At 71.8% G+C, this 56,413-nt stretch carries 52 protein-coding genes (2 of these 52 running past the window's edge); 29 read left to right on the top strand and 23 right to left on the bottom strand.

The genetic code is table 11. The features are described 5' to 3' along the window. The 9 genes from F4562_RS02780 to F4562_RS02740 all read left to right on the top strand — a co-directional run. Nucleotides 1-402: the 3' portion of a universal stress protein gene (locus tag F4562_RS02780; RefSeq protein WP_184540658.1), read on the top strand. 129 nt of this gene lie to the left of the window's left edge; the window shows 402 of its 531 coding nt (coding positions 130-531); its start codon lies beyond the left edge, outside the window; its stop codon occupies nt 400-402. 62 nt (nt 403-464) lie between these two features. Continuing rightward, nucleotides 465-1,361, top strand: coding sequence for a universal stress protein (locus F4562_RS02775; RefSeq protein WP_184540657.1), 897 nt, complete (start codon nt 465-467; stop codon nt 1,359-1,361). A gap of 203 nt (nt 1,362-1,564) precedes the next feature. Continuing rightward, entirely contained in the window at nt 1,565-2,461 is an 897-nt protein-coding gene (locus F4562_RS02770; RefSeq protein WP_184540656.1) for a universal stress protein, read from the top strand. A 209-nt stretch (nt 2,462-2,670) separates the two neighbouring features. Next, a complete protein-coding gene (locus F4562_RS02765; protein WP_184540655.1) occupies nt 2,671-3,363 on the top strand; it encodes a CBS domain-containing protein in 693 nt (230 codons plus the stop codon). Further along, on the top strand, nt 3,360-4,352 hold the full coding sequence (locus tag F4562_RS02760; protein ID WP_184540654.1) for an Acg family FMN-binding oxidoreductase: 993 nt from the start codon (nt 3,360-3,362) through the stop codon (nt 4,350-4,352). Before F4562_RS02765 ends, F4562_RS02760 begins: the two co-directional genes overlap by 4 nt. Nucleotides 4,353-4,682: 330 nt before the next feature. After that, nucleotides 4,683-7,145, top strand: coding sequence for a cation-translocating P-type ATPase (locus tag F4562_RS02755; RefSeq protein ID WP_184540653.1), 2,463 nt, complete (start codon nt 4,683-4,685; stop codon nt 7,143-7,145). A 164-nt stretch (nt 7,146-7,309) separates the two neighbouring features. Next, complete coding sequence (locus F4562_RS02750; RefSeq protein ID WP_184540652.1) at nt 7,310-8,173, top strand: universal stress protein; 864 nt, start codon at nt 7,310-7,312, stop codon at nt 8,171-8,173. Nucleotides 8,174-8,406: 233 nt separating this feature from the next. Further along, nucleotides 8,407-9,645 carry a cytochrome P450 gene (locus F4562_RS02745; RefSeq protein ID WP_184540651.1) on the top strand — a complete coding sequence of 413 codons (1,239 nt, stop codon included), beginning with the start codon at nt 8,407-8,409 and terminating at the stop codon, nt 9,643-9,645. 126 nt (nt 9,646-9,771) lie between these two features. After that, nucleotides 9,772-10,536: an SAM-dependent methyltransferase gene (locus tag F4562_RS02740; protein ID WP_184540650.1), complete on the top strand. Its 765-nt coding sequence runs from the start codon at nt 9,772-9,774 to the stop codon at nt 10,534-10,536. A gap of 250 nt (nt 10,537-10,786) precedes the next feature. On the opposite strand, the gene F4562_RS02735 is transcribed toward F4562_RS02740, so the two are convergent. Further along, a complete protein-coding gene (locus F4562_RS02735) occupies nt 10,787-11,596 on the bottom strand; it encodes an SAM-dependent methyltransferase (RefSeq protein WP_311733921.1) in 810 nt (269 codons plus the stop codon). A 279-nt stretch (nt 11,597-11,875) separates the two neighbouring features. On the opposite strand from F4562_RS02735, the gene F4562_RS02730 reads away from it, so the two are divergent. Both F4562_RS02730 and F4562_RS02725 read left to right on the top strand, forming a co-directional pair. Continuing rightward, entirely contained in the window at nt 11,876-12,253 is a 378-nt protein-coding gene (locus F4562_RS02730; protein WP_184540649.1) for a bleomycin resistance protein, read from the top strand. Nucleotides 12,254-12,554: 301 nt separating this feature from the next. Further along, entirely contained in the window at nt 12,555-13,202 is a 648-nt protein-coding gene (locus tag F4562_RS02725; protein WP_184540648.1) for a hypothetical protein, read from the top strand. A 152-nt stretch (nt 13,203-13,354) separates the two neighbouring features. On the opposite strand, the gene F4562_RS02720 is transcribed toward F4562_RS02725, so the two are convergent. Continuing rightward, complete coding sequence (locus F4562_RS02720) at nt 13,355-13,765, bottom strand: nuclear transport factor 2 family protein (protein WP_184540647.1); 411 nt, start codon at nt 13,763-13,765, stop codon at nt 13,355-13,357. Nucleotides 13,766-13,993: 228 nt separating this feature from the next. Between F4562_RS02720 and F4562_RS02715 the strand changes: the two genes are divergently transcribed. After that, the gene (locus F4562_RS02715) at nt 13,994-14,584 is read left to right on the top strand and encodes a TetR/AcrR family transcriptional regulator (RefSeq protein WP_184540646.1); all 591 of its coding nucleotides are present in this window, start codon (nt 13,994-13,996) and stop codon (nt 14,582-14,584) included. Between the two features lie 138 nt (nt 14,585-14,722). On the opposite strand, the gene F4562_RS02710 is transcribed toward F4562_RS02715, so the two are convergent. Next, on the bottom strand, nt 14,723-16,192 hold the full coding sequence (locus F4562_RS02710) for a SulP family inorganic anion transporter (protein WP_184540800.1): 1,470 nt from the start codon (nt 16,190-16,192) through the stop codon (nt 14,723-14,725). A 638-nt stretch (nt 16,193-16,830) separates the two neighbouring features. On the opposite strand from F4562_RS02710, the gene F4562_RS02705 reads away from it, so the two are divergent. Further along, nucleotides 16,831-19,002, top strand: a complete 2,172-nt coding sequence (locus F4562_RS02705; RefSeq protein WP_184540645.1) for a SpoIIE family protein phosphatase — start codon at nt 16,831-16,833, stop codon at nt 19,000-19,002. Nucleotides 19,003-19,092: 90 nt separating this feature from the next. On the opposite strand, the gene F4562_RS02700 is transcribed toward F4562_RS02705, so the two are convergent. After that, on the bottom strand, nt 19,093-20,223 hold the full coding sequence (locus tag F4562_RS02700; RefSeq protein ID WP_184540644.1) for a Vgb family protein: 1,131 nt from the start codon (nt 20,221-20,223) through the stop codon (nt 19,093-19,095). A gap of 317 nt (nt 20,224-20,540) precedes the next feature. Then, nucleotides 20,541-21,128, bottom strand: coding sequence for a hypothetical protein (locus F4562_RS02695; RefSeq protein ID WP_184540643.1), 588 nt, complete (start codon nt 21,126-21,128; stop codon nt 20,541-20,543). Between the two features lie 456 nt (nt 21,129-21,584). Here F4562_RS02695 and F4562_RS02690 point away from each other — a divergent pair, with 456 nt between their 5' ends. Together F4562_RS02690 and F4562_RS02685 are read left to right on the top strand one after the other, a co-directional pair. After that, the gene (locus tag F4562_RS02690) at nt 21,585-22,166 is read left to right on the top strand and encodes a hypothetical protein (protein ID WP_184540642.1); all 582 of its coding nucleotides are present in this window, start codon (nt 21,585-21,587) and stop codon (nt 22,164-22,166) included. After that, a complete protein-coding gene (locus tag F4562_RS02685) occupies nt 22,159-23,292 on the top strand; it encodes a peptidase (protein ID WP_246473338.1) in 1,134 nt (377 codons plus the stop codon). Before F4562_RS02690 ends, F4562_RS02685 begins: the two co-directional genes overlap by 8 nt. Nucleotides 23,293-23,453: 161 nt before the next feature. Here the strand turns inward: F4562_RS02685 and F4562_RS36190 are convergent, their stop codons facing one another. The 5 genes from F4562_RS36190 to F4562_RS02660 all read right to left on the bottom strand — a co-directional run bounded on the left by F4562_RS36190 (nt 23,454) and on the right by F4562_RS02660 (nt 32,511). Then, nucleotides 23,454-27,479: an Ig-like domain-containing protein gene (locus F4562_RS36190; protein WP_184540641.1), complete on the bottom strand. Its 4,026-nt coding sequence runs from the start codon at nt 27,477-27,479 to the stop codon at nt 23,454-23,456. Nucleotides 27,480-27,695: 216 nt separating this feature from the next. Beyond that, nucleotides 27,696-29,501 (bottom strand): glycoside hydrolase family 127 protein, encoded by a 1,806-nt coding sequence (locus F4562_RS02675; protein ID WP_311733920.1) that lies wholly within the window; start codon nt 29,499-29,501, stop codon nt 27,696-27,698. After that, the gene (locus F4562_RS02670; protein WP_184540640.1) at nt 29,494-30,258 is read right to left on the bottom strand and encodes a carbohydrate ABC transporter permease; all 765 of its coding nucleotides are present in this window, start codon (nt 30,256-30,258) and stop codon (nt 29,494-29,496) included. The genes F4562_RS02675 and F4562_RS02670 overlap by 8 nt, the downstream gene beginning before the upstream one ends. Nucleotides 30,259-30,281: 23 nt before the next feature. Next, a complete protein-coding gene (locus F4562_RS02665) occupies nt 30,282-31,214 on the bottom strand; it encodes a carbohydrate ABC transporter permease (RefSeq protein ID WP_184540639.1) in 933 nt (310 codons plus the stop codon). A gap of 22 nt (nt 31,215-31,236) precedes the next feature. Then, nucleotides 31,237-32,511: an ABC transporter substrate-binding protein gene (locus F4562_RS02660; protein ID WP_184540638.1), complete on the bottom strand. Its 1,275-nt coding sequence runs from the start codon at nt 32,509-32,511 to the stop codon at nt 31,237-31,239. Between the two features lie 163 nt (nt 32,512-32,674). On the opposite strand from F4562_RS02660, the gene F4562_RS02655 reads away from it, so the two are divergent. Together F4562_RS02655 and F4562_RS02650 are read left to right on the top strand one after the other, a co-directional pair. Further along, the gene (locus tag F4562_RS02655; protein ID WP_184540637.1) at nt 32,675-33,685 is read left to right on the top strand and encodes a LacI family DNA-binding transcriptional regulator; all 1,011 of its coding nucleotides are present in this window, start codon (nt 32,675-32,677) and stop codon (nt 33,683-33,685) included. 314 nt (nt 33,686-33,999) lie between these two features. Continuing rightward, on the top strand, nt 34,000-34,281 hold the full coding sequence (locus tag F4562_RS02650; RefSeq protein ID WP_184540636.1) for a hypothetical protein: 282 nt from the start codon (nt 34,000-34,002) through the stop codon (nt 34,279-34,281). 65 nt (nt 34,282-34,346) lie between these two features. Here the strand turns inward: F4562_RS02650 and F4562_RS02645 are convergent, their stop codons facing one another. After that, nucleotides 34,347-35,294 carry a protein kinase domain-containing protein gene (locus tag F4562_RS02645; RefSeq protein WP_184540635.1) on the bottom strand — a complete coding sequence of 316 codons (948 nt, stop codon included), beginning with the start codon at nt 35,292-35,294 and terminating at the stop codon, nt 34,347-34,349. A gap of 122 nt (nt 35,295-35,416) precedes the next feature. After that, nucleotides 35,417-36,352 (bottom strand): CE1 family esterase, encoded by a 936-nt coding sequence (locus F4562_RS02640; RefSeq protein ID WP_184540634.1) that lies wholly within the window; start codon nt 36,350-36,352, stop codon nt 35,417-35,419. 625 nt (nt 36,353-36,977) lie between these two features. Between F4562_RS02640 and F4562_RS02635 the strand changes: the two genes are divergently transcribed. Both F4562_RS02635 and F4562_RS02630 read left to right on the top strand, forming a co-directional pair. Beyond that, nucleotides 36,978-37,817 carry a putative protein N(5)-glutamine methyltransferase gene (locus tag F4562_RS02635; protein WP_184540633.1) on the top strand — a complete coding sequence of 280 codons (840 nt, stop codon included), beginning with the start codon at nt 36,978-36,980 and terminating at the stop codon, nt 37,815-37,817. A gap of 339 nt (nt 37,818-38,156) precedes the next feature. After that, on the top strand, nt 38,157-39,035 hold the full coding sequence (locus F4562_RS02630; protein ID WP_184540632.1) for a calcium-binding protein: 879 nt from the start codon (nt 38,157-38,159) through the stop codon (nt 39,033-39,035). Between the two features lie 145 nt (nt 39,036-39,180). Here the strand turns inward: F4562_RS02630 and F4562_RS02625 are convergent, their stop codons facing one another. Next, the gene (locus F4562_RS02625) at nt 39,181-40,569 is read right to left on the bottom strand and encodes a cytochrome P450 family protein (RefSeq protein WP_184540631.1); all 1,389 of its coding nucleotides are present in this window, start codon (nt 40,567-40,569) and stop codon (nt 39,181-39,183) included. A gap of 492 nt (nt 40,570-41,061) precedes the next feature. On the opposite strand from F4562_RS02625, the gene F4562_RS36620 reads away from it, so the two are divergent. Beyond that, complete coding sequence (locus F4562_RS36620; RefSeq protein WP_221206613.1) at nt 41,062-41,241, top strand: helix-turn-helix domain-containing protein; 180 nt, start codon at nt 41,062-41,064, stop codon at nt 41,239-41,241. Next, entirely contained in the window at nt 41,238-41,786 is a 549-nt protein-coding gene (locus F4562_RS02615; protein ID WP_184540630.1) for a hypothetical protein, read from the top strand. The genes F4562_RS36620 and F4562_RS02615 overlap by 4 nt, the downstream gene beginning before the upstream one ends. Nucleotides 41,787-41,798: 12 nt before the next feature. On the opposite strand, the gene F4562_RS02610 is transcribed toward F4562_RS02615, so the two are convergent. Further along, on the bottom strand, nt 41,799-42,284 hold the full coding sequence (locus F4562_RS02610; RefSeq protein WP_184540629.1) for a hypothetical protein: 486 nt from the start codon (nt 42,282-42,284) through the stop codon (nt 41,799-41,801). A 206-nt stretch (nt 42,285-42,490) separates the two neighbouring features. Then, nucleotides 42,491-42,910 (bottom strand): DoxX family protein, encoded by a 420-nt coding sequence (locus F4562_RS02605; protein ID WP_184540628.1) that lies wholly within the window; start codon nt 42,908-42,910, stop codon nt 42,491-42,493. 219 nt (nt 42,911-43,129) lie between these two features. On the opposite strand from F4562_RS02605, the gene F4562_RS02600 reads away from it, so the two are divergent. Continuing rightward, nucleotides 43,130-43,507: a winged helix-turn-helix transcriptional regulator gene (locus F4562_RS02600; protein ID WP_184540627.1), complete on the top strand. Its 378-nt coding sequence runs from the start codon at nt 43,130-43,132 to the stop codon at nt 43,505-43,507. 187 nt (nt 43,508-43,694) lie between these two features. On the opposite strand, the gene F4562_RS02595 is transcribed toward F4562_RS02600, so the two are convergent. The 5 genes from F4562_RS02595 to F4562_RS02575 form a co-directional block, all read right to left on the bottom strand. Next, nucleotides 43,695-45,098, bottom strand: coding sequence for a cellulose binding domain-containing protein (locus tag F4562_RS02595; RefSeq protein WP_184540626.1), 1,404 nt, complete (start codon nt 45,096-45,098; stop codon nt 43,695-43,697). Nucleotides 45,099-45,161: 63 nt separating this feature from the next. Further along, nucleotides 45,162-46,460: a beta-N-acetylhexosaminidase gene (locus tag F4562_RS02590; protein ID WP_184540625.1), complete on the bottom strand. Its 1,299-nt coding sequence runs from the start codon at nt 46,458-46,460 to the stop codon at nt 45,162-45,164. A gap of 96 nt (nt 46,461-46,556) precedes the next feature. Further along, nucleotides 46,557-47,435 carry a carbohydrate ABC transporter permease gene (locus tag F4562_RS02585; protein WP_246473336.1) on the bottom strand — a complete coding sequence of 293 codons (879 nt, stop codon included), beginning with the start codon at nt 47,433-47,435 and terminating at the stop codon, nt 46,557-46,559. Beyond that, nucleotides 47,432-48,430, bottom strand: a complete 999-nt coding sequence (locus tag F4562_RS02580; protein WP_184540624.1) for a carbohydrate ABC transporter permease — start codon at nt 48,428-48,430, stop codon at nt 47,432-47,434. The genes F4562_RS02585 and F4562_RS02580 overlap by 4 nt, the downstream gene beginning before the upstream one ends. A gap of 148 nt (nt 48,431-48,578) precedes the next feature. Continuing rightward, nucleotides 48,579-49,865 (bottom strand): extracellular solute-binding protein, encoded by a 1,287-nt coding sequence (locus tag F4562_RS02575; protein WP_184540623.1) that lies wholly within the window; start codon nt 49,863-49,865, stop codon nt 48,579-48,581. A gap of 136 nt (nt 49,866-50,001) precedes the next feature. Here F4562_RS02575 and F4562_RS02570 point away from each other — a divergent pair, with 136 nt between their 5' ends. Beyond that, the gene (locus tag F4562_RS02570) at nt 50,002-50,736 is read left to right on the top strand and encodes a GntR family transcriptional regulator (RefSeq protein WP_311733919.1); all 735 of its coding nucleotides are present in this window, start codon (nt 50,002-50,004) and stop codon (nt 50,734-50,736) included. Between the two features lie 234 nt (nt 50,737-50,970). Beyond that, a complete protein-coding gene (locus F4562_RS02565; protein ID WP_184540622.1) occupies nt 50,971-52,293 on the top strand; it encodes a tetratricopeptide repeat protein in 1,323 nt (440 codons plus the stop codon). Nucleotides 52,294-52,493: 200 nt separating this feature from the next. Here the strand turns inward: F4562_RS02565 and F4562_RS02560 are convergent, their stop codons facing one another. The 3 genes from F4562_RS02560 to F4562_RS02550 form a co-directional block, all read right to left on the bottom strand. Continuing rightward, the gene (locus tag F4562_RS02560; RefSeq protein WP_184540621.1) at nt 52,494-53,678 is read right to left on the bottom strand and encodes an acyl-CoA dehydrogenase family protein; all 1,185 of its coding nucleotides are present in this window, start codon (nt 53,676-53,678) and stop codon (nt 52,494-52,496) included. A 226-nt stretch (nt 53,679-53,904) separates the two neighbouring features. Continuing rightward, a complete protein-coding gene (gene rpsR / locus F4562_RS02555; protein WP_184540620.1) occupies nt 53,905-54,147 on the bottom strand; it encodes a 30S ribosomal protein S18 in 243 nt (80 codons plus the stop codon). Next, nucleotides 54,144-55,286 (bottom strand): CobW family GTP-binding protein, encoded by a 1,143-nt coding sequence (locus tag F4562_RS02550; protein WP_184540619.1) that lies wholly within the window; start codon nt 55,284-55,286, stop codon nt 54,144-54,146. Before F4562_RS02550 ends, rpsR begins: the two co-directional genes overlap by 4 nt. 93 nt (nt 55,287-55,379) lie before the next feature. Between F4562_RS02550 and rpmG the strand changes: the two genes are divergently transcribed. The 5 genes in view from rpmG to rpmF are tightly spaced (at most 2 nt apart) and all read left to right on the top strand, a layout consistent with a single transcriptional unit that may run on beyond the window. Beyond that, nucleotides 55,380-55,544, top strand: coding sequence for a 50S ribosomal protein L33 (gene rpmG / locus F4562_RS02545; protein WP_184540618.1), 165 nt, complete (start codon nt 55,380-55,382; stop codon nt 55,542-55,544). After that, on the top strand, nt 55,541-55,786 hold the full coding sequence (locus F4562_RS02540; protein WP_184540617.1) for a type B 50S ribosomal protein L31: 246 nt from the start codon (nt 55,541-55,543) through the stop codon (nt 55,784-55,786). The genes rpmG and F4562_RS02540 overlap by 4 nt, the downstream gene beginning before the upstream one ends. Continuing rightward, nucleotides 55,786-56,022, top strand: a complete 237-nt coding sequence (gene rpmB, locus F4562_RS02535; protein WP_184540616.1) for a 50S ribosomal protein L28 — start codon at nt 55,786-55,788, stop codon at nt 56,020-56,022. Before F4562_RS02540 ends, rpmB begins: the two co-directional genes overlap by 1 nt. Further along, a complete protein-coding gene (rpsN, locus tag F4562_RS02530; protein WP_184540615.1) occupies nt 56,022-56,321 on the top strand; it encodes a 30S ribosomal protein S14 in 300 nt (99 codons plus the stop codon). The genes rpmB and rpsN overlap by 1 nt, the downstream gene beginning before the upstream one ends. Before the next feature lie 2 nt (nt 56,322-56,323). Beyond that, nucleotides 56,324-56,413, top strand: the 5' portion of a protein-coding gene (gene rpmF, locus F4562_RS02525) for a 50S ribosomal protein L32 (RefSeq protein WP_184540614.1). The gene runs 78 nt beyond the window's last position; the window shows 90 of its 168 coding nt (coding positions 1-90); it begins with the start codon at nt 56,324-56,326; its stop codon lies off the right edge, out of view.

Raw genomic sequence — 56,413 nt, 5'->3', positions numbered from 1 at the left:
TGGGGCGACCTGCTCGGGCGCCGGGCGCCGTACGTCTCTCCCGCGGCGCTCGCCGAGGAGACCGCCCTGCGGGCGGACGCCGAGGCCGTCGCGGCGGCGGCGGTGGCGGCGGTCGGCGAGGAGTACCCCGAGGTCCCGGTGCGTTCGCTGGTCTGCCGGGAGAGGGCCTCCCTGGCGTTGCTCCGTCATGCCGCGGAGGCCGATCTCCTGGTCCTGGGGTGCCGCCCGGTGGGCGCCGCCGCGTACACGGGCGCGACCCTGCGCTCCTGTCTCGCCCTCGCCCCCTGCCCGACGGTCGCCGTGTCCCCCGGCCATGTCGGCCGGCCGGCCGACATGGCCCCGCCGAACCCGCAGGACCCGGACGGTTCCCCGCTCGGAACGGCGCATCCGGCCTACGCGTGACCGGCCGCCGAAGCCGTTCCCCATCCCTACCCCCCACCCACAGCGCACGCCAGGAGGAAGACATGTCTTCGACGAACACCGGCCGGACGGTTCCGGATCCGTCCGAAGGCTCCCCGCCGATCGTCGTGGCGGTGGACGGCTCGGACGACGCGACCAGAGCGGTCAGGTGGGCCGCGGACGACGCCTTCCGGCGGCGGCTGCCGCTGCGGATCGTGCACGTCGTCGAACGCGGCCCGTACGACACCCCGCGCTTCGCCGTCCCCGACCTGCCGAGGATGATGGTCGAGCGCGGCCGTGAGGTGCTGCTCGAAGCCGAGCGGACGGTCCGGGCGCGCCAGCCGTCGGTCGAGGTGAGCACCGAGCTGATCGAGGGGTCGCTCACCGGCATCCTGCGCCGGGAGGCCGACGCCGCCGCCGAGACCGTACTCGGCAGCAGGGGGCTTGGCGGCTTCGCGGGGGCACTGCTCGGCTCGGTCAGCACGCACGTGGCCGGGCATGCCCACGGCCCGGTGGTCGTCGTCCGTCCCGGAGGCGAGGAGGCGCGCCGGGAGGTCGTCGTCGGCGTCGACGACTCCACCGAGTCCGAGCCCGCCCTGGCCTACGCCTTCGAGCAGGCCCGGTTGCGCGGGTGTGTCCTGCGCGCCGTCCACGCCTGGCAGTTGCCCGTGCACGCCTTCGCACCGGAGGTCGTCTACGACATGGACGAGATCCGCCGGGCACAACACGAGGTGGTCAGGGAACGCCTCCAGGCGTGGCGGGAGAAGTATCCCGGGGTGACGGTGGTGGACGACGTCCGGAGCGGGCACCCCGTCGACGCCCTCACCGACGCCTCGGGCCGGGCCGACCTGGTCGTCGTGGGCTCGCGGGGCAGGGGGTTGATCGGAGCGGCGTTGCTCGGGTCGGTCAGCCGCGGTGTCCTGCACCACGCGCGCTGCCCGGTGGCCGTGGTCCGGTCGTGACGGACGCCCGCGGCTTCGGCCGCGGGCGTCTTCGCGCCGGACCGGTGTCCCGGGGGCGTCCTGGCGGTGTCCGGGGGGCGACGCGTCCCGCCTGCCCCCTTCCGAAGCCCCGGATGCATGAAGTCCCAGGTGAACGGCCCCTCCGGCCGCTGCGGAACACGCGGGCAGGTGGTCGAATGGAGAGAGAAACCGAGGAGGTCGAGATGACAGCGCATGTGGTGGTGGGCGTTGACGGCTCACCGTCGTCGCAGCGGGCGGTCGAATGGGCCGCCGACGACGCGGCGCGGCGCGGCTGCGCGCTGAGGATCGTCCACGCGTGCGAGCCGTGGACCTACGACATCCCGCTCCAGACCCCGCCCGGGTTCCGCGACTCGGTGACCGAGCACTACCGGGAGGTGCTGGACGCCGCGACCGAGACGGCCCGCCGGCGGGTCCCGGGCCTGACGGTGGAGACCGCGCTGGAGCCGGGCCGGGCGGCCGAGGTGCTGCGACGCCAGGCCGCGGACGCCGAGCAGGTCGTGGTGGGCAGCCGCGGGCTGGGTGGGTTCACCGGGCTGCTGCTCGGCTCGGTCTCCCTCACCCTGGCCGGGCACGTGACCGTCCCGGTCGTGGTCGTCCGGGGAGAGCGGGGGCACAGGCGCGGGGAGGCCATCGGGGGAGAGCCGGAGCGGCCGCACGGGGAGGTCGTCGTCGGCTTCGACGGCTCGGCCCACTCGGCGGTGACGCTGGAGTACGCCTTCACCGAGGCCGCCCGGCGCGGTGCCCGGCTGCACGCCGTCCACACCTGGCAGATGCCCGTCGTCGGCCTGTACGCCCCCGTCTACCCGCCGTTCTCCGAGGATCTCTTCGAGGCCGGGCAGCGGGTCACGACGGACACGGTGGCCCCCTGGCGGGAGAAGTTCCCCGGGGTCGAGGTCGAGGAGACGGCGGTCTGCGGGCACCCCGTCGCCGCTCTCTGCGAGGCGTCCGACAGGGCGGACCTGGTCGTCGTCGGGTCACGGGGAATGGGCCGGCTCGGCTCGGCGGTCCTCGGCTCGGTGAGCCACGGCGTGCTGCACCACGCGCACTGCCCCGTCGCCGTGGTGCCCCCCCGGGGGTGAGGCCGGCCGGACACGCGGAATCCCGGCGCGCGGAGCCGCCCGCTCGCCGGGCCGCCGGAGTCCCGGTGCGCGGAGCAGACCATGGACCCCTCCATCGGGGACTTTCGTCGCTGACGCCCTCGTGCCCGCCGGGGGATCCTCGGGGGAGAAGGTCCTTTCCGGCTTCCTCCCCACGGCCGAGCCGGGGGTCTCCGCGCTGGAGGTATTCGATGAAGGTCAAGGATGTCATGGGCTCCGTGGCGGTCGCGGTCCGGCCGGAGACGTCGTTCATCGAGGTCGTCGACGCCATGCGGCGCTTCGAGGTCGGCGCGGTCACCGTCGTGGACGCCGACGGACGGCCCATCGGCGTGGTCTCCGAGGACGACCTGCTGCTCAAGGAGACCGAGCTGCGCATGCACGCGGGTGCCGTCTTCGCCGGTCGCAGGAAGCGCGAGGAACGCCGCAAGGCGGCGGGCACCACGGCGGGAGAGATCATGACCGCTCCCGCGATCACCGTCACGCGGGGCACTCCCGTCCGGGACGCGGCCCGGATGATGCGTCGGCACCGGATCAAGCAGCTTCCCGTGATCGACGCGGTCACCGGGCGCCTGGTCGGTGCGGTCCGCCGGAGCGACCTGCTCAAGGTCTTCGTCCGCCCCGCGACGGAGATCGACCGTGAGGTCACCGCGCTCTGCGACCGCCTGGGCGTCGACCGGAGCGAACTGGCCACCCGGGTCGAAGAAGGGGTGCTGACCCTGTCGGGCAGGGTAGGACTGCATTCGCAGAGCTCGCTTCTGGTCGCGGCCGTCCGCGGGATAGACGGCGTCCTCGACGTCGAGAACCACCTGACCCACCGATGCGACGACCTGGCCCGGGTTCAGCCTCTCGTGTCCGTGACATCCATGACGGAGGTGGAGCCATGACCACCCGAACGACCCAGGAGATCACCGCGGCGATCAGGACGGCGGTGCAGGCCGCCCGGTGGGCGCCGTCGGTGCACAACACCCAGCCATGGACCTTCGCCGTCGACGGTGACGAGATCGCCCTGCGCGCCGACAGTGAGCGGAAGCTGCGGGTCGGCGACCCCGCGGGACGCGAGCTCCTGATCAGCTGCGGCGCGGCCCTGATGAATCTGCGGCTCGCGCTGCGCAAGCTGGGGTACGAACCGCGGACGCGCGTGCTGCCCGACCCGGACCGCCCCGCCCTGCTGGCGACGGTGCGCGTGGGACCGGCCGTCACCGCCGACGAGCACACCCGGCTGCTGTACGCCGAGATCGAGCACCGCCGCACCCACCGGGCCGGGTTCACCGACCTGCCGGTGCCCGACCGGCTCGCCGACGAGCTGGTGGCGCAGGCGGGCGCCGAGGGAGCGCGCCTGACACCGGTCCGCTCCGAGGCCGCCGTCCGGGTGGTGGCCGCGCTCACCTGCGCGGCCCAGGACGCGCAGGGGGCCGACCGGCTGCTCACCCTGGAGGTGATCCGCTGGGCCCAGCCTCCCGGAAGCCCGCGCGGCGACGGCGTCCCGGCGCAGGGCTACCCTCGCGAGCCCAGAAGGACCCGCCCGCACTTCGCCCAGCGCGACTACGCGCACGGCCACCCGTGGGGCAGCGGTGCCGACCAGTTCTTCTCCACCTCCACCGGCCTGGTGGCGATCCTGACCACGGTGACGGACTCCAGGAAAGACTGGATCACCGCCGGTCAGGCGTTGCAGCGCGTGCTGCTGCACGCCTCGGCGTACGGGGTCAGCGCGGCCTTCCACACCCAGGCGCTGGAGATGTTCCACCTGCGGGAGTTCCTGCGGCAGGAGGTGTGCTCGGACGAGTACCCCCAGATGATCATGCGGCTGGGAGTGACCTTCGACCAGAGCAAGGGCGTACGGCGGCCGATCTCGGAGATCCTGGAGGAACGCTGACTCCAGATGTCGACGGAGCGTCGGCGGAGCGCCGGCACCGGGCACCGCCGGAGTATTGGCGGAGCGCCGGCACCGGACGCCGCTGGAGCGCCGACGCCGGGCACCGGTGGAACGGGGCCCACGCAGGGCCGCCGGGACCGGGCACGCGCGGACCAGACGCGGGCAGAGCAGGCGTAGAACGGCACAGAAAGGACGGCACATACGAGACGACACAGACAGGGCGGGGTCCGACAGAGCGGGCACAGGTGCGGGCAGGGCGGGTCGAAGGTCCCGCGTGCCGGTGGCCTTCGCCTCACGATCCGGTCGCCGTCGCGATGATCTCCTGGTCCCATGCACACCGACGCGGACACCATGCCGGGACTGAGCGGAACCGAGGCCGTCCGGCTGCTGGAGGAGCACGGTCCCAATGAGTTGCCGCGTTCCCGGCCGCCCACCGTGCTCGCCCGCGCGGTGCGGCAGCTCGCCGACCCGTTGTCGATCCTGTTGCTGATCGCCGGGCTGGTGACGCTGGTGGTACTGGCCGAGGTGCCCGAAGGTGTGGCGATTCTCGCGATCCTGCTGGTGAACGTGGTCATCGGGGTCAGCCAGGAGGTCAAGGCCGACCAGGCGGTCCACGCGCTGCGCACGCTCACCGCGCCGATGGCCAAGGTCAGGCGCGACGGTGTGACCCGGCGTCTCCCGGCCGCCGAGGTCGTGCCCGGTGACCTGGTCGAGGTCGCGGCCGGTGACCGGGTGCCCGCCGACGCCCGGCTGCTCCGGGCGAGTGCCCTGGCCGTCGACGAGGCCGTGCTGACGGGGGAGTCGCAGTCGGCCGACAAGCGGGCCGGAGGCGAGACCGGTCCGGGTACGCCGCTGGGCGACCGGGACGGGGAGCTGTTCTCCGGCACTCTCGTGGTCCGCGGCTCGGGGGTGGCCCTGGTGGAGCGGACCGGCGCCGAGACCGAGATGGGACGCATCGCCGGTGCCTTGGAGGGCGGGTCCAAGGGGCCGCTGGAGGCGGACCTGGCCCAGGCGTCCCGGCGGATCGGCCTGCTCGCGCTGGCAGCGGGCGTCGTCATGGTCCTGATGGGCCTGACCCGGGTCGTACGGGGCGAGGCCGCGCTGCTCGACATCGTGCTGGCCGGGGTCGCGCTGGCGATCGCCGCGGTCCCCGAGAGCCTCGCCGCCGCGGTCACCACCGCGCTGGCTCTGGGCTCCCAGCGGATGGCCGGGCTGGGGGTGATCGTCCGGCGGCTGTCGGCGATCGAGGCCCTCGGCGCCACCACCGTCGTCGCCTCCGACAAGACGGGGACGCTGACCACCGGGCGGCTCACCGTCGTCGACCGGGTGGAGGTGCCCGGCGCGGACCTGTGGCGGGCGGCGCTGCGCTGCAACGACGCCCGCGACGGGCTGGGCGACGCCGTCGACGTGGCGCTGCGGGCGGCGGCCGAGGAACACGGGGTGCGGCCGGCCGCGGGTGAGGAGCGTCTGGCCAGCCGGCCCTTCGACGCGGAGACCCGGTCCATGGCCGTGGTGACCGAGGGGCCCGTGCTCACGGTGAAGGGGGCACCGGAGGTCGTGCTGGCCCGCTGCGTGCCCGGTGAGCGGACCCGGCGGCTGGCCGAGGCCGTGGGCGACCTCACCGGGAAGGGGCTGCGGGTGCTCGCGCTGGCCGAGGGGGACACTGGTGACCTGGACGCCGGGGACCTGCGACCGCTCGGCCTGGTGGGGCTCCGCGATGAGATCAGGCCGTCGGCGCTGCGGGCGGTCGCCGACTGCCGGTCCGCCGGCATCCGGGTCATGATGGTGACCGGAGACCACGGTGACACCGCCCGGGCCGTCGCCGACGAGGTCGGCATCGAGCCCGGGCCCGTGGTCACCGGCGCGTCCCTCGACGCGGCGGGCGACGGCGACGGCAGGGCCGCGCTGTTGCGCGGGGCGACCGTCCTGGCTCGCGTGGACCCCTCCACCAAGCTCGACCTGGTCCGCACGCTGCGCGCGCACGGCGAGGTCGTCACCATGACCGGTGACGGGGTCAACGACGCGCCCGCGCTCCGCCACGCGGACGTGGGCGTGGCGATGGCGGGCGAGGAGGGGACCGACGTCGCCCGGGAGGCCGCCGCCGTCGTGGTCACCAACGGTGAGCTCGGCACCATCGTCACCGGGATCCGCGAGGGGCGCCGCCTTCACCACAACGTCGCCTCGATGATCGGCTATCTGCTGACCGGCAACCTGGCGGAGATCATTCTGGTGCTCGCCGGCCTCGTCCTCTGGCCGGAACTGGTCGTCCCGCTACTCCCTGTCCACCTGCTCTGGATCAACCTGGCGCTCGACGGCATCCCCGCCATCGCGCTCGGCGTCGACCGGCCCGCGGGAGACCCGCTGGCGCTCCGGCCGCGACACGACGGCCTGCTGTCGGGCACGGTGATCCGCAGGGTCGCGGTGCGGTCGTCGATCGTCGCCCTGCTCGTGATCGCCGCGGTCGAGGCCGCCCGGAGGATGGGCTGGAACGAGGAACAGGTCCGTACCCAGGCGGTTCTCGCGCTGGTCATGGCCCGGCTGACCCTCGCCTACGTCGTGCGGGCCCGCCGGTGGACCTTCGAGCCGGGATGGTGGCACGGCCGCGCGCTCCTGGCCGCCGTCGCCGTCACCGCCCTGCTCCAGGTGCTCGTCACCCTCGTGCCCGCGCTCGGCGCTCCGCTCGCCCTGGTGCCGCTGCCCGCGGCCGGGTGGGGAACGGCCCTGGCCGCGGCGGTCCTCACCCCGCTGCTGTGCGACCTCGCCCGGCGTCCCGGCGGCCGTGCCCCCGCCTGAGGCGGGTCCCACGGGCTCACGGCACCCTGGCCGTGCCCCCGCCTGAGGCGGGTCCCACGGGCTCGCGGCACCCCGGCCGGGGAACGCGCCGGCGGGGTCCGCGGCGGGGGCACCCGCGGGCTGCCGGATGATGGGATGAGAATCATGAACACCTGGAGGACAGCATGATCGTAGTGGGAGTCGACGGTTCGCCGGCAGGTCTGGCGGCCGCGGGCTGGGCGGCGCGGGAGGCGGGGGTGCGCGGCACATCCCTGAGGGTCGTGCACGTCATGCCGGCCTGGCCCCTGGAGACCCCGGAGGACGGCCGCTACGCCTCCGTGGCCAAGTGGATGCGCGACGGGGCCACCTCCATGGTGACGGACGCGCTGGAGCGGGCCCGCCGGGAGAACCCCCGGGTCGAGGCGGAGTCGCGGCTGCTTCCCGGCGACCCCCGGTCGGCCCTGATCGAGGCCGCCGGGGACGCGGAGCTCCTGGTGGTCGGCAGTCACGGACTGGGCGGTTTCCGCGGCATGTTGCTCGGCTCGGTCGCGCTGGGGGTGTCCGGCCAGGCCCGGTGCCCGGTGGTCGTCGTGCGCGACGTGCCCGAGCGGCCGGACGGTGAGGTGGTCGTCGGGGTCGACGGCTCCCCGGCCGGCGCGGACGCCCTCGCCTTCGCCTTCGCCGAGGCGTCGCTGCGCGGCACCGGCCTGCGGGCGATCCACGCCTGGGAGCGGCCCGGCGTGGGCGGGCCCCTTCCCCCGCCGCCCGTGGGGGAGACGGCCGAGGAGGAGCGGCGGGTGCTGGCCGAGGCCCTGGCCGGGTGGGGCGAGCGGTATCCGGACGTCAAGGTCGTCGAGCAGTCCGAGGAGGGGCACCCGGTCGACGCGCTGCGGGACGCCTCGACCCGTGCCGGGCTGCTGGTCGTGGGCTCGCGCGGACGCGGCGGCCTGGCCGGGCTGGTGCTGGGCTCGGTGAGCCACTCCATGCTCCACCACGCTGCCTGCCCGCTGGTCGTGGTGCCCCCGGCGGGGGAGGCCGGACGCTCCTGATCCGGCGGCCGGTCACGCTCCGGAGCGTCTTGCCCGCATCCCGGTTCCACGGTCGTAGAAGATCACAGAACCGGGACGCGACACCTTCCTTCCGGAGCCTCCCCCCTTTATGATCTTCAAGGCGTTCGACCCGCGTCTTTCCGACCCGCGTCTTTCCGACCCACGTCTCTCCGGCCCTCGCCGTCCGCCCTCCGCGCCGTGCTGACCGCCTCCGTCAGAAAGGGACTCCGCCGATGACCGTGACCGCCGGGCCGCAGGACTCCGCCGCCTGCCCGATAGCCCACCCTCTCGACCAGGACGCCGACGGGGTGAACCGTCCGGGCCTGTACAAGAACGAGCGGTACCACGAGATCCGGGAGACCGGCACCGGCGTCACGGAGGTCATCCGGGTGGGCGGCACCCGGGCCAAGCTGGTCACCCGCTACGACGACGTGATGCAGGTGCTCCGCGACCAGCAGAGCTTCTCGCGGGAGCGTGCCCTCGACGTCGACGACGTGGAGCTGGAGGGAACGCTTCTCGGCCTGGACCTCGACGACCACGCCGCGGTCCGGAAGGTCGTCAGGGACCGGTTCACCCGGCAGGCGGTGGAGGGCATCCGCGGCCGGGTCGAGGCCCGGGCGGCGGCGCAGCTGGCGGTGATGACCGGCCGGGGCGAACCGGCCGATCTGATCGAGGCGTTCGCGCTGCCGTTCGCCCTCGACGTCATCGGCGACATACTGGGGCTTCCGCCGGAGGATCGGGCACAGTTCCGCCGGTGGGGCGAGGCGTTCCTCGCCAGCAGTGCCCTCAGCAGACAGGAGGCGGCGGCCTCCGAGCAGGCCATGGCCGGTTACCTGGTGGGTCTCATCGAGCGCCGTCGCCGGGAGCCGACCGGTGACCTGCTGTCACAGATCGCCGCGGACGGGACGCACCTGCCCTTCGACAGGCTGATCAAGCTGCCGATCGCGCTACTGGTCGGCGGGTGGGAGACCACGGAAAGCTCCATCGGCACCTACGTCCAGGTCCTCCTCACCCACCCGTACGGGGGGTACGCGACCGCCTACCGTTACCTCACCGATCATCCCGAGGCGATCCCCGGCGCCGTCTCCGAGCTGGAGCGGATCTTCTCCACGGCGGCCGCGGACGACATGCCGCGCCGGGTGGTGCAGGACGTCGTGCTCCCCAGCGGCGCGGCCCTCGTGGCGGGCGACGTGGTGATCCCCTCGCACGACGCCGCCAACCACGATCCGAGGGTCTTCCCGGACCCGCACCGGATCGACTTCGGCCGCACCCCCAACCGGCATCTGGCGTTCGGTTACGGTGCCCACCACTGCATCGGCCGGCATCTGGGGCACATGGAGGTCGTGACGGCGATCACGCTGCTCACCCGTGAGCTGCCGGAGCTGCGTCTGGTCGTCCCGGTCGAGGAGATCCCCCGCAGGTCGGGACACGCCATCCGCGGACCGATCGAGCTGCCGGTGGCGTGGAGCTGAGGCCGCCCGGCCCGAACGCCGTCCTCACTTCTCGGGTCCTGACCTGACAGGAGTCCTCCGCCGCCTCGCGGGGTGCTCCCGCCGCCGGTCGGGGTCCTCAACCGAAAGCAAGGAACCCTTCTCGCGATGAGCGACCCCTTCGTCGACGCCTTCTTCGCCCTGCATCACGGCCTGCCCCGCCAGGCACCCGGCTCCGACGCCACCACGCGCCGGCTGCTGGAACTGGCGGGACCGCTGCCGCCCCGCCCTCGGATGCTCGACCTGGGCTGCGGCCCCGGCCGTTCGGCGCTGCTGCTTGCCGCCGAGACCGGCGGCCACGTCACGGCCGTCGACCTGCACCAGCCCTTCCTGGACGAACTGACCGCGGAGGCCCGCCGGCGCGGGCTCGCCGGCGCCGTCGAGCCCGTCAACCGTTCGATGGCCGACCTGCCCTACCCGGACGGGAGCTTCGACGTGGTCTGGGCCGAGGGCTCCGCCTACATCCTCGGCTTCGACACCGCGTTGCGGCAGTGGCGCCGGCTGCTCGCCCCCGGCGGTGTCCTGGTCCTCACCGAGTGCGAGTGGGCCACCGAAACGCCTTCGCCCGGCGCGCGGGCGTTCTGGGACCCGCAGTATCCGCTGCGGACCACCGAGCGGAACGCCGCGGCGGCCCGGGAGGCCGGCTACACCGTCGTCGCGGTCCTGCCGCTGCCCGACTCCGACTGGTTCGACGAGTACTACACCCCGCTCGCCGGACGGCTCGACGCCGCCGACCTCACCGACGAGGCGACGGCCCGGGCGGTCGCCGCGACCCGGGCGGAGATCGCGCTGCGTCACGAGCACGGCGCGGACTACCGATACACCGGTTACGTACTCCGTCCCCGGCAGGACGACGGGACGGGGGAACGGTAGAAGAAGACCCGGTGACCGTCCGCATCCGGGGCTGACGTCGTCCTGACCGCGCGGCACGCCGGCGGCAAGCCGGTGACCGTCCGTCTCCGGGGCTGACACCGCCCGCACCGCCGGCACGCGGAAACCGTTCGCCGGCGGGTGTGCCCCGGTGACGCCGGTCCGGCCGGCCTCACCGGGGCACGAGCACCTCCCGTGGCAGGGCGGGCCGCACGACCGTGCGGCCCGCCCCGGCCCCCGTGGGCCCCCGTGGTCAGCGCAGCAAAGCGACCCCGCTGTACCCGTCCACGCCGGGAAGCCCGGGGAAGCGGGGCTCGTCCGCTTCGGGGCGCCAGTCGTCGGTGGACACCAGACCGGGCTCCACGAGCTCGAACCCGTCGAAGAAACGCATGATCTGCGCGTGGGACCGCGGGGTCGCGGAGCCCGCGGAGGTCCGGCTGTACAGCTCGCGGCCCTCGCGCACCTTGTCCTCGTCCAGGTCTCCGAAGGAGAGGTGGCTGATCGCCATGCCGCTGCCGGGGGCGAGCCGGTCACGCAGGGTCGCGACGATCCGTTCGGCGGTGTCGTCCTCGGGGACGAAGTGCAGGACGGCCAGCATGAGCAGGCCCACCGGCCGGTCGAGGTCGATGTGCCCGCTGACCTGCGGATCGTCCAGGATGGCCTTGGGGTCCCGCAGGTCGCCGTTCACCACGATGGTCTGCCGGTTGTCCGCCAGCAGCGCGCGCCCGTGGACGAGCACGATCGGGTCGTTGTCGACGTAGACGACGCGGGACTCGGGAGCCACGCCCAACGCCACCTGGTGCACGTTCTCCTGCGTGGGCAGGCCGGCGCCGATGTCGAGGAACTGGCGGATTCCCGTCGACGCCAGGAAACGCACCGCCCGGCGGAGGAAACGCCGGTTGGACCTGACCCCGTCGCGCACGTTGGGCGTGAGTTCTATGATCTTCTCGGCCGCCGTCCGGTCGGAGGCGAAGTTGTCCTTGCCGCCCAGGAGGTAGTCGTAGATCCGGGCGACGCTCGGAACAGCCGGATCGATCTCCAGCGGCACGTCCTTCATGTCCATCCCACTCTCGGTGCACCAGTTGTTGATCTTAACGTAGTGGATGAGGCGGGATTTTTCCCGGAAAAAGTGAAGGCGATCACATATACCGTCCTGGCGGCAGGCGCGCGAGGGGTGGACCGGCCGGTGCGGAGAGCCGCGTCTACCGAGGGGCCGGGCGCCACCGGGGCCGCGACCGCCGTGCGTCCTCTTTCCGGAATTCACAGCGGCTTTTCCGGGGTTTACAGTGCGGCCGCCGCTCAATAGCGTGCTCGTGCGAATCCTTCGAGGAAGGGAAACCTCATGGAGCTGCTTCCGGCGGCGTTCTCGCTGGCACCTGTCATTCCCTGCGCCGATCTGAGGAAATCCGCCGAAGTGTGGGCCGCGTTGCTGGGGGCGGCTCCGACATTCGTCGACGGCGGCCGGTGGGCCCAGTTCGACCTCGCCTCCGGCCGGCTCGCGCTGTCCGGCACCGACCGGGTCTCGTCCGGCCCGAGCGTGATGGTGAAGGTGGCCGACGTGGCCGCGGCCCGTGCCCACGCGGCGGAGCTCGGACTCGACGCCGGGCCGATCGAGACGGGCCCGCACGAGGTGCGGTGCGTCGTGTCCGGCCCGGACGGGTGGGACGTGGTCTTCTACGCTCCGGGGAACCCTCCGGCGGGTGAAGCCCCGGCCTCCTGACCTCCCGGCTTCCTCGACTCCCGGCTCCTTCCGCAGCCCCGGCCCCGGTGAGTGCGATCCGGCCGGGCACGGAGGTGCGGAAGGAGTGGCGGCCGCGTCACTGGTTCGCCCGCGGCGGCTATTTCCGCAGGCCCATAAAAGAATGCCGAAAAACGGGTCTTGACCGGGGGGCGGGGGAAGATCACTCTCTCGGTGTCGAAATACGCGCGCCACGTCGATGCGGAGGGAAGCCGAAATGCCGGAGAGAACAGCGGGGGAAAACGCCGGGAAAGTCACGTCACGCCGCCGGGTGGGAGCCTGGATGGCCGCGCTGGCGCTGGCCGCGGGTGCGCCGGTTCTCGCCGCTCCGGCGGACGCCGCCGCTCAGCGGCTGGCGCCTTACACATGTAAGCAGGGTTACGTCTGGCGGGAGGCGACTGCCGGCGACCTGGTGTGCGTGACACCGGCGATCCGCTCGCAGACGGCGGCCGAGAACGCCGCCGGCCCGTCGAACCAGCAGCCCGGAAGCGTCTTCTGCAAGCAGGGCTTCGTGTGGCGGGAGACCAGGCCGTCGGACCTGGTGTGCGTCGTCCCGTCGAGCCGTACCCAGGCCAAGAGCGACAACGCCAACGCACCCTACCGGCTGGTCGATCCGGGGGCGACCCCCCAAGGCGGCGTGTCGGTCAGAACCGAGAGCCACCAACTCGGCGGCGGCGGCTACCTTTACGCCACCGGGACCGGCCTCAGCGCGAACCAGAGCGTCCGGTTCTACGCGGTCGGCATCGGCACGGTGGGCCCGTACTCCCTGGGCTCCCTCACCGCCAACGCCCAGGGCGCTTTGAGTGGCTGGAACTACGTCGCCGACATGCGCTGCCGGGCACAGCAGACCGGGCCCGCGACCATCGTCGTCCTCGACCAGGGCAGCGGCACGGTGACCACCGGGGGTATCACGTACGCCTTCTGGTGCTGATTTCCCGGGCCAGGACCGCCGGGACCGCCGGCCTCCTTCCCCGGTCCGCCTCGGACCGACGGCCTCCTCCCCTCCCGGTCCGTTTCGGATCGCCGGCCCGGCCGGATCGGGCCGGGCCGGTGCGCGCCGCCGGCCCGGCCCCGGGGCCGGGGTCAGCGGGTGAAGGCGACGCCGATCGCGTGGCTGTCCTCGTACATCCGATAGCCGGTGATCTTCGCGTCGGCGACGGTGAAGTGCAGGGCGAAGGGGTTGGTGAACGTCTTGCCGGTGGACACCACGCCGAAGCGGCTCCGCCCCGTGACCACGGCGTGCCCGCCGTCGACGACGGTGGCGTCGACGCTGAACTCCTCGGCGGGGGTGAGCTCCTTCCCGAGCAGGGTGAAGAACTCGGCGATCTCGTCCTTGGTGGACCGGGCCCCGGTCCAGGGGACGTTCGGCGCGCCGGCGACGGAGAAGTCCACCCGGTCGGCGAAGAGGTCGAGGAGGCCGGGCAGGTCCCCCTCCCCGAAGCGGGCGAAGAAGGCGTCGACGATCTCGCGGGTGGTCTGTGGTGCGGTGGTCATGTCTTGGTACCGATCTGTCGTGGGGTGGACGTGCCTGGGGGAGAGGCCGCCGGGTGACCGGCGGGAGCGCGGCCCCGCCTGGTCGTGCGGGGGCCGGGGCCCGCCGCACCGGCCGTCGGGAGGAGCACCCACCGCCGGGCCGGAGGCCATCTCCAACCGTCTGGTTGGAGTATGGCATGCCGTCCGGCAGATTCCAACCGAACGGTTGGAATCTTGTAGGCTGACCCCATGGCCTGGGACACAGCGCGGACGAAGAGGCTCCTGCTCGACGCCGCGGTCGAGGAGTTCGCCGAGCACGGACCGCAGGGTGCGCGGGTGGACCGCATCGCCGCGTGCGCCGGGGTGAACAAGGAGCGCATCTACCAGTACTTCGGCGGCAAGGGGCAGTTGTTCACCGCGGTCCTGGAAGCCGAGCTGGCCAAGGTGGCCGCGGCCGTACCGCTCACCGGGGACCGGGCCGCGGATCTCGGTGAGTACGCGGGGCGTGTCTTCGACTACCACCGTGCCCATCCGCACTTCCTCCGCCTGCTGTCCTGGGAGGGGCTGCAGGACGACGGCCGGGAGGCCGCGGTGGCCGAGGGCGAACGCAGGGCCCACTACGCGGACAAGCTCGCCGCCTTTGCCAGGGCCCAGGCCGCGGGGGAGATCACCGGTGACTTCGATCCCGCGCACCTGCTCTACGCGGTGTTCGCCCTGACCACCTGGTGGTTCTCGGCCCCGCAGGTCGTGCGCATGATGATGGGCGGCACCGCAGCCGACAGCCCGGAGGCGAGACGCGAGGCGCTGGTCCGCATGGTCCACCGCCTGACGACGGCCTGATCCGCTCGCCGCCCACCGGGCGTCGGTCACCGGGGGTTGGTCACCGGGTGTCGGTCACCGCCCGCCGGGCGCCGTCGAGGGGGCTCCGGCGGGGCGTGTGGACCTCGACCGCGAGCCGGTGGAGCCCGCGGTGGTGTCTCAGTGGCCGCCGGACAGCTGTCCGGCCAGGGCGCCGTGCAGGCGTGCGCTGGGCTCGTTGAGGCCGGTCACGGTGACCTTCTTGCCGCGGGCGGCGTACTTGGTCTGCACCGCGTCCAGCGCCGCCACCGAGGAGGCGTCCCAGATGTGGGCATCCGTCAGGTCGATGATGATCTCGTCGGGGTCGTGCGCGTAGTCGAACCGGTAGACCAGGTCGTTGCTGGAGGCGAAGAACAATTCGCCGCTGACGGCGTAGACGGCCTGCTTGCGGTCGGGGTCGACCACGACGGTGACCTCGGCCAGGTGGGCGACCCGGCGGGCGAAGACGACCATGGCGGTGACGGAACCGACGACGACGCCGATGGCCAGGTTGTGGGTGGCCACCACGACCGCCACGGTGGTGGTCATGACGACGGTCTCGCCCCAGGGCATGCGCCTGAGCGTGGCCGGGGCGACGGAGTGCCAGTCGAAGGTGGCGAACGACACCAGGATCATGACGGCGACCAGGGCGGCCATCGGGATCTGTGAGACCCAGGGGCCGAAGACGATGCACAGGATCATCAGGAAGATCCCGGCGGTGAAGGTCGACAGCCGGGTGCGGGCACCGTTCTTCACGTTGATCATCGTCTGGCCGATCATGGCGCAGCCGCCCATGCCGCCGAAGAACCCGGTGACGATGTTGGCGACGCCCTGGCCGATGGACTCACGGGTTTTGTCGGAGCGGGTGTCGGTGAGGTCGTCGACCAGCTTGGCGGTCATCAGCGACTCCATCAGCCCGACCAGCGCCAGTGCCAGAGCGTACGGCGCGATCAGGGTGAGGGTGGCCATGGTGAACGGCACGTCCGGCAGGCCGAAGGCCGGCAGCGAGGAGGGCAGGGCACCGCGGTCGCCGACCCTCGGCACGGCCAGGCCCGCGCCGAGGGTGATGGCGGTCAGGATCGCGATTGACACCAGCGGGGCGGGCACCACCGTGGTGACGCGGGGGAAGAACACCATCAGCGCCAGGCCGCCGGCCACCAGCGGGTAGACCGCCCACGGCACACCTGTGAGTTCGGGCACCTGCGCCATGAAGATCAGAATCGCCAGGGCGTTGACGAAGCCGACCATCACCGAGCGTGGCACGAACCGCATCAGCTTGGCCACGCCGAGGGCACCGAGCGCGACCTGGATGACGCCGCCGAGGATGACCGCGGCGATCAGGTAGGGCAGGCCGTGCTCGCGGGTCAGCGGTGCGACCACGAGGGCGACCGCGCCGGTGGCGGCGGAGATCATCGCGGGGCGGCCGCCGACGACGGCGATGACCACGGCCATGGTGAAGGAGGCGAAGAGTCCGACGCTGGGGTCGACGCCGGCGATGATCGAGAACGAGATCGCCTCGGGGATCAGGGCGAGGGCGACGACCAGGCCGGACAGGATCTCGGTGCGGGCGACCTTCGGCGACGACCAGGCCGGCCGGGAGACGGGCAGCAGACGGGCAGGTGAGGACGAGCGGGGCAACAGGTGTCCTTAACGCATAGACATAGGGGGTCATGGGGGCAGCCCGGCGGCGCGCGGCGACCGGGGCGTACAGGGGTGACGACGGACGGAGGAGAGGTGAGAGGGCACCTGCGACGGGACGGACGGCGGGGTCGGCGATCCCGGGCGGGCCTCGACGAGCCGCGTGCGCGGCTGCCGCCGAGCGCGCGGCTACCGGGGCGAAAGCGTCACGGCGGGCAGCAGGCGGCGGGCGAGGCGGGCATGCGCGGGCCGAAGTCCTTTACGTCGGGAGCGTCACAAGACGCACCGGTGCGCCTTGCTCGGGCCGGGCCGCGGCGCAACGCCCACGACCATCGGGGCGGACCAGCAGGAATCTCCCCGTCACCGGCAACCTTACCCTCCGCTCCCCGAGGCCGTTCTCCGCGGCGGGGGTGTTTCGACATTCACTATGGGCATATTGTCCCCATATGAGGTTCTATCGGAAAGTTTGGTGGGATCTGTTGCTGCCGGGCTGTGCCGGCCGCGGTACCGGAGCTGGGCCGGAAACCGGCGGCGGGGCGGTCCGGGACCGCCCCGGGCACGCGGGCGTCCCGGCCCGGGACGCCCGCGCCGGGTCGAGGTGAGGGAAGGGCATGCGGGACCACGCCGTGCCCTCCGGCGGCCCTGACCTGGATCCGCTGGACCGGTTGGACCAGCTCCTGATCCAGACGATGCAGGAGGTGGGGGCGGCCATAGGAATGATCTACCTGCTTCCGCCGGGCGATCAGGTGCTGCGGCTGGCGGTGCTGGGCGGGATCTCCCGGGAGTTCGCCGGCCCTTGGGAACGGGTGGCGCTGGCGGCCCCGATACCGGTGGCCGACGCGGTGCGCGAACGCCGCCTGGTATGGGTCGGCACCCAGGCGGACATGGCGAGCCGCTACCCACGGGCGGCGCTCACGCTGCCCTACCACTTCGCGCTGGCGGCCTCCCCGATCCTCACCGGCACCATCTGCTGGGGAGCCCTGGTGCTGCTGTGGCCCGGAATCCACCCGCCACGGCTCACCCCGGGGGAGGCCGGCGTCATCGGCGTCTCCTGCCGCCGCATGGGCGCCATCCTGCGGCGGGCCGCCGACAGCGGCCATCCGCTCTCACCCGAGCCGGAGCCGCACATGCTGGTCCAGCCGCGTCTGCGCACGGTGGATCCGGCCGAGGCCCTGGCCGCCGTGGACTTCGCCGAGCGTCTTCCCGAGGGGTGCTGCGCGCTGGACACGGAGGGACGGATCGTCTTCGTCACCACCACCGCCGCCGACCTGCTCGGCCGCCGCGGCGCGGACCTGCTCGGAGAACTGCCCCGCAAGGCGCTGCCGTGGCTGGACGACCTGACCTACGAGGACCGCTACCGGTCTGCGATGATCGGCCGCCGGCCCGTCTCCTTCACCGCGCTGCGTCCTCCCGACAGGTGGCTGACCTTCCGGCTCTACCCGGACGCCACCGGCATCAGCGTGCGCATCACACCGAGTGAGGCGACCGGCGACCCGGGCGGGGCGGCGGACGAGCCCGCGGCACCCGAAGGCAGACCGATCCGGGCGGGTGCGCTCTACCACCTGATGCACCTGGCCGCCACGCTCACCGAGGCCGTCAGCGTGCAGGACGTGGTCGACCTGGTCGCCGACCAGATCATGCCCGCCTACGACGCCCAGGGGCTCATCCTGTTCGTGACCGAGGGGGGCCGGCTGCGCGGCGTCGGCCAGCGCGGCTACAGCGCCGACGCACTCGACCACTTCGACAGGATCTCCCATGATCTCTCACAGTCTCCGGCGGCGCGCGCCATGATCAGCGGCGTCCCCAACTTCTTCGCCTCTCCCGAGGAGATGGAGCGGGTCGCCCCCGGCATCCCGGAACTGACCCAGAAGTGCGCCTGGGCGTTCCTGCCGCTGATCACCTCGGGCCGCCCCGTCGGCTGCTGCGTGCTCTCCTACCGCCAGCCCCATCCCTTTCCCGACGACGAGCGCGCCATCCTCACCTCGCTCGCCGGACTGATCGCCCAGGCCCTGGACCGGGCCCGTCTCTACGACGCCAAGCACCAGCTCGCCCAGGGCCTGCAGGAGGCGCTGCTGCCGCACGCCCTGCCCTCCCTCCCCGGGCTGGGGGTGGCCGCCCGCTACCGGCCCGCCACCCTGGGCATGGACATCGGCGGCGACTTCTACGACCTGCTCCGCCTGGACGACACCACCGTCGCCGCCGTCATCGGCGACGTGCAGGGACACAACGTCACCGCCGCCGCCCTCATGGGGCAGGTCCGCACCGCCGTCCACGCCTACGCCAGCGCCGGTGCGGCCCCGGGCGAGGTCCTGGCCCGGACCAACCGCCTGCTCATCGACCTCGATCCGGACCTGTTCGCCAGCTGCCTGTACGCCCACCTGGACCTGGCGCGTCACCGGGCGTACCTCACCACCGCCGGCCATCCTCCGGCGTTGCTGCGCCACCCGGACGGCCGGACCGAGGTCCTGCACATCCCGCCCGGCCCGCTCCTCGGCATCGATCCCGGTGCCGACTACCTCACCGTCGAGATCGTCCTGCCGCCCGGCGCCGTGCTGGCCCTGTACACCGACGGCCTTATCGAGACCCCCGGCGCCGATCTGGGGGAGGCCGTGGACGATCTCGCCGCCCGTCTCGGCCGGGCCCGGTACGTCTCCATGGACGACCTCGCCGACACCCTCGTCCGCCAGGTGCGGCACGCCGACTCCCGCAGCGACGACATCGCCCTGCTCCTGCTCAACCCGCGGCCGGACGGGGAAGAGCCCGCCCGGCCGGTCACCCGGTGACCCCGGGAACCCCGGAAACCCCGGAAATGCGGTACGGCCGGCGGTCGCGGCGGGTGTGCGCCGCGACCGCCGGCCAGGCCGGTCATGAGGTCAGGGGGTCACGACGGCTATCTGGTCGACGTAGTTCTCGGTGAGCCAGAGGTTGTCGTCGGGGCCGAGCGTGATGTCGAACGGCCCGGAGACGGTGGTCGGCAGCGGGTGCTCGCTGATGGTCCCGCCGGGGGTGACGCTGCCGACGATGTTGGAGATCTGCCCGACGAACCAGACGTTGTTGTCCGGCCCGATGCTGATGCCCCAGGCGAAGCCGTCGGGGTCGCTGAGCGGGTACTCGGTGAAGACGCCCGAGGTAGTGACGGAGCCGACCTTCCCGTCGGCGTCGGTGTACCACAGGTTGCCGTCCGCGCCGGCGGTGATCCCGACGGGCATCGCGGTGGAGGTCGGGGCGGTGAACTCGGTGATCGTCCCGCTGGGGGTGATCCGTCCGACGCCGTTCGCCAGCGGCTGGGTGAACCACAGGTTGCCGTCCGGGCCCGCGGTGATGCGCATGGGGTAGGAGCCGCTGGTCGGCAGGGGGTACTCGGTGATGGTGCCGGAGGTGTCGATCCGGCCGATCGCGTTGGCGTCGGACTCGACGAACCACACGGCGCCGTCCGGCCCGAGGGTGATGCCCCACGGGTAGGCGTTGGCGGTGGGCAGGGGGTATTCGGTGATGGTTCCGGAGGTGGTGATCCGCCCGATGGCGTTGCCGGTCGCCTCGGTGAACCACACGGCGCCGTCCGCGCCGGCGGTGAGGTGTGCCGGCTGGGAGTCGGTGGTGGGAAGCGTGTACTCGGTGAACAGGCCTGCGGTGGTGACCTTTCCGATCTTGTTGGCGAAGTTCTCGGCGAACCACAGGTTACCGTCCGGCCCGGCCGCGATCCCGATGGGGCTCGCCGGGAAGGTCGGGATGCCCAGCTCGCTGATCGTCGGCGCCAGCCGGGCCCCGGCGAGCCGCTGGGCCGATGCGGCCGCGGCCCTGGAGTTGCGGGGTGCGGGCGGGAACTGGCACCGGATCCGCCGGTGGTTCGGCTGGAGCTTGAGCTTGAGGCAGAGCTTCACCCAGGGCCGCACGGGTGACGGGAGATTCGGCGGGGCGGCGGACGCGGACACGGTTCCGCTCGTCGTCAGGATCAGGGCCACGATCAGCAGTGGGTACGCCAGATGTCGGGAGCGATACCGCATGGCATTCCTTTCGGCGGTACGAAGGGCAACGGGAACGCGGGCCGCATCCGGGCATCGAGGTCGGCATGCCGAAAGCCCGATATGGGTGAAAGATCGCATCCCGTCCGGCTCGCGTTGTTCAAATATCGCGTAGCCCCGTGCGGAATCGCCGACCGGTGACGTTCGCGGCCGGTCATGAGTCCGTCAATTCCCCGGCGGTCACCTCGGTCGGGATGGCAAATGTGAATGATATTTGTGGTCTTATATCCGGAATTCCCGGCGAATCGCCGGAGGTGTACTGGATCTACCGGTGCCGATCCTCCCGTGGGGGCCGCCGGTCAGGCGACCGAGTGGGAGATGGCGCCGGTGTAGGTGCCCGTGGCGGTGCCGGCCGGGATGGTGAGGACGATCGTCGGCCGCCAGGTCGTGACGGTGATGGGGATGACGGGCGTCTTGGAACCGCGGAACGCGATCACCTGCCCCGTCAGCGCGACCCGCTGCGCGGCCTCGGTCTGCCCCGGGATGCGGTTGCCGGCGCCCGACGAATCGGTGACCGGGCCCGACCAGTAGGCGGCGTTGCCCCTGGCGATGGTCCGTAGCGTGGCCCCGGAACCGGCGGTGAAGTTCGTCGCCGACACGACCGCCGTCCAGCTGCGGGTGCCCGGCCGGTTGTCCTCCACGGTCACCGCGCCGAGCGAGACGCTGACGCTGCCCCCGGGCGAGAGGAGGCCGAAGTTCGCCGCGTTCGGCACGGTGATCCACAGTCCTTCGGCGCGGTGGGAGAACGCCGTTCCCCAGGGGGGAGCGGAGTACGCAGAGGCGGTGGGGACGCCGAGTCCGAGCGCCAGGGCGAGCGCCAGGGCGGGTGCCGTCGCTGGCGGCAGGGGGGCCCGCCCGGCGAAGGGGGCCGCGGGGCTCTTCCTCATCTGATTCCTCAAAGGTGTCCTGTGGGGCTGGCGCGGGACGTCCGGTCGACGCCGGCAAGCAGATCGCAGCCTAGATCATCCAAACGGGCCCGCTTTCCCGTTCCTCGCCCGTGGACGGCAAATTCCCGGAAAAGGGCCCGGGGGTGCGGGGGAACGGTATTTTTCCCAGCTATTTCTCCTCTCGCCAGGTCATGGCGGGCGGAGACGAATAACGCCAAAAACGACCAAAAACGTGAAAAACGACCGTCGCGGGGCCGGTCGACCGGGGAATTCGCGCGGGCACCACGACGAGGGCGGAGCCGGGCGCCGGACGGCCCGGCACAGAAAGAAACAATCTGATCGCCAAGAGTTGCCAGATGCCCGTTGCGTTCGTTTCCGGCGGCCGGTCGTGGAGCAGGATGCGATCACCTGACACCCGTCCGGCAGGGGCGGGAGATTCGACGGAGGGGGTCGGCAGTGTCGAAGAGCCGTCTCGGCATCCCACTGGTAGGTGTCGCCGGCGCGATGGTGGCCATGGTCATGGCGGTGCCCGCCCATGCCGACACCTGCGCCGCGAACACCACGTGTTCCACCACGGTGACGTTCGTCGTGGCGGCGGCGGGCACCCTGACGATCACCGTGCCCGACGGCCCGGTGAACCTGGGCACCGACAACCCGGGTGACCAGATCAGCGGACAACTCGGCGCGGTCACGGTGACCGACCAGCGCGCCGCGCTCACCGCCACCTGGACGGCGTCGGTGAGCGCGGCATCCGGAGGCTTCACCACCGGCGGCGGCACCGCAGCCGAGGTCATCCCCACCAGCGCCATCAGCTACTGGTCTGGCCCGGCGACCGCCACCACCGGCACCGGCACCTTCGTCCCCGGGCAGCTCACCGTGAACGACGCGCAGACGCTGGACGAGATCCGCATCGCCTTCCGCAAGACCAGCGGCTCCGGCAACAACTCCGCCACCTGGAACCCGACCATTGTCGTCAACGTCCCCGCGCAGGCGGTGGCGGGCACCTACACCGGCACGGTGAACCACTCCGTTGCCTGACCCAGCGCTGCGCCGGCCCACCCTCGCGGCGGTGCTGTGCGTCCTCCTCCTGCACGGGACGGCCGGTGCTCCGGCCGCGGCGTCGGCGGGCCACGCCGCCGCCGCCACCGCCGCCGCGGGCGCCATCCTCGTCCACCCGGCCGGTGCCGTCAACGGTGCCGTCCCCGGCCGGGTGGCCGCCGACGGCGCCATCGGCATCCGGCTGCTGGAGATCCCGGCCAACCGCGCCGACGACCCACGCGCGCGGTACTTCATCGTCGACCACGTCAACCCCGGCACCACCTTCACCCGGCGGCTGGAGGTGCACAGCACCTCGCCGAAACCCCAGCGCGTGGAGCTGTACGCGGCCGCTGCCGACATCAAGGGCTCCCGCTTCACCTTCGCCCCGGAGCGGACCGCCAACGAGCTGAGCTCATGGATCACGCTCGACCGCGCCGCGGTCGACCTGCCCGCCCGGGGCAGCGCGCGGGTGAAGGCGACCGTCGCCGTGCCGGAGTGGGCCGGCAAGGCGGAACGGTACGCCGTCATCTGGGCACAGGTCTCCTCCGCCCAGCCGGGCCCGCAGGGCAACGTCGCCATCGTCAACCGGGTCGGGATCCGCGCCTACCTCGACGTCGGCCCCGGAGGCGAACCGGCCTCGGACTTCACGATCGGCGACGTCGTCCCCCTGCGGGCCGAGGACGGCCGGCCGCAGGTCACGGTGGCCGTCGCCAACACCGGCCACCGCGCTCTCGACATCGAGGGGCGGCTGTCGCTGTCCGGAGGACCGAGCTCCATGAGCGCCGGGCCCTTCCCGGTCTCCCGCGGCACGACCCTGGCACCCGGTGGTCGCGGAGAGGTCGTCGTGCCGCTGGGCGTGGACCTGCCGTCCGGACCGTGGAAGTTCCGGCTCACCCTGCGCAGCGGCCGGGTCGAGCACACGGAGACCGGCACCCTCACCCTCCCGGAGAAGGCCGGGGCCTGGGGCCTGCCGGCCGTGCGGGGCTTCCCGCTGACACCGGTCCTGACGGCCACCGGGTTGCTCGCCGTCGCCGTCGCGGTGGCCCTCCTGCTGGTCCTGCGTGCCCGGCGCCTCCGCACCCGGCCGGAGGTCCCCGCCGGGCACCCGCCCGACGGTTTCGCCTGACGCCCGCCGGGCACCCGCCCGGCGGTCTCGTCGCACGCCGGCCGGGTGGACGCGGCGGGGCGTCCGGCGTGCGGCTGCCCCGGGGCGGTGACACCGCCCCGGGGCACGTACGGCCCTGAGACGGACCCGCCGGGCGGGAGGGCCCGGCGGGTCCGGCGGCACTACCGGACCGTCACCACCGCCTTCGCCTGCACGGTCGTGCCCTCCACCCGGCCCGCGACGGTGAAGGTGCCGGGCTCGGCGTACCGGGAGGGATCGACGGCGTCCCAGGTCACCTTCACCGAGCTGTCCCGGGAGCCGTCGTTGTAGGTGGCCACGACGGTGGAGGGCAGCGACGGGGCCACGCCCGCGCGGGTCGCCACCGGCTCCTCGGCGATCGAGGTGACGGTCACCGCGGTGCTGGTGCGGACGTACACGGTCGCCCGCACCGGCTCGCGCAGGCCCTCGGCGAGACCGGCGACGGTGAAGCTGGTGCCCCCGGTCTTCACCTGCTCAGGTGTGACCGGCTGCCAGGTAACCCCGGCCTGGCCGCGCGCTCCGTCGGAGTAGAACGTCTCGACCGTGCGGGGGAGGGTGGGCAGCGTGCCCACCGGGGTGGGCACGTGGACGGGACGTGCCCCCTCCGGCGGTACGGCGTACACCTTCCACTCCAGCAACCCGACCGAGCCCTGGCCGGAGGTGAGCCGCATCCGCAGACGCGACGTGGTCACCTCGTCGAAGGAGACGGTGTTGTAGCGGTCGACGGCGGCGGGGTACCCGTCGGCTCCCGGCACGTCCTCGAAGGAGTCGCCGTCCCAGTACTGAATCGCGTAGGACGCGGGGACGCGCACACCGCCGCCGTCGTCGAAGAAGTAGACGTCGGCCTTGTCGACCCGCACCGGAGCCGGCCACGCCAGCTGGACCCAGTGGTCGCCCTGCTGCGGCCAGGTGCCCCAGCGGGGGTTGGCGGCGTCGTTGGAGCGCGGCGGGTCGATGCCGTCGTTGACCGCGGTGACCTTCTCCCACGGGGAGGTGTAGGAGGCGGTCGGGGCCGCGTACGCGGCGACGTTGCTCTGCGCGCCAGGGTCGCCGACGGTGACGGCGACCGTGGCGGCGGTGGAGCGCGCGCCGTCGGAGGCGGTGAGCCGCAGCCGGTACGTCCCCGCCTCGCTGAACGTGGCGATCGTGCCGGTGGCTCCGGCGGGGTCGGTGAAGAACACCTCGCCGGGGCCGTCCACGGCGCTCCACTCCGCCGTCAGCTCGGCGGAGGGCAGCCCGTCGTCCTTGACCACCGCCGTCAGGCGGACCTGGCCGGGCCGGGCGAACGTCCGGTCCTGCACGGCGAGCACGTAGGGGGCGTGGTTGGCCGCCTGCGGGGCCTCCGCCCCGGTGGAGCGGACCTGGATCTCCTTCACCCCGGTGGCGTGGCCGGGGCGGTGGGTGACCAGGACGCGCAGCTTCTGGGTGGTGACGGCGGGGAACCGCACGTGGTTGAGGTTGGCCCGCGGGTAGGCGGGCTCCTTCGCCTGGCCCGGCACGTTCTTCCAGGTCTCGCCGTCGAGGTACTGCAGGGTGTACAGGGCGGGTTCGCTGTGGCCGCCGACGGCGCGGTCGTTGCGGAAGTGCAGCCGCACGTCGTCGACCGGCTGCGGTGACCCCAGGTCGACCTCAAGCCAGTCCTGCGGCTTCCCGGAGCCCTTGCTGTCCCAGTACGGCTCGTTGACGGTGAAGCCGTCGACGGCCCCGGCGGGGTCGCCGTGGGAGGCGGCGGCGCTCCTGACGAGGTTCGGGGCACTCGAGCGCAGGTCGACGCCCGCTTTGCGGAACATGTCCTCGATCCGGTCGCCCTTCAGGGCCACCCGGGTGGGCTCCCGCATCGTGGCGCGTTCGGCGTGCACGACCGTGCCGCCCTCGACCTTCCCGGTGGCGGGGTCCCACACGGCGTGCGCCAGGCCGCTCAGGGTGACCTTCCGCCTGCCGTCGATGAAGATCGAATACCCTTCGGGGACACCCGCGTAGTGGGTCTTCCCGTCGCCCGGCCTGTCCCAGACGATGGTCAGGTCGGAGTCGCGGTACCTCAGGTTGTTGACGGTGAAGTGGTCCCAGCCGATGTCCACCGGCCACAGCTCCACCTTCGCGTCCGACCGCGGACGCAGCCCCATGACGTCCTCGATGATCGTCCAGTTGCTGCTGCCCAGGATGGTGTGGTGGATCCAGGAGCGGTAGTCGATGCTCTTGGTGGCCGGGTTCCAGTTGGCCCAGAACTCGTTGGCGTCCGGGTAGCGGACGTCGCCGCCGACGAACTGGGCCCAGGCGTTCCAGTAGAGCATCTGCTTGTACATCTGCGGGGTGATGTACGGGGAGGCGTACTCGCGCAGTGCCCTGCCGAACAGGGAGAAGTGCCGGGTGGAGTTGAGCTGGGAGAAGTTGTTGGTGCCCGGCTTGCCCTGGGCCTGCGCCTCGGCCTTGTCCTTCTGGTTGGCGGTGAAGGTCGGGAAGATCGGGTACTCGGCCGGGTCGGCCCACAGACGCAGCGCCTCGCGGTACTTCGGGTCGTCGGCGGGCACCAGGCCCACGTTGAACGGGAAGTAGTTGTTGCTCTCCTTCCACGGGATGAGGTTGCCGGTCTGCAGGTCGCGGTGCTTGAAGACCTTGGCCTCGTCGTCCCAGAGCAGGTCCAGGATGGAGTTCTTCACCTTGTCCGCGACGCCCCGCATCTCGGCGGCCTTGGCCGTCTCGCCGATCAGCTCGTAGGCCTGCGCGGCGGCCTGGGCGTTGGCGTAGACGTAGGCGCCCTCGGCCCGCTCGTTGGCCCGGTCGTAGTAGTGGAAGGAGACCGCGTCGGCGTCGTTGCCGGTCATGGCCTCCCAGTCGTACTCGATGATGCCGTTGCCGTTGGAGTCGTACGCCGCGAGCTGCCCGTACACGTCCTTCTCCGCGTACCTGGCGAGGTTGCGCAGGACGCCGGGCTGCCCGCCGTGGATCTGGTAGCTCTCCAGCGCCGCGGCCGAGATGTACTGGGTGTAGCTGTTGGACCAGTTCTCCGGGTCGCCGGGGTTGTCGGTGTACTTGGAGTTGCGCGACACCTCGCCCGCCGAGACCCACGGCCCGTAGGAGTAGACCGGGTCGCGCAGGTACTTCAGGTCCTGCACGAACATCGGCACGGTCAGCGCGATCGCGTTGTTGTAGCCGAGCGCACCCTCGACGGAGGTCGGGAACTGGAAGTCGTCACCGGGGATGTCCGCGTCGAGGTAGTTGAAGCGCATCAGCCACCAGCGGTAGTAGACGAACTTCTTGATGTTCTCGTCGGGCACGTCGATGTAGGGCAGGTTCTCCGCCCACCAGGCGTTGTAGTCCTGCAGGTGCCGCCGCAGCGCTTTCTCCGGCGAGCGGCCCTTGTACCCGTCGTACTCCTCGCGCGAGGCCGGCAGTTCCTCGGTGACGAAGCCCATCTGCACCTTGGTGCGCGCGGTCGCGCCGGGGGCGATGCTCAGCGTTCCGGTCAGTTTGCCGTCGCGGGCCTTCAGCCCGTCGCCGCTGAGCCTGGGGAAGATCGTGGTGAGCCGGTTCTTCGCGGTCACCACGCCGGTCAGTTCGCGGTCGCCGTCCGCCGACGTCGTGTACGGCGACTCCACCGTGACCGGGACGTCCCGTTGCGCGGTGCCGGTGTTGGTCACCGCCAGTGTGGTGACCGCGACGTTCTGGTGGGTGATGAACTTCTTGACCGTGACGGCCAGGCCGTCACCGGTGTACTCGCCCTTCCAGTGGCTGGGCGTCTGCAGCCGCCCGGCCACGTCCTCGCGCAGGTCCGTGCCGAGGGAGACGGTGTAGGCGTCGCGGTCGTCGACACTCTCCCAGTAGGCGACCCTGCCGCCGAAGCCGACGACGGCCGGGTCGTGCTCCTTCATGAACAGGGCCCGGCCGCGTGTCATCAGCCACGGCCCCGCCGGGTCGTCACCCGGGCGGGCGAGCATGCGGTCGATCCAGTAGGAGTCGCCGCCCTTCTCCTTCTTGTAGATCTCCTTGAGCGTGTGCCGGGGGTGATAGGCGACGGGCTCGTCGGGAACCGGGTCGCCGCCGGTGAAGGACGGCCACCCGAGCGGGTCGGGGGCGACGAGGGCGGGTGCCGCGGCGAGGGCCGGGGACGCGGGCGTGAGCAGGCCGCTCGCGAGTCCCAGCACCGTCAACGCGGACAGGAATCTACGCACATGTTCCTCCTGGTGTGCCGGAGATATCCCTGTGGGGGGTGAGATACGTCAGCGGGGACGGACGGGCCGTGTGGACGGGAGCCGGAGGGGCACGCCGGCGGGGACGCGCGGGCCGCGTCGGCCGGAGCCCGGGCCGCGGCGGCGGAGACGTGCGGGTCATGCCGGCGTGGGTTATGGCAGCGTGGGTTATGGCAGCGCGGGCTGTGCCGGCGCGGGTTATGCCAGGGGAAGCCAGACGCGCATCGTCGCGGGCCCGCGGTTTCCCCAGCGGTGGTAGGGCACGAGCCGCAGCGTGACCCGCTCGCCGTCTTCGTCCGAGAGGTCCGGGCGGTCCGGCCGGTACGGCCAGGTGTCCTCGGCGGCGGGCGTGAGGCGTGCGGTCACGTCCAGTTCGACGGCCCCGTCGGTGTGGTGCTCGGCGGGCGGGGCGGGGTCCACGGCGATCCGCGCCAGCGGCGGTTCGTCGCCCGCGGACTCGGCACAGTAGACCAGCGGGCCGCGCTCGACGGCCGCGCAGCCGCGTACCGCGTCCACCCGCCGGTCGGGGAAGGTCCAGCGGGGCTGCATCGGCAGGTCGAGGTCGATCCGGTCGCCCGGCCGCCAGTCGCCCTCGGCCGTGGCGTAACCGGGCTCGACCGGCCGCGACGTCCCCCCGTGGGAGAGGGTCGCACCCGCAGCCCAGGAGGGGACGCGCAGCGAGATGCGCGCGGCGCGGCCCTCGACGACGTGCGCGGTGACCCGGCCGGACCAGGGGTAGCCGGTCTCCAGCCGGAGCGTGAGACCGTCGTGGCGGATCTCCCCGGACGCGTGGTGGTGGACGCGCACCCCGTCGCCGTCGGCCGAGGCCAGGTAGGCGGGCAGCGAGGCGAGGGTGCGGGCGATGTTGTTCGGGCAGCACGACACGTCGAACCAGGGGGAGCGCAGACCCCCCTCGGCCGCGTGGTTGACCCCCTCGCTCGGTTCGGCCGGGACCCGGACCTGGAGCGGGTTGGCGTAGAAGAACGAGCGCCCGTCCAGCGCGGGGGAGGTGGCGATCACGTTGTACAGGGTGCGCTCGGCCAGGTCGGCGTAGCGGGCGTCCCCGGTGGCCAGCAGCAGGCGATGGCTCAGCATGACGGAGGCGATGCTGGCGCACGTCTCCGAGTACGCCCGGTCGGGCGGCAGCTCGAAGTCCTCGCCGAACGACTCGTCGGTGTGCCGCGACCCCATCCCGCCGGTCAGGTGCGTGCGCCGCGCGACGGTGCGCTCCCACTGGGTCTCGACCGCCTTCAGCAGTTCGGCGTCGCCGGTCTCCACGGCCACGTCGACCGCGCCGCTGGCCAGGTAGAGCGCTCGCACGGCGTGCCCGCGGAACACCTGGGCCTGCCGTACCGGCATGTCGTCCTGGAAGTAGGCGCGGCCGAAGGAGATCTCGCCGAGCGCCGGCAGGCCGCGCCGCTCGACGAACCGGCGGGCCATTTCCAGGTAGCGTTCGACACCGGTGGCCCGGTACAGCTCGACGAGCGCCATCTCCACGACCGGGTGCCCGCACGTTCGCGTGGAGTCCATGAAGTGGTCGCACACGTGGTCGGCCGCCCGCCGGACGACCCCGGTCAGCTCGTCCTCGCCGTGCGTCCGCAGCCGGGCGACGCCGGCCTGGATCAGGTGGCCGTAGCAGTACAGCTCATGGCCCCACTCCAGGTCGGTGTAGCGGGCCTGGCTCCAGCGGGTGCTGAGGTAGCCGTCGCTCTCCTGGGCACGGGCGACGACGGCGGCCAGCTCGGGCAGGTCGGGGTGATCGGCCCAGGCCATGGCCTCCAGCAGCTTGTAGATCTCCGAGTCGCTGAACTCCCTGCCGCGCCGGGGCCGCTCGCCGCGGAAGTTACCGATCCAGCCCTCCCGCTCCATCCATTCCCGGCAGTGGGCGATGACGACGTCGCGGTTGAGCGCCGTCCGGTCGCCCCAGAAGCCGGGGGCCAGGCGTACGGCGTCGAGACCGAGGGGGGACAGCGCACCCGAGGAGGGCATGACGGGACTAGCCACGCAGAGCTCCTGACATGAATCCGCGCACGTAGTGGCGCTGGAGGACGAGGAAGAGGATGAGGCAGGGAAGAGCCATGACCATGACCCCGGCCTGCAACATGCCGTAGTCGATGGCGCCGAAGGTCTGCTGGGTCATGCTGACCACGGCCACCGGCAGGGTGAAGCTCGCGCCGTCGTTGAGCAGGATCAGTGGCGCGAAGAAGTCGTTCCAGGACGCGAGGAAGGCGAACAGCCCGACGGTGACCAGGGCGGGCCGAACCGCGTGCAGCAGGATGCGGGCGAAGGCCCGGAAGGTACCGCAGCCGTCGACCATGGCGGCCTCCTCCAACTCGCGTGGGATCGCCTCGAAGGCGTTGCGCATCATGAACAGCGCGAACGGGAGCTGGAACATGACGAAGACCAGGCTGAGGCCGACCAGCGAGTTCTGCAGGCCGATGTGGCCGAGCAGCACGTACAGCGGGATCAGGATGGTCGCGTAGGGCACCATCAGGATCGCCAGCGTGACCAGGAACAGCAGGTTCTTGCCGGGGAAGTCGAAACGGGCGAAGGCGTAGCCGCCCAGGGCGGAGACCGTCAGCGTGCCGGCGACGGTCATCGCCGAGACCAGTGCGCTGTTGGTCAGGTATGTGCCCAGCCCTTCGCCGAAGCGCGCCATCTCCAGGTAGTTGCCGGGTTCCTCCATCGACGCCCAGCCGCTCCAGAGGAGGGGGAACAGGAACAGCACCGCCAGGGCGGACACCGTCGTGTAGTACCGCATCCCCTGCGGCCGTCCGCCTTTTCTCACTGGGACCTCCGAAGCACCCGCATCTGCAGTACGTTGAGCGCCACCAGCGCCAGCAGCAGCACCACCGAGATCGCGGCGGCCCCGCCCAGGTCGAAGCGGAAGAACGCCTCCCGGTAGACGACCATGACCATGGAGACCGTGCTGTTGTCCGGGCCGCCGTTGGTGAAGATGAAGAACTGGTCGAAGGCCAGCAGCGAGCCGGTGACGCTGAGGATGAGCATCAGGGCGATCGTCGGACGCAGCAGCGGCAACGTGATCCTGGTGAAGATCTGCCACCGGTTCGCGCCGTCCGACCTGGCCGCCTCGTAGACCTCCACCGGGATGGCCTGGAGCCCGGTGAGCAGGATCAGCATGTTGAACCCGGCGAAGCGCCACAGCACCAGGGCGATGGTGGAGAACAGCGCCGCGTCCGGGCTGCCGATCCACTTCACCGGCTCGTCGGTGATCCCCAGGGTCTGCAGGATGGGGTCGATCGGGCCGAAGTCGTTGTTCAGCATGCCGTAGAACAGCAGCGCCGCCGCGGCGAAGCCGACCGCCCCCGGCAGGAAGAAGGCGGTGCGGAAGAACCCGACGCCCGGCCTGCGCTCCTGGACGAGCAGGGCCAGGCCGAGCGCCGTCGCCGACAGCAGGACCGTGACGATCACCGTGTACTTCAGCGTGAAGAACACGGAGTCGAGGAAGAGCGGGTTGTCGGTGATCTTGGTGTAGTTGTCCGGCGCGTTGAACGTGGCCCCACCCAGCAGCGGCCAGCGGTGCAGCGACATCCAGACCACCAGGATCAGCGGCACCACGAACAGCACGCCGACGATCAGCGCCGTGGGCGTGGCGTACAGCCAGCCCTGTGCCTTCCGGCCGCGCCACCACGGTGGCGGTGACGGGGTGGAACCGCGCGCGATCTCGCGCGGTGGCCGGTCCAGCGTGACACTCATCCTGCTCCTCCTCGGCCGTCTGCTACTGCTGCAGCGACTTGTTGATGTCGGCGTTCAGCTGGGGGAGCTTGGCCGCGTCCCCGAAGACCGCCTCGCGGGCCAGGCGCAGCCACGGCCCCTGCGGGTCGTTGAAGGTCTCCCCGAAGCGGGGGGCGTACGGCGTCTGCCCCTTGGCCACCAGCGAGTTGATCAGCACCACGCGCGGGTCCGCGGACGAGTACTTGTTGCCGCTCAGGTCGGTGCGCGCCAGCACGTCCTTGTTCTTGGCCATCACCTCCACCTGGGCCTCGTCCGAGACGGTCCAGGCGAGGAACTCCCAGGCCGCGTCGGCGTGCTCGGAGGTGGCGGAGATGCCGATGGAGTCGCCGCCGACGAAGGTGGACTCGCCGCCGTCGGGGCCGGCGATCGGCGCCACACCGATCTTCATGTCCGCCGGCATCGTGCCGAGCGTGGTGGACGGCATCGGCATCACGCCGATCTCCCCCTTGGGGAAGAAACCGGTCCACGTCGGCCCCTGCTCCTCCTTGGCCGTCGGCCCGGTCACGCCCTTGGCGTACAGGTCGCGGTAGACCTTGAACACGTCGGTCATCGGGGCCTGGTCGTTGAGCGAGGCGGTGCCCTCGGCGTTCATGACCTGCCCGCCGGCGGCCCAGACCGAGGGCCAGAAGGTGAAGACGTAGCAGCCGCCGCAGTTGCCGCCGAAGAACGTGCCGTGCACCTTGCCGTCCTTGCCGAGCTTCTCGTCGACGGCGGTGGCCTGCTCGGCGAACTCCTTGAGCGTCGTGGGGCCCTTCTCCGGGTCGAGCCCGGCCTTGGCGTACAGGTCCTTGTTCCAGAACCACACCGACAGGTCCAGGGTGTGCGGCAGCGTGTGGAGCCTGCCCTCCCGGGTGCCCAGCTTCATGTGGGAGGGGGCGAGGGAGTCCTTGAAGGGGAGCTTGTTCACCCGGTCGGTGACGTCCAGGAACAGGCCCTGGGAGGTGTAGTTGGGTACGAAGATCACATCGGCGGCGAAGACGTCGGGAAGCTGCCGGGCGCCCGCGGCCGAGGCGATCCGCGGCTGGTAGTTGTCGGTGGGGATGACGGTCAGCTTGACCTGGTTCTTGTGACTGTTGTTGTAGGCCGCCACCAGTCTCTCGCTCTGCGCCTGGGTGGCGGCGCGGGTCCACATCGTGATGGTGACGCCCTGGTCGGCGGCTTTCGCGTCCTGCTGCCCTCCACCGCCGCAGGCGGTCACGGCGGCCAGTGCGAGCAGGGCGACCCCGGCCAGTCGGCGGCGGGGTGAACGTGGGGTCATAGACCTTCTCCTCCCAGCGTCTCCCCCGTGACGCGGCGAAAATAACTAAAAGGTTTTCGGAAACGTAAGGGAAACACAGGGGGGTGTCAATAGGGGTTCGGCTTGCCTAGCGGGGGGACCTCTCCTATGGTCTGCCTAGGGCCGGAGAAAAGGATTTCGAAACATGGTGAGCAGGCGGTCGCGCGCCGTGACCATCAGCGACGTCGCGTCCCTGGCCGGGGTGTCGATCGCCACCGCGTCGAAGGCGCTCAACGGCAAGGACGACGTGCGCGCCGAGACACGGCAGCGCGTCATAGCGGCGGCCGAGGAGCTGTCGTTCCGGCCCAACCCCCTGGCCAGGGGGTTGCTCTCCGGTCAGACCCGCACGGTGGGGCTGCTGACCAGCGACAGCGTGGGAAGGTTCGGCATCCCGGTGCTGCTGGGCGCCGAGGACGCCTTCGGCGCGGGGGAGATGGCGGTCATGCTGTGCGACGCCCGCGGCGACGCCATCCGGGAGCAGCACTACGTCCGCACCCTGCTGTCCAGACGCGTGGACGGGCTCATAGTGGTCGGGGAGAGCACCAACACCCGGCCCTCCATCAGCCGTGACCTGCCCATCCCCGTCGTGTACGCCTACGGGGCGTCCGACGACCCGCACGACGTGTCGTTCGTGCCCGACGACGTGGGCGGGGCGGCGCTCGCCGTGCGGCACCTGCTGGCCCTGGGACGCCGCAGGATCGCGCACGTCACCGGCCCGGCCGACTACAAGGCCGCCGCCGACCGAGCGCAGGGGCTGCACGTCGCCCTGGAGGAGGCGGGCCTCCCCCAGGCGGGCGAGACGATGTACGGCACCTGGTCGCAGCGGTGGGGACGGCACGCCGCCGAGATGCTGCTGATGGGCCGGCCCGAGGTCGACGCGGTGTTCTGCGGCAGCGACCAGATCGCCGCCGGCTTCGTCGAGGCCGTCAGGGAACAGGGACGCCGGGTGCCCGACGACATCGCGGTCATCGGCTACGACAACTGGGACGTGCTCTCCACCGAGACCCGCCCCGCCCTGACGACGGTCGACATGAACCTGGAGACGCTCGGCCGCACCGCGGCCCAGCACCTGTTCGCCGCCATGGACGGCAGAGCCACCCCCGGCGTCCACCGGCTGCCCTGCCGCCTGGTCATCCGCGACTCGACGGCCTCCTGACGGCGCGTTCGCCCGGGGCGTACGGCGTCCGTCCCCGGCCGGGGGATCGGCTCCGCCTGGTAGGGGAGGGCGGATCACCCTCTCAGGGGACGACCGGCGCCGCGCTCCCGCCTAGATTCGGGTACGAGACCGTGACCGGCGCGTGGGGCACCCGGCACGGAAGCGGACCGGGCGGGCGGCGGTCCGGCCTGCGGCGGTCCTGTCCGCGGGGGGTTCGTCCGGACGTCCTCGGTTCCGTCTCCGGAGCGGTCCGCCGCGTGGCGGTCTCGCCGACGACACCCAGGCCGGCAGGCCGTGACGGAACGGACGCGTTCATGAACGATCGGCGCGAATCGGCACCGTGGGCATGGGGCCTGCTCGGCGGGCTCACGGGTCTGCTGACGAGCCTCCCACTGACGACGCTCCTGATCTACTTCCTGGGCCCCCTCGTACTGGTGATCCTTCCCTTCGTGCTGACGGGCCTGTTCCTGCTGGTCGGGGTACCGGGTTTCCTCATGTCGTCCCAGCTCCGGCCCTTCTGGCGGGGATGGATGATCTGGACGATGGGGATGATCTGCTTGTCGGCCCTCTGGTACTGGTACCTGCAGCAGGGGTAACGCCTCGCGCGGTCACCGTGCGGGGCGGCCCACGCGACCGCTCGGTGGCGGCGTCGTCCCGCCGGTCAGCGGCCCGCGTACACGGGCAGGCCGGGAGAGGCGGGCGACGGCTCCGGGGAGGGGCCGTCCCCGGCCTCATCCACAGCCGGCCGGACGCTCACCTCGTCGCCCGGGGCGCCGGCCGGCGTCGTGAGAGCACCGAGGAGCGCGGAGGCGGCCGGCCGGGCGGACGGGTCCTTGGCCAGCGCCGCACCGACGAGCGGACGCAGCGACTCGGGCAGGCCGCTGAGATCGTGCTCCTCGGTCAGTGTGCGGTGCAGCATCCGCACGAGGTCCCGGGAGGAGCAGGCGGGCAGGCCGGTGGCGGCCCGCAGCACGATCGCCCCCCACGCGTAGACGTCGGTCGCCGCCGTCGGCTCCTCACCTCTGATCGTCTCCGGCGCCACGTACGGGGCGGCGCGCACGGGCTCCTCGGTGATCCGCACCGCGTCGCCGACGCGTTCCCGGGCGGAGCGGCCGACGCCGAAGCCGGTCACCCGCGGCCCCCGGGGCCCGAGCCGGATGTCGGAGGGTTTGAGGTCGCCGTGGACCACGCCCGCCTCGTGCAGGCCGGTCAGCGCCGCCGCCACCCCGACCGCCAACCGGCGCAGGTCGCCACCGGCGAGCCGGCGCCTCCTCCCGATCGCCCGCAGCAGCCGGGGCCCCGTGCCGAGCACCTGGAACAGGTCGGGCCCGTCGGCGAACTCGCTGACGACGTGGGGGCGGGGCCCGTCCAGCCGGGCCTGCAGGATCCGCGCGACGTAGGGGGACGCCACCCGCCGGGCGGCCGCCACCTCCTCGGCCGCAGCGGACGTCAGACACCCCCGGTGGCGGTGCAGCACCTTGACCGCGACCCGGGTCCCGTCCTCGGCGTAGCCGTCATAGACCATGCCCTGACTGCCCAGGCGCAGCCACCCGGTCAACCGGTACTCGCCCAGCCACCGCGGATCACCTGACTCGAGCGGATGGGACATACGATCATCTCCACATGTTCGGGGGCCTGGGCGACGACGCTAGGGCCCGGTACTGAGAAACCGCTTGCAGCTCATTGGAATCTCCCCGTCGCGGGCGACCGGGTGCCGCCCGCGACGGGGGGTCACGGCCGGTTCCGGCCGGCGAAGAAGTCGACGATCGTGCGGGACACGTCGATCTCCTCGCTGACCACGCCGTTCTCGTTGAGCCTCGGCACGCCCGGCCGTCCCGGCCAGCGGTGCCCTCCGCCGCGTATGATGATCAGCTCCACCGGGGCGGTCCCGCCCGACCAGGTGAGACGCCGCAGGCTGGTGCCGTCGTCGGGCACCTTGTCCGGTACGTCCTGCCTGCGTTCGTCCCCGGCGTCGGCCGCGCGGGCGAAGATCTCGGCGGTGGGCTCGGCGCCGATGCCGGCCGTGGGCCGGTCGGCGCCGGTGCCGGTGATGCTGCTTTCCGGCAGCCCGGCGAACGGGCGGACCGGGTCGCGGTCCCCGTGGATGAGCAGGAGCGGAACCGCCCCCCGCGGTTCGATCTTCGGCGGAAGCTGCCCGGCGACGGCGCCGACCCCCTTGACCAGGCCGGGCTGCTCGGCGGCGAAGCGCAGCGCCATACCGGCGCCGTTGGAGAACCCGGTGATGTAGACCCGTTCGGCGTCGGCCCCCTCGGTCGCGGCGAGGTGGCCGATGAGCTCGCGCAGGAAGCGCACGTCCCGGTCGAGCCCGGCACCGTCGTCCCATTGCCGGTCCAGCCCCTGCGGGTAGACGACGAGCATGCCCGCGGCCTCGCGGTCGAAGCGGGTCACGGCCGGCATGTCGGCCGCGTTCCCGCCGCGTCCGTGCAGGCAGATGAGCAGGGGGAGCCGGGCGGACGTCGCCTCGGGGCGATGCAGCAGGTAGGAACGGCGCGTCCCGCCCGAGCGCAGCGTGCCCTCGACGGTTCCCGCCTTCCTGACCGGCTGTTCGGCGGATGCCGCCGCGGGGGTGCGCGTTGCCGCCGCGGACGGGTTCGCCGGTGGCACGGGCTCGGCGGCGCAGCCGGACAGGACGCACGCGACCGCCACCGCCAGGGGGGCGAGGATCCGGGGCCCGTCCGTCCGTCCCGGCCGCCCCGCGCGCCTGTCCCGTCCCTCGTCTCCGCCCGGGTGGCCCCCAGCCCGCCCGTCGGCGGCACCGCGGTGATTCGACGGAGCTTTCCCCGCTCTTCGCGAAACCATGATCGTTCCTTCCGTGCGCCGGTGATGATCGCTGGGGATGCTAGGGGCGCCGGCTTCGAGACGACTTGGCGAACTCTAGGAGACGAACCCGCGTACCCCACCGCGCCGGGTCCATGTCCGCGCGTCGCCGGGCCCGTGTTCCCGCGACCGACGTGTCCCCGCCGTGTCCCCGCCGTGTCGATCCCGTGTCTCCGCAGTCGTGTCGTGCCCCGCCAGGCCGGGCCCGTGTTCCCGCAGGCCTGTCGTGTCCACCGCGCCGGGCCCGACCCGCGACCGCCCCGGACACCGCCCGTCCGGGGCGGTCGATCTCCATCGTGGGCGGCTGGTACTGTTGTCGCCCCAGCAGTGGACGTACCAAGAGGGAGGTGAGCCCCATCAACGCTGTATCAGGTCGGGTGCTCCCGCCTCACCGCCGTGCGGTCCACACGGCCTAGGTGACCGGGGAGCCCCGTCGGCATTCCGAAAGGCTCCCATGTCGCTCCATCCGGCAACGCTTCCCCACCCCCTCATCGTCACCAGGCTCCGCGCCGCCGGCTGCGTGTTCGCCGAGGACGAGGCGCGGCTGCTCGTCTCCACGGCGAGGACGCCCGCCGACCTCGCCGCCATGGTCGACCGGAGGGTCGCCGGCCTCCCGCTCGAACAGGTCCTCGGCTGGGCCGAGTTCTGTGGTCTGCGGATAACCGTGGCCCCCGGCGTGTTCGTACCCCGCCGCCGCACCGAGTTCCTCGTCCGGCAGGCCACCGCTCTCGCCCGCCGGACCGCCGGCCGCCCCCGGACCGTCGTCGATCTGTGCTGCGGCTCGGGGGCGGTGGGTGCCGCGCTGGCCGCGGCCCTGGACCGGGTCGAACTGCACGCCGTCGACATCGACCCCGCGGCGGTGCGGTGCGCCCGCCGCAACGTCGCCGCCGCGGGCGGCCGGGTGTACGAGGGCGACCTCTACCGGCCGTTGCCCGGCACGCTGCGGGGCCGCGTCGACGTCCTGGTGGCCAGCGCGCCTTATGTGCCCACTGAGGAGATCAGGCTGCTGCCGTCGGAGGCCCGCGTGCACGAGCCGCGGGTCGCGCTCGACGGCGGCACGGACGGGCTCGACGTCGTACGGCGGGTGGCCGCCGCGGCGGCACGGTGGCTGGCGCCGGGCGGTCACCTGCTGGTCGAGACGAGCGGTCGCCAGGCGGCGCCGACCGCCGACGCGGTGGCCCGCGGCGGGCTGGCCGCGCGGGTGACCGGCTCCGAGGAGCTGAACGCCACCGTCGTCATCGGGACCATGCCCGTCGGCGCCGGATCCGCCCCGGGAAGCGTCCACGACGGCTGAGCGGATCGCGTCCAGGGCGGCTGAGCGGATCGCGGACACGGCGGCACATCCGAGACCCGGAGCGTCGCGCCCGTGTGCCGTCGGGTCCGCGCGCCATCGCGTTGTCGAGCCTTTGCGCGTGGAGCCCGTGTGCTGTCGGGTCCGCGTGCTGCCGTGTCCGCGTGCTGCCGGGCCCGCGTGCCGCTGGGCCCGGGTACTGGCAGGTCAGTGTGCTGTTGTACACGCTCGGTGCGTGTCGTCGTACGTGTTCCGCGGCGCGGGTTCCGGCCCTAATGGGAAGCACGGCGCGGGCGGAGAGCGGCCGCGCGACCACGTACATCCCATCGAAAGGCAGCAACCATGCGTACGATCCGGTCACTCGCCGTCCTGACGGCGGTCCTGGGAGGACTGCAGCTGAGCCTGGCCGCTCCCGGCCACGCCGACACCTTGGTGAGCGTCACGGCCCAGAACCTGCACCTGACCGCGGATCCGGGCAAGGCCAACGACGTCACGATCGAGCCGGCGGGTGACGACGTGCAGATCACCGACACCGGCGACGTGCTCCGGGTGCAGGGCTCCGGCTGTCTCACCGTCACGGCCAACACGGTGCGGTGCCCCGGTCCCATCACGGTCGTCAACGCGACCCTGGGCGACCGTGACGACAGGCTCGTCAACAAGACCGGCATCACCACCAGGGTGAAGGGCGGTACCGGCAAGGACACCGTGGACGGCGGCTCCGGCACCGACATCTTCACCGGCGGTCCCGGCGACGACGTCTTCACCGGAAACGGCGGCGACGACACCTTTGTCGCCGACGTGCTCGCCGACGGTCGTGACACGTTCTCCGGCGGGCCGGGCACCGACCTGGCCAACTACGCCGACCGCGTCAACCCGTTGTTCGTCAGCCTCGACGGGAACGCCGACGACGGAGAGGGCAGCGAGGGCGACGACATGCGCGCCGACGTGGAGAACGTGCTGGGCGGCAAGGTGGACGACACCGTCACCGGCAACGACGCGGCGAACAAGCTCGACGGCAGGGGCGGCACCGACACCATCAGCGGCCGGGGCGGCGACGACGACCTCATCGGCGGTGGCGGCAAGGACGTCCTGAAGGGCGAGGGGGGCGACGACCGGCTGCGCGGCGTCGACGGCGGCTTCGCCGACACCCTGAACGGCGGCTCCGACACGGACACCTGCGACGCCGACGCCGCCGACACGGAGATCGATTGTGAGGTGTGAGCCGTCACCCGGGAGCTTCTCCCGGGCGGCCGCTCCACCGCCTCCCGGACGCTCGTTCCACACCCTCCCGGGGCGGCCCTACCACCGCCTCCCGGGAGGGTGTTCCACCGCGTGTGCCGCCGGCCGTCGCCGGCGGCACACGCTTTCAGCGTTCGCCGCGCAGCGCCCGCAGGAAACGCCAGAGCGCCGAACGCGGGGGCTCCTCCGCGGCGGCCTGGGAGACGGGCGTCCCGGGCTCGTCCACGGCTCCGGGACCGCCGGTCCGGACGCGGGCCTGGGCGAGCTCGAAGCGGACCGGAAGCGACCGCAGCGACCGCATGAAGGGAGACGGCCGCCACGGCAACTGGTCGGCCGGGAGGGCGAGCCGCAGATGGGCCAGCCGCTCGAACAGCCGGCTCACCGCGATGGTGGTGATGCGGGTGGCCAGCCGCTGGCCCAGGCAGCGGTGCGGCCCCGCACCCCATGCCAGGTGAGCGCGGGTGCTGCGGATGGCGCCGGGGTCCGCCGTCCCCCCGAACAGCGGGTCGCCGTGAGCGGCGGCGACGGAGACCATCACCGGATCACCGGCGGCGATGACGAACCGTCCCACCTTCACGTCGACCGTGGGGAAGCGGAAGGTCAGGTTGGCCATCGGCGGGTTGAGCAGTGCGACGCGGTTCACCGTCTCCTCGATGATCCCTTGGGACAGGCTCGCCCGTATGTCGGGGTTCGTCATCACCTCGGCGAGGGTGTTGCAGATGAGGGTCCCGGTGAAGTCGGCGACGAGGCCGGGCAGCATCAGGAGTTCGCGGGCCAGTTCCTCCAGGGTGAGGTCCGGGAGGGCCGCCAGCATGTAGGAGGGGATGTCGTCCCCGGGACGGCTCGCCTTCGCGGCGGCCAGCTCGGTCACGGCGGCGAACAGCCGCCCGGAGGCCGCCGCCGCGTCGGGGCCGGCGTCCAGCAGCCGCCAGACGTCCATCAGCACGTCGTCGCCCCGCGCGGACTCGAAGCCGAGCAGGCGGTTGGTGACCATCAGCGGGAGCGGTCGCCCGTACTGCGCGGAGAGGTCCGCCCAGCCGGTGCCGGACGTGCCCTCCGCCAGCACGTCGATGAGGTCGTCGGCGTACTTCCTGACGGCGTTCTCCAGCATCTGGGCCTGCGGGCGGGCGGGGTCCTGGAAGGGGGCGAGCGCCGCCGTCCACGCGTCGCGCAGCCGCCGCAGCGCCTGGCCGTCCCGGAACACCGAGTTGTTGACCTCGAAGGCGGGCAGTACCGGCCAGTCCGGCGGGACGCGGCCCTCCGCCCTCGCCCGCCAGTTGTCCAGGTTCTTGCTCCAGATCTCGCTCTTGTCCTGGAGGATCTGCAACACCTCGCCGTACCCGATGACCAGCCAGACCGGCATCCCGAGGAGGTCGACCGGCGCGACCGGCCCGTACTTACGGCGCAGGCGCTCGTGCACGAGAGTGGGATCGGAGTCGTAGTCCCTGCCGAGCAGCGGTTCCACGGACATGGACGACAGCGGTTCGGGGATCGATGCGGTCCACGCGTCAGGCATCAAGGGGGGCACTACCTCTCTCGTTCCGAAGTCTCGCCAAGATCGCACGGCCGCTCCGGGGCAGTCGTGTCCGAGCGTCGACGTGGAAGCCAAAAATGGCGGTTCCGTATCACTGCTCGGGCGGGAAAAGGAGAACTTTTCGGACACGGTGTCGTCGCGGGGTGACGGAAGGCGGCGAGATTCCGCTGCTGAACAGGATTCGGTCGTCCTTTATCGGTTCGCTCTCCTCTGCCCGGCCGGTAGTGGACGGGGGCTCGCAGTAACGAATCTACATTGTAAAGGAAACGAGTTCTCTCGGACTCCCGATGGCGAGGTCACACCTGGACCGGGTGCGACGCGCGGGGCGACGGCGGCCTCGCCCGCGGGGGGCGTCGCTTCAAGAAACGGTCCGCCCGAATGTGGCCGCGGGAGTCGGCGGTCCCGGCTCGCGGTGGCGGCGGTCCGGGGTGTCTCGGATTGACAGGCAAGTCGACACTTGCCTATTGTTTCGGTATGTCGGAACTGTTCCATGCGTCGGCGGCACCGGCCCGCAGGCGCATCCTGGACGCGCTCACCGAACGGGATGGCCAAACCCTGTTCGAACTCTGCGCCGGGCAGGCTCGCCGGCTCGCCGTCGTCTCACCCGGCGACACCTGCGGCACCCTCATCCGGATCGCCGGGATGCGCCGATGACCGGCGGCGCGCCGCCCGCGGCCTTCGACGACCTGTGGGCGGCGGACCGGCAGCGTCAGAACACCGCCTACGAGTCCCTGATGGAGGTGACGAGTGGCCCCGTGCCCTGGGCACATGACCGCTGGGACGAGGTGGTCGCCAACCTGGGGCACCGGGACAACCACAACCGCTCGATCGCGGCCCAGATCCTGTGCAACCTGGCCGCCAACGACCGAACCGAGCGGATCCTCGGTGACCTCGACGCACTCGTGAAGGTGACCAGGGACGAGCGTTTCGTCACCGCACGGCACAGCCTTCAGGCACTGTGGAAGATCGGCCTCGCCGGCGACGCCCAGCGCCGGGCCGTTGTCGCGGCGCTCGACCAGCGGTACCGGGAATGCGCCGCGGAGAAGAACGGAACCCTCATCCGCAACGACATCATCGAGAGCCTTCGGCGGCTCTACGACGCCGTCGGCGATCCCGAGGTCGAGGCGACCGCCCGTGCTCTGATCGAACTCGAGTCCGACCCCAAGTACCGGCGCAAGTACGCCCGATATTGGAAGTGAACCGGTGTGCCGTCAGCGTGCGGGGGAGAGGTGCAGCACCGCCCTGCTTGCGGAGAGCGACACCGCCCGGATGCCGATGCCGTTGACCGAGCTCAGGGCGCCGGGGCCGAACGTCGCCTGTGAGCGCACACCGGGGCCGGTGGCCACGACCCGTACGGAGTGCCGGTCGAAGGAGATGGACAGCCAGGTGACGCCGAACCGGGGATCGACCCAGAATCCCACCGGTTCGGCGAGGGTGAGCCTGCATTTCCCGTCGTAGCACGCGCGCAGGTCCGCTCCGGCGGTGTGGCCCGGCACGGCGGCGCCCGCCGCCGGTGCGGGACTCGACGCCGGGGCGGCGTCCGAAGCCGAAGTGGCGCTCGAACCCGGCGTGGAGAGACCCGGCCGCGTCCCGGCCGGTGCCGGGTCCGACGGCATCCGCCCGGCGCCGTCGGTCTGCGCCGCGCAGCCGGCCAGGGCGGAGATGAGCGCCAGGAGGGAGACGGTCGTCCGGACCATGGTCTTCCTTTCGTGGTTCTGCCGTGTGTCTCGAAGCGGAGACGGGCCGGCCGGGACGCGCCGGGAGGCGTACGGCGGTGCGGGTGGTCCGCCGCCGGACTCCGCCGCGTGACGGACTGTCAGAGGTAAGTATCCGAGGGTGACGGCGACTTCTCCAGCTGTTCCGCTCCTCGGCCCGCTGCCGATGGCTCGGCTTCCCGCCGGAGTCAGGTGATCGGAGCGGTGGTGGGCGTCCGCCTGCGGGAGCGGTGCAGCCATGTGTCGAGTGCCCACGCCCCGGGCCCGGCGACCGCGATCAGCAGGAACGACCAGGAGAAGAGGGCGGCCAGTTCGCCGCCGTTCTCCATCGGCCACAGGGCTCGCGGCTGGTGGACGACGAAGTAGGCGTAGGCCATCTCACCTGAGCAGATCAGGGCCACGATCCGCGTGCCGAGACCGAGGATGAGCAGGATCCCCCCGACGAGTTCGATCACGCCCGCATACCAGTAGGGCCAGACGCCGACGGCGACCGTGTCGGTGCCGAACAGGCCGAAGAGCTTTGCCGCGCCGTGGCAGGCGAAGAGGAACCCGACGACGATGCGGAACACGGACAGGACGTATGAGGTGGCCGACTCGGTGGATCTCATGGTGGTTCTCCTCCGTTGTGCTCCGTCCGGAACCGGGGGAACCGGCTGGCCACGACCATCATGACTCTCGGGTGTGAGGCGCGGACCTGCGCCTTATCGTTCGTTTGCGGCTCCTGACGTATTCCTTAACGGTGATTGTCCGTGGCGCCGCGACCCCCGCGTGTCACATCGACATAATTAAGTATTAAAATAACACCTGGTGTTGATATTGTCGGGTCTGTGACTGAGGCCCGATCGCCGTTGCACGCCTGCCCGTACACCGAGGAGGTCTTCTCCCTGCTCGGCAAGCGGTGGTCCGGCCTGCTGATCGATCTGCTGTTGCAGCGTCCGGCGCGGTTCAACGAGCTCGCCGCGGCCCTGCCCGAGTTGTCCAGGCGGGTGCTCAGCGACCGGCTGTCGGAGCTGCGGTCCGCCGGCATGGTGGACCGCGAGGTCGATCCGGGGCCCCCGGTAGCCGTGACGTACCGCCTGACTGAGCGGGGGCAGGGGTTGCGGCCGGCGATGGACGCCCTGCGGGTCTGGGCGGGCGCCTCCGCCGACGAGACGAGACGGCCGCTTCCGTCCCCGGCCGCGGAGGGGCGTCCCGAAGCCGGGTGATTCCCGGCCACGGGACGCCATTTTCGAAACCGGGTGGCTCACCTCCCGGCGCTCCCCGGTGCCACGGGGTTCCGACCGGGACGCGGACCCGGGGCTGAGAGGTTCGGCGGGACCCAGGGACCCAAGGACCCCGAAGGCACCCGGGGCCCTCCGGGGTTCCCGCGGGGCTTTCGGGAGGCGCGGGGGTCTAGGGGGCGGGGACGGTGTCGACCCAGGTCGTCGCGGCGGAGCGGTAGCCGTTGACCCGGTTCAGGACCTCGGAGGGAGAGACGACCTCGTTCTTGGCGTGGTAGAACCAATCGACCTGCTGGACGTAGTCGCGCGGGACCGAACTGCCGACCAGGCCGCCGTTGATGAACCAGAGGTTGAAGTTGACCGACTGCGCGGTCTCCGGGTAGTAGACGCCGCCGTGCTCGGCGAAGAGCGCGCCGTCGATGTAGTACCTGATCTGGCCGCCGGAGACCTGCAGGACCAGGTCGTGCCAGCCCGCGTAGCTCTGCCTGACCTCGGTGTGGACGTTCACCGCCTCCCAGGGCTCGTTGCGGTAGGTCTCCCACGACGTGGCGTACATGATGTTGGCGGGCTCACCCCAGCCGCCGTTGGGCAGGTACTCGAAGTCCTGCTCGCTGTAGTTCGGGTCCATGTCGAAGGCCAGGGGTGTGATCGTGAAGAAGGTCTGCACGACGTGGTCCCCGTCCGGGCCGCTCACCGGCGCGTCGGAGAACTTCACGCGGGCCGCGTACGTGCCCTCGAGGAACTTGCGCTGGTGCAGCACCTCCGACTGCTGCGTGCCGGAGGCGGTGCCGTCGGTGACGGCCTTGAGCTGCAGGGCCCTGTTCGCGCCGGAGAGCGTGGGGAAGGTGACGTTCTGCTTGGGCCAGCTCGCGCCGGGCACGCCGGGGCCGCCGCTGTTGGTACGCACCGTCCAGTTGTGCGCGGTGATGTCGGGGTCGTCCGCGTCGCTGTAGTCGAAGTCGTCGAAGACCACCCCGCCGCCTCCCGGGGTGGGGGTGATCGTCACGGTCGGGGTCGGTGACGGGTCGCCGCCGACGGGCGCGGTGCCCCAGACGAGAGTCCCGTTGTGGTAAACGGTGATCTTGGTCCAGTCACCGTACGTCGTGCGGGCGGGGCCGAAGGAGTGGTCGTCGCCCTGGTTCAGCCGCTGCCAGTCGGCGCGGTGGAAGCGCAGCTGCATGTCGCCGGTCCGGGTCCCGGCCGCCAGGCTCCCGGAGGTGAACCCCACCTCCAGGTAGCGGTCGGCGGTGGCCGTGCCGGGGGAGATCGTGCCGAAGGTCCCGGTCACCGTGGAGCAGGAGATCACCGCCCAGGAGCAGGCGAAGCGGTACTGCGGCGATCCGGAGTCGGCCTTGAAGTAGTAGCGGATCTTCACTCCGCTCAGCGCCACGGCCGAGGTGCCGTCGTTGACGAGGTCGAACCACGGCTCGGCCTGGTCGGCGGTCGCCCCGGTGGCGCTCGTCTTGTACTGCAGCCGCAGCGGTTGCGCGGCGCTGGCCGGGCCGGCGACCGCCACGCCGGTCAGTGCCAGAAGCGTGGCGGACAGCAGCCCGCCGAGTAACAGTCTGGTGCGCACTTTCGGTCCTTTCCTGAGGTGTTTCTCCGGGCCTGTGATGCGTCGCGGGGTACGGGTGCGGGCCTACGGGATGAGCGGGCCGGTCCGGACGCCCATGGCACCCAACCGGGCGAGGTGGGGGTCGAGCCGGCGGAGGAAGTCGGGGTAGTCGCCGGGCGAGCCCCAGGCCACCTCGGCGAAGGCGCACATCCGCGGCAGCGCCATGAACTCGACCAGCTCCGGCGTGGGCATGTACTCGGTCCACAGCTGGCACTGCACGCCGCGCGCCGTCCGGTCGGGGGTGAACGCGTAGGTGTCGGCAAGGGTGAGGACGCGGTCCCTGACGGTCGTGCCGCCCGGGTCGGCTGCGGGCCGGCCGCCGAAGGGCCCGGCCGAGGGGCGGTAGTCGAAGTAGGTGCGGGTGTGCGGGGCGAGGATGACCTCGTTGTCCCCACGGTCGGCCCGCTCGTCCCGCCAGATCATCACGGTCGTGCCGGGGGTGGGGTCGCGGTCGGGCTCGTCCCAGCAGACCAGCCTGCGCGAGTGTTCCGCCAGGTGGCCGGCCATCCGGCCGATGAACCACGCGCACGCGTCCTGCGGCCTCCGCAGCCCGAGCTCGGCCAGCCGCCGCCGCGCGGCGGGGCTGCGCTCCCACTCGGTGACGGGGCACTCGTCTCCGCCGACGTGCACGTATGTGCTCGGGAAGAGCTCGACGACCTCGTCCAGCACGTCCTGGCAGAACCGGATCGTGGACTCCTCCAGGTTCAGGACGTGCTCGCTGACCCCCCACTCGGACCAGACCGGGATCTCGCGGGAGGGGTCGTTGCCCAGGTGCGGGTAGGCGGCGATGGCCGCCTGGGCGTGGCCGGGCATCTCGATCTCCGGCACCACGGTGACGAAGCGTTCCGCCGCGTAGGCGACGATCTCGCGGACGTCCTCGTGCGTGTAGAACCCGCCGCGTTCCGCGCCGACCTCGGTGAGCCGGGGGTGACGTTTGATCTCCAGCCGCCAGCCCTGGTCGTCGGTCAGGTGCAGGTGCAGCACGTTGAGCTTGTGCTCGGCGAGCAGGTCGACGAGGCGCAGCACGAACGTCTTGGGCATGAAGTGCCGGGCGACGTCCAGCATCACCCCCCGCCAGGCGAAGCGCGGCCGGTCCTCGATCGTCCCGTACGGAACCGCCGGGCCGAGCTGGGAGAGGGTCCGCGCGCCGTAGAACCGGCCCGCCGGGCCCCCGGCGGTGAGCTCGATCCCGGCCGGGGAGACGTCGATGCGGTAGCCCTCCTCGTGCAGGGACGGGTCGTCGGGCATGAGCCGCAGCAGGTCCTCCCGGAACGCGACGGAGCCTCCGGCGGTGGTCATCCGGCGTGGCCGAGGAATGATCACGTTGGTCTTCCCTTCCCGGCGCCGCCGACGGGCGCCCGTGGACGGACAGGATGCGGTGCGGGCCTGTCACGGTGATGTTCGGGGTTCCGGCGCCGCTCAGCCCTTGACGGCACCGGCGATCAGCCCCGAGGTCACCCGGCGCTGCAGGATGAGGAAGATGAGCAGCACCGGGAGCATGAACAGCGTGGCGGCGGCCATGGTGGCGCCCCAGTCGGTGCCGAAGACGTTGCCGAAGGACGAGAGCCAGACGGGCAGGGTCCGGTCGTCCTGGTTCTTGATGATCAGCGCGTTGGCGAAGGCGAACTCGTTCCACGCGGTGATGAAGCCGAACAGGGAGGTCGACATCAGCCCGGGGGCCAGCAACGGCAGCACCACCCGGCGGAAGGCGGCCGTACGGCCGCACCCGTCGATCAGCGCGGCCTCCTCCAGGTCCGCGGGGATCGCGGCGAGGAACCCGCGCAGCGTCACGATCGTGAACGGCAACGTCGTCATGAAGTAGATCAGGGTGAGCATGGAGAGCCTGTCGAGCATGCCGGTGTCGCGGGCGATGATGAACATCGGCACCAGCAGCGCCTCCCAGGGCGCCATCTGCGCGACGAAGACCATCAGGATGAACGCCTTCCGGCCTCGCCAGCGCATCCGTGCCACCGCGAACGCGGCCAGCAGTGCGACCAGCAGGGCCAGCAGCACCGCGCCGGCGGTGACGGTGAGGCTGTTGCGGCAGAAGGTCCAGAAGCCGTCGGCGCGCACCGCGGTGGCGAAGTGTTCCAGGGTGGGGTGGGCGGGCCAGAAGCTCAGGGTCCGCGCCTGGATGTCCCGGGTGGGGGTGAACGCGGTCAGCACCATCCAGTAGACGGGGAAGAGCGAGACGGCCAGCACGGCCAGCGCGGCGAGGTTGAGCGGGACACGGCGCAGCCGGCGCGGCAGGCGTCCGGTGGGGGAGCCGCTGGGGGAGCCGCTGGGGGAGACGGTCAAGGCTGTTCTCCTTCGTGCCTGAGCATCCGCCGCAGGTGGGTGATCAGCAGTACGACGAGGATCAGCACGGTGAGGGTGGAGATCGCCGAGCCGAGGTCGTACTTGTGCAGCGACTGCGCCACCTGGAACGCGTACACGGGCAGGGTGGTGGTGGCCTCGCCGGGCCCGCCTCGGCTGATCGCCCAGATCTGGGTGAAGCACTTGAACACCCAGATCACCTCCAGCGAGGTGATCAGGCCGAAGAGGGGCCGCAGGATGGGGAAGGTGACGGAGGCGAAGACCTGCCGCCCGGTCGCGCCGTCGATTCGGGCCGCCTCGTACAGTTCGGCGGGGATCGTGGTCAGGGCCGCGTACAGGGTGAGCGCGGCGAACGGCACCGACTGCCAGACCACCAGGGCGACCAGGATGACGAAGGTGGAGGTGCCGTCGGCGAACCAGGTGTAATCCTGGAACGACTCCAACCCCAGGCCGGTCAGGAGCCGGTTGACCACGCCCAGCCGCGACTGGAAGAGCCACTGGAAGACGGTGGTGGCGGCGAGCGCCGGGGTCGCCCAGGTGAGCACCAGGCCGCCCATCACGGCAAGGCGCATCCCGCGGCCCAACCTGGTGATCATCAGCGCGACCGCCGTGGAGATCACCATGATCAGTGTCACGTTGACCGCGGTCCACAGCAGGGTCCGGCGCACCACGGCCCAGAACTCCGCGCCGCCGAGCACCTCCAGGTAGTTCTCCAGGCCGACGAACTCCGCGCCGCCGCGGATCAGCTCGCCGGTCCGGAAGTGCTGGAAGGAGATGACGACGCTGCGGATCAGCGGATACAGCAGCAGGTAGGCGGTGCCCACCAGGGTGGGGGCGACCAGCAGGTACGGCCACAGGCCGGTGAGCCGGGAAGGCCCGGGGCGGGGCTGTGCGGCGGGCGGCGCCGACGGTCCGGACGCGGGGGCGTCCCGGTCGTGGTCGTGCCGCCGCGCCGGTGCCTGGGAGGCGGCGGTCATGGCACTCCTCGGGGGTGAGCGGTACGGGGAGTACGGGTCGTGTGGGGAGCCCGGGTCTCGCGGGACCGGTGACGGCCCGGTCGGGCGCGGGGGTCGGTGGCGCCTTGGCCGGGTGTGGGGTTCCGCGGCGGCCCGGGTGCCGGGGAGGTCAGGAGGTGGTGTTGAGGATCCCGGTGATGCTCCGGTCCACCACGGCGGCCTCGGCCGCGGCGTCGCCGCCGGTGAGCACCCTGGTCATGTATTCCTTGATCACGTTCTTGGCCTCGACCGCCGCCCAGTTCGGGGAGTTGGGGGTGGCGTGCCCGTTGGCGGCACCCGCCGCCATCGCGGCCGTCGCCTCGTTCCCCTCCAGCACGCCGGCCAGGGACACCCGGTTGGGGACGTAGCTCATCTCCCCGGCCATGTCGGTCTGGAACTTCTCGCCCGCCAGGGCCTTGACCACCTCATAGGCGGCTTCGTGGTGCTTCGACGCCTCGGGGATGATCAGGTTGGAGCCGCCGGTGAAGACCGCCCCCGGCCGGTCGGCGGTCTTGCCGGGGATCGGGAAGAAGCCGAGCTCGCCCTTCAGTTCCGGGTTGGCCTTCTCGATGGCCACCGCGCCGCCGGGTGCGGAGACGATCTGGGCGACGTCGCCCTTGGCGAAGACGTCGACCTGCGGCGGCCTGGCCTCGTCGGAGTCCTTGGGGCCGTCGCCCAGCGCCTGCAACTTCTTGTAGAACTCCATGCCGGCCAGCGCCTGCGGCGTGCCGAACGTCCCCTTCCAGCTCCCGTCCTGGTGGACCGCGAGGTCGCCGCCCTCGTCCCAGATGAACCCGGCGAGGGTGTACCAGTTCTGCCCCGGCAGGTAGATGCCCTGGTCGCCGCCCTTGTCGAGCTTGGCGGTGATCTCCAGCCACTCGTCCCTGGTCTTGGGCGGGGCGGTGACGCCCGCCTTGGCGAAGAGGATCTTGTTGTAGACGACCACCCGGTTGGCGGCGTACCACGGGATGCCGTACTGGCGCCCGTCGATCCTCCCGGGACCGGCCAGGCCGGGCAGCCAGTCGGTGCCGCCCAGGTCGGCGACCTTGTCGGTGAGGTCCTTCACCCCGCCGCTGGCGGCGTACTCGGCGACCTGGGTGTTTCCGACCTCGATGACGTCCGGGGCGTCGTTGCTGGCCAGGGCACTGGTCACCTTCTGGCCGATGCCGTCCCACTCCTGGATCTGGATGTCGAGGACGACGTCCGGGTGGGCGGCCCGGTAGTCGGTGCGGAAGCGGTCGATCAGGGCGTCGGAGAGGCTGTCGCGCATCACCCACACGGTCAGGTTCACGGTGCCCTTCCCGGTCCCGGCCGAGCCGGGGGAGTCGGCGGAGGGGACCGGCTCGGCGGAGCCGCACGCGGTCAGGCCGGCGGTGAGCGTCAACGCTGCCGCGACGGCACGGAGGCTGTACCCCATAGCTGCTCCAGAGGTCAGATATTGGTAAGTAATTGGCCTGTTCCGTATAGGGTGTCTTTTACCAGTTGTTGCGTCAAGGCCCGTTCAGACGGGACTTATTGGTAACAAACAGGTAAGATCTTGGTAGGGTGGGGGAGTGACTCTGAACATGAGGGCCGGGCTCAAGCGCGACCGGGTGCGCGACGTCCTGCTCGACCTCGTCGCCGACATGAAACCGGGCGAGGCGATCCCGTCCGAGCGGGATCTCTGCAAGGAGCTCGGCGTCTCCCGGCCCACGGTGCGGGCGGCGATCGACGACCTGGTCAGGTCGGGGCTGCTGGTCCGCGAACACGGCCGTGGCACGTTCACCGGACCGCACCGCGTCACCCAGGCGCTGGCCTCCACCACCGGTAACTCGTTCTACGCACCCCCGGCCGAGGGCAACTGGCTCAGCCGTGTCCTGGAGTTCGGCGCGGCCCCCGCGGGTGCCAGGCTCGCCGCGCGCCTGCAGCTCTCACCCGCCGACCCGGTCCTGCGGGTCGTGCGGCTGCGGGTGGTCGACGACGAGCCCATGGCGATCGAGCGCATCCACCTGCCGCACGCCCTGGTGGACGGCCTGGTCCCGGCCGAGATGGTGTCGGGCTCGTTCTACCGCCTGCTGCGGGAACGTTTCAACGTCGATGTCCGCACCGCCGTTCAGACGATAGAGCCCACGGTCACCGACGAGACCGAGGCCGAACTGCTCGGCGTCCCCCAGTACGCCCCGGCCCTCCTTTTCGAGCGCACCACCCGCGACGCCGGCGGCCGGATCGTCGAGTTCACCCGTTCGATCTATCGCGGCGACCGCTACCGCATCACGTCCGAGCTGTCGTTCAACGCCGATTCCGGCTGACCGGGGGCTCCCGGGCCGGTGATCCGCCTCTTCCCGCCTTGCCGGCTGCCCGGACGAGTACACCCGCCGGCTCCCCCTGACGGGTGAGGGCCGGTCATCCTCGGAGCCGATGATGCCCGGTGCCGTCTCTCCTATGGTTTTCCGCGCCGTCTTTGTGCCCTCTTCCGCGCCGGAAGACGGCGGCGTCCTCCCGTTCGCCTCGGGGAGGACGGATCGTGGACAGATCGGGGAGTCATGCAGGAGCAGCAGATCGACCGTTGCCGCGCGGCGGTCGCCGCCCACCGGAAACTGGCCGAGACCGACCCGGTCCGGCACCTCCCCGAGCTGGCCGACGCGCTGACGGAGCTGGGCGGGGCACTGTGGGAGGCAGAGCAGGAGGAGGAGGCGCTGGCCGTGGCCACCGAGACCGCCGCCCTCTACAAGGGGCTGGCCGAGGTCGATCCCGGACGCTTCCTGATGCCCCGGTTCGGCTCGCTGGTCAACCTCGCGATCTCCCTGTCGACCGTGGGCAGGCTCGACGACGCCCTGGCCGCGCTCCAGTCGGCCGTGGCCCTGCACCGGCAGCTGACCGCCTCCGGCTCCACCGGGCACGCCCCCGGGTTCGCCGCCGCCCTGACCCAGGTCGGTGCGTCGCTGATCGAGGCGGACCGCTTCGAGCAGGCGTTTCCCCCGCTCGCGGAGGCCGTGAACGCCTACCGTTGTTCGACCGACCCCAACGGCTTCTCCCCGGTCGTGATCGCCGCCGCCCTGACGAACCTGGCGTTGGCGCTGTGCCACCTGGACCGGGCCGAAGAGGCGGTGCCCGAGGCCCGGGAGGCCGTCGCCATCCACAGCGAGCTCGCCCGTCACGCCCCCGGCCAGTTCATGCCGGAGCTGGCCCGTTCCCTGACCAATCTCGGCCTGGCCCTGTCCCGGCAGGGTGACACCGGGGAGGCCCTGACGGCCGCACGGAACGCGTGCAACATCCGCCGGACGCTGGCCGACGCCGACCGCGAGCGTCACCTGCCCGACCTGGCCCGTTCCCTGACCGACCTCGGCACGGCGGCCTTCGAGGCGGGCGAGCTCGACGAGGCCGCGGAGACGAGATACCACGCCGTCGTCTCCTACGACGAACTGGTCAAGGCCGGCCGGGAGGGCTTCCGGCCGGACCTCGCCGACGCCCTGGTCCGGCTGGCGCTGGTGCACCAGCAGCAGGAGAACCTGGAACAGGCGTTCCACTGCCAGCGATACGCGCTGAACATCTACCGGTCGCTCGCCGAGGACGACCCCGGCCGCTATCTGCCGATCCTGGGCGGTGTGCTGTACAACCACGCCGAGACGCACGCCGTACTCGGCCGGGCAGGCGAGGCCGTGCCCCTGCTCCAGGAGGCCGTCGTCGTCCACCGGCGGCTGTTCCTGACCCATCCGTCGCGTTATCTCCCCCTGATGGCACGGGTGCTCGACCGTCTCGCCGTCCAGCTGACCGCCACCGGTCAGCCGGGTGAGGCCGCCGCGGTCCGCAAGGAACTCGCCGCGTTCACCGCGGCCACTCCTGACGTGATCGCCACCCGGTCCTGACCCTCTCGTCCGGACGAGAGCCGCTCCCGCGTCCAGGTGCGGTCACGCTGTCTCGTGGACCACGGCCGGCAGCGGCGGGAGCGGGAGCGGCAGAAGCAGCAGCCGGTACGCGGGCCGCCGGTCCAGCCGTCCGTGGTTGCCCTGGGCCGGTGGGACGGACCCGGGTGGGGAGGCCTCGCCACGCCTGCCGGCCGGTCGTGTCAGCTTTCCGCCTGCCGCGACACCGAGACGGTGCCCCTGCCGTCGTCCTTGGCCAGCGCCCGGCCGATCACCAGGCGCTGTATCTGGTTGGTGCCCTCGAAGATCTGCATGACCTTCGCCTCGCGCATGTGGCGTTCGACGGGGAAGTCACGGGTGTAGCCGGCCCCGCCGAGCACCTGGACGGCGTCGGTGGTGACCTTCATCGCGTTGTCGGTGGCGACCAGCTTGGCGATGGACGCCTCCTTGGTGAACGGCAGGCCCCGGTCCTTGAGCCTCGCCGCGTGCAGGGTGGTGGCGCGGGCGCTTTCGACGGCCGCGGCCATGTCGGCGAGGACGAACGCCAGCCCCTGGTGGTCGATGATCTTCTTGCCGAAGGTCTCCCGCTCCCTGGCGTAGGCGAGGGCGACGTCGAGCGCTCCCTGGGCCAGGCCGGTGGCCACGGCGGCGATGCCCAGGCGCCCGGAGTCGAGCCCCCGCAGGGCGATCTTCAGACCTTCGCCCTCGGCGCCGAGGCGGCGTTCGGCGGGGACGCGGACCCCGTCCAGCCGCATGGTGGTCGTGTGCGAGGCGGTCAGGCCCATCTTCCGCTCGGGCGGGTCGGCCGTCAGCCCCGGGGCGTCGGCGGGGACGAGGAAGCAGGAGATGCCGGTCCGTTCGTCGGAGGTGCGGGCCATCACCTTGTAGAAGTCGGCGTGGCCGCCGTGCGTGGTCCAGGCCTTGGCGCCGTCGAGCACGTACTCGTCGCCGTCGCGGCGGGCCCGGGTGCGCATCGCCGCGGGGTCGGAGCCGGCGTGGGTCTCGCTGAGGCAGTACGCACCCAGCAGTTCGCCGCCGAGCATGTCGGGCAGCCAGCGTCGCCGCTGCTCCTCGGTGCCGAATTCGGCGAGGCCGAAGCAGGACAGGGCGTGCACGCTGACGCCGACGCCGACGCTGGACCACACGGCGGCGATCTCCTCGAGCACCTGCAGGTACACCTCGTAGGGCTGGCCGCCGCCGCCGTACTCCTCCGGGTAGGGCAGCCCGAGCAGCCCGGCCCGGCCCAGGGTGCGGAAGACGTCACGCGGGAAGGTCTCGGTGGCCTCGTCGTCGGCGACGCGGGGGGCGAGCTCCTTGCGGGCGAGTTCGCGGACCAGCGTGATCAGGTCGGCGGACTCCTCGGTCGGCATGACGCGGGTGGCGGGCATGGCGTTCCTCCGGCTCGTACTGTTACGAGTACCAAAGTATCAATTTCAGTACTGCGATGATATGCCCGGAGACCGCCCGATGCGGAGGCCCGCGGACAGGGGCTTGCAGGCGGTGGCCCGTGGGCGGGCCTCCGCCGTCCCGTCCGCGGGGTGGGGTCCTACTCGGAGGCCGCCCGCGTGGCGGCAGCCGGGTGCCGCCGGCGAGTCCGGTGTGGCGGCGAGGTGATCAAACGCGCGGGCGGGGGGTGCGGGGGAGTGAGGAGTAGGGGAGCAGGGCCATCTCACGGGCGTTCTTGATGGCCTGGGCGAGCCGCCGCTGCTGCCGCACGGTGACGCCGGTGACCCGGCGGCTGCGGATCTTGCCGCGGTCGGAGATGAACCGGCGCAGCAGGTCGGTGTCCTTGTAGTCGATGTAGGTGACCCCCTGCAGCGGGTTGGTCTTCCTGCGGGGGGTGCGGCGGGACTTCACGCGATCTCCTTGAGGTCGAGGACGTGGGCGAACGGGTCGTCGTAGCCGGCCCAGACGTCTGAGCCGGCCAGGGACTCCTCGGGGGTGAGGAGGCAGGAGTCGAGGAGGGAGTGGATACGGTCGCGGTCGAGGTCGGGGCCGGTGAAGACCAGGTGCTGCACGCGGTCACCCGTCACCGGGTTCCAGTCGAGGGTGGCGGCCATGCGGCGGGCGGGAGAGACCATCTCCCAGGCGGCCTCCGGCAGCGCGGCCAGCCACGGCCCGGCGTCCTCCACGGAGACGACCCCGGCCACCGCGTCCCAGGCGAGCATCCGCTCGTGCCGGTTGGCCAGCCAGAAACGGCCCCGGCTGCGGACCGAGGAGGTGACCAGCTCGTCCACGGCCTCGAACAGGCGGCCCGGGTGCAGCGGACGCAGCCGGTGCCACACCACGGTGGCGATCTCGTCGGCCTGCGCGTCGCAGGGCAGCCGGGCGGTCGCCGGGTCGACGCGCTCGGCCAGTTCCGCCGGGCACAGCGCGCCGCCGGTGACGCCGGGCAACCCGTCGGCGTCGAACACCGGCGTGACCGGGGCCAGGTGGGCGAGCACGGCGCGCGACAGTTCGGCGTCCTCCTCGTCGCCGCCGTGCAGCATCAGGCCGGTGGCGTACTCGATCTGCCGGGCCAGCACCTCGGCCAGGTAGCGGGCGTCGCCGGCCGCGGCCACCTGGCCGGTCTCGGCGAGGCGGTCGCCGCGGGTGATGTCGACCGGCATGTGCTCGGCGTCCAGCGCGGTGAGCACAGCGGTCAGCCGCAGCAGGTCGCGTGCCTCGTCGCAGTCGAGCGCCTCGGCCACCGACCGGGGCTCGACCGAGTCCCACAGGTCCACCACGAGCAGAGAGGCGGTGGCCGAGTGCCGGACCAACTCGGGCAGGAGGTCCTCGCGCACGGTGCAGGTGACGCAGCCGTGCGCGAGCCGCACGTCGGCCAGGCCGAGCACCTCGGAGGCGTCACGGACCACGCGCTCGACCCGGCCTGAGGTCACCTCGCGCAGATTGTGGTGAATCGCGATGGCGCCGGGGTGGTCGCGCAGCAGCGTTTCGACGGCGGCGGTGCGGGCGCCTGCGTGCAGCCCTGCGACGAGGACGACGGGAGTGGACACACGATCTCCTTGGCGGATGGGTCTGCGGGCGGTGCAATAATGAAAACCGTTTTCGCTATCATGGCACAACCCGCCGACGGAAAGGGACCGGCGATGGCCAGAAACGAGCTCCGCCCCGTGATCAAGCTCAGATCGAGCGCGGGCACCGGCTACACCTACGTGACCCGCAAGAACCGGCGTAACGATCCCGACCGGCTCACCCTCACCAAGTACGACCCGATCATCCGCAAGCACGTTCTCTTCAAGGAGGAACGATGAAGAAGGGCGTCCACCCCGACTACCGCCCCATCGTGTTCCGCGACCCCAGCGCGGGCTTCGCCTTCCTCACCCGCTCCACCATGACCAGCGACAAGACGATCGAGTGGGAGGACGGCAACGTCTACCCGGTGGTCGACGTCGACGTCTCCTCCGCGAGCCACCCCTTCTACACCGGCCGCAGCCGGGTGCTCGACACCGCGGGCAGGGTCGAGCGGTTCAACCAGCGCTACGGGAGGAACTGATGTCCGCCCACTGCCAGCTCACCGGCACGTCGCCGGTCTTCGGCAACAACGTCTCCCACTCCCACCGGCGCACCCGCCGCCGGTGGAACCCCAACATCCAGCACCGCCGCTACTGGCTGCCCAGCGAGAACCGCTTCGTCCGGCTCACGCTCAGCGCGAGAGCGATCAAGACCGTGGACAGGATCGGAATCGAGGCGGCCGTGGCCCGGATCCGCGGCCGGGGAGGGAAGGTCTGATGGCCAAGAAGAGCAAGATCGCGGCCAACGAGCGCAGGAAGGCCGTCGTGGCCCGGTACGCCGGCCGCAGGGCCGAGCTGAAGGAGATCATCCGTACCGGCACCTCCGAGGAGCGGGCGGCCGCCGCGCGCGAACTGGGCCGCCAGCCGCGCGACGCCAGCGCCGTCCGCGTGCGCAACCGCGACTCCGTCGACGGCCGGCCCCGCGGTCACCTGACCAGGTTCGGCCTGTCCCGCATCCGTTTCCGCGAGATGGCCCACCGGGGCGAGCTGCCCGGCGTCACGAAGGCGAGCTGGTAGCCGTGGCCGTCCCCAAGCGCAAGACGTCGCGCAGCAACACCCGCCACCGCCGCAGCCAGTGGAAGGCGACCGCCCCCGACCTGGTGCCGATC

The sequence above is a fragment of the Streptosporangium becharense genome, from assembly GCF_014204985.1.
GTDB lineage: Bacteria > Actinomycetota > Actinomycetes > Streptosporangiales > Streptosporangiaceae > Streptosporangium > Streptosporangium becharense.
This window is presented reverse-complemented; position numbering and strand designations above follow the sequence as displayed.

Coding starts and splice junctions, on each gene's coding strand:
- F4562_RS02700 (WP_184540644.1), bottom strand. CDS start 20,223: ATGCGGTATCGCTCCCGACATCTGGCGTACCCACTGCTGATCGTGGCC.
- F4562_RS02655 (WP_184540637.1), top strand. CDS start 32,675: ATGGTGAGCAGGCGGTCGCGCGCCGTGACCATCAGCGACGTCGCGTCC.
- rpmB (WP_184540616.1), top strand. CDS start 55,786: ATGTCCGCCCACTGCCAGCTCACCGGCACGTCGCCGGTCTTCGGCAAC.
- F4562_RS02540 (WP_184540617.1), top strand. CDS start 55,541: ATGAAGAAGGGCGTCCACCCCGACTACCGCCCCATCGTGTTCCGCGAC.
- rpsN (WP_184540615.1), top strand. CDS start 56,022: ATGGCCAAGAAGAGCAAGATCGCGGCCAACGAGCGCAGGAAGGCCGTC.
- F4562_RS02575 (WP_184540623.1), bottom strand. CDS start 49,865: ATGGGGTACAGCCTCCGTGCCGTCGCGGCAGCGTTGACGCTCACCGCC.
- F4562_RS02625 (WP_184540631.1), bottom strand. CDS start 40,569: ATGCCTGACGCGTGGACCGCATCGATCCCCGAACCGCTGTCGTCCATG.
- F4562_RS02705 (WP_184540645.1), top strand. CDS start 16,831: ATGCGGGACCACGCCGTGCCCTCCGGCGGCCCTGACCTGGATCCGCTG.
- F4562_RS02725 (WP_184540648.1), top strand. CDS start 12,555: ATGGCCGCGCTGGCGCTGGCCGCGGGTGCGCCGGTTCTCGCCGCTCCG.
- F4562_RS02695 (WP_184540643.1), bottom strand. CDS start 21,128: ATGAGGAAGAGCCCCGCGGCCCCCTTCGCCGGGCGGGCCCCCCTGCCG.
- F4562_RS02715 (WP_184540646.1), top strand. CDS start 13,994: ATGGCCTGGGACACAGCGCGGACGAAGAGGCTCCTGCTCGACGCCGCG.
- F4562_RS02660 (WP_184540638.1), bottom strand. CDS start 32,511: ATGACCCCACGTTCACCCCGCCGCCGACTGGCCGGGGTCGCCCTGCTC.
- F4562_RS02670 (WP_184540640.1), bottom strand. CDS start 30,258: ATGCGGTACTACACGACGGTGTCCGCCCTGGCGGTGCTGTTCCTGTTC.
- F4562_RS02750 (WP_184540652.1), top strand. CDS start 7,310: ATGATCGTAGTGGGAGTCGACGGTTCGCCGGCAGGTCTGGCGGCCGCG.
- F4562_RS02565 (WP_184540622.1), top strand. CDS start 50,971: ATGCAGGAGCAGCAGATCGACCGTTGCCGCGCGGCGGTCGCCGCCCAC.
- F4562_RS02740 (WP_184540650.1), top strand. CDS start 9,772: ATGAGCGACCCCTTCGTCGACGCCTTCTTCGCCCTGCATCACGGCCTG.
- F4562_RS02735 (WP_311733921.1), bottom strand. CDS start 11,596: ATGGACATGAAGGACGTGCCGCTGGAGATCGATCCGGCTGTTCCGAGC.
- F4562_RS02730 (WP_184540649.1), top strand. CDS start 11,876: ATGGAGCTGCTTCCGGCGGCGTTCTCGCTGGCACCTGTCATTCCCTGC.
- F4562_RS02720 (WP_184540647.1), bottom strand. CDS start 13,765: ATGACCACCGCACCACAGACCACCCGCGAGATCGTCGACGCCTTCTTC.
- F4562_RS02775 (WP_184540657.1), top strand. CDS start 465: ATGTCTTCGACGAACACCGGCCGGACGGTTCCGGATCCGTCCGAAGGC.
- rpmG (WP_184540618.1), top strand. CDS start 55,380: ATGGCCAGAAACGAGCTCCGCCCCGTGATCAAGCTCAGATCGAGCGCG.
- F4562_RS02560 (WP_184540621.1), bottom strand. CDS start 53,678: ATGCCCGCCACCCGCGTCATGCCGACCGAGGAGTCCGCCGACCTGATC.
- F4562_RS02745 (WP_184540651.1), top strand. CDS start 8,407: ATGACCGTGACCGCCGGGCCGCAGGACTCCGCCGCCTGCCCGATAGCC.
- F4562_RS02615 (WP_184540630.1), top strand. CDS start 41,238: ATGACCGGCGGCGCGCCGCCCGCGGCCTTCGACGACCTGTGGGCGGCG.
- F4562_RS02580 (WP_184540624.1), bottom strand. CDS start 48,430: ATGACCGCCGCCTCCCAGGCACCGGCGCGGCGGCACGACCACGACCGG.
- F4562_RS02610 (WP_184540629.1), bottom strand. CDS start 42,284: ATGGTCCGGACGACCGTCTCCCTCCTGGCGCTCATCTCCGCCCTGGCC.
- F4562_RS36620 (WP_221206613.1), top strand. CDS start 41,062: ATGTCGGAACTGTTCCATGCGTCGGCGGCACCGGCCCGCAGGCGCATC.
- F4562_RS02770 (WP_184540656.1), top strand. CDS start 1,565: ATGACAGCGCATGTGGTGGTGGGCGTTGACGGCTCACCGTCGTCGCAG.
- F4562_RS02760 (WP_184540654.1), top strand. CDS start 3,360: ATGACCACCCGAACGACCCAGGAGATCACCGCGGCGATCAGGACGGCG.
- F4562_RS02650 (WP_184540636.1), top strand. CDS start 34,000: ATGAACGATCGGCGCGAATCGGCACCGTGGGCATGGGGCCTGCTCGGC.
- F4562_RS02665 (WP_184540639.1), bottom strand. CDS start 31,214: ATGAGTGTCACGCTGGACCGGCCACCGCGCGAGATCGCGCGCGGTTCC.
- F4562_RS02635 (WP_184540633.1), top strand. CDS start 36,978: ATGTCGCTCCATCCGGCAACGCTTCCCCACCCCCTCATCGTCACCAGG.
- F4562_RS02630 (WP_184540632.1), top strand. CDS start 38,157: ATGCGTACGATCCGGTCACTCGCCGTCCTGACGGCGGTCCTGGGAGGA.
- F4562_RS02605 (WP_184540628.1), bottom strand. CDS start 42,910: ATGAGATCCACCGAGTCGGCCACCTCATACGTCCTGTCCGTGTTCCGC.
- F4562_RS02765 (WP_184540655.1), top strand. CDS start 2,671: ATGAAGGTCAAGGATGTCATGGGCTCCGTGGCGGTCGCGGTCCGGCCG.
- F4562_RS02645 (WP_184540635.1), bottom strand. CDS start 35,294: ATGTCCCATCCGCTCGAGTCAGGTGATCCGCGGTGGCTGGGCGAGTAC.
- F4562_RS02755 (WP_184540653.1), top strand. CDS start 4,683: ATGCACACCGACGCGGACACCATGCCGGGACTGAGCGGAACCGAGGCC.